Source organism: Candidatus Nitrosopumilus sediminis, assembly GCF_000299395.1.
Taxonomy (GTDB): Archaea; Thermoproteota; Nitrososphaeria; order Nitrososphaerales; family Nitrosopumilaceae; genus Nitrosopumilus; species Nitrosopumilus sediminis.
In genome coordinates, this window is sequence record NC_018656.1 from 393,487 (window position 1) to 448,693 (window position 55,207).

Annotated in this window: 71 protein-coding genes, 3 tRNA genes and 1 pseudogene (2 of these 75 running past the window's edge); 45 read left to right on the top strand and 30 right to left on the bottom strand. The window is 34.3% G+C overall.

Going from position 1 to position 55,207, the window contains the following annotated elements; all coding sequences use genetic code 11:
- Window positions 1–322, top strand: the 3' portion of a protein-coding gene (endA, locus tag NSED_RS02390) for a tRNA-intron lyase (RefSeq protein ID WP_014964648.1). It extends 242 nt beyond the left edge of the window; 322 of the gene's 564 nt are visible here — the last part of the coding sequence; its start codon lies off the left edge, out of view; it ends in the stop codon at window positions 320–322.
- Here endA and NSED_RS02395 read toward each other — a convergent pair.
- From NSED_RS02395 to NSED_RS02405, 3 genes are all read right to left on the bottom strand, one after another.
- Window positions 319–975, bottom strand: a complete 657-nt coding sequence (locus NSED_RS02395; RefSeq protein ID WP_014964649.1) for a phospholipase D-like domain-containing protein — start codon at window positions 973–975, stop codon at window positions 319–321. The genes endA and NSED_RS02395 overlap by 4 nt on opposite strands.
- Window positions 976–1,202: 227 nt before the next feature.
- Window positions 1,203–1,670, bottom strand: a complete 468-nt coding sequence (locus NSED_RS02400) for a GNAT family N-acetyltransferase (protein WP_014964650.1) — start codon at window positions 1,668–1,670, stop codon at window positions 1,203–1,205.
- Window positions 1,671–1,774: 104 nt separating this feature from the next.
- Window positions 1,775–1,849: transfer RNA gene (locus NSED_RS02405), tRNA-Glu, on the bottom strand.
- 111 nt (window positions 1,850–1,960) lie between these two features.
- On the opposite strand from NSED_RS02405, the gene NSED_RS02410 reads away from it, so the two are divergent.
- Both NSED_RS02410 and NSED_RS10415 read left to right on the top strand, forming a co-directional pair.
- Window positions 1,961–2,845 (top strand): hypothetical protein, encoded by an 885-nt coding sequence (locus NSED_RS02410; protein WP_014964651.1) that lies wholly within the window; start codon window positions 1,961–1,963, stop codon window positions 2,843–2,845.
- A gap of 53 nt (window positions 2,846–2,898) precedes the next feature.
- A complete protein-coding gene (locus NSED_RS10415; protein ID WP_014964652.1) occupies window positions 2,899–3,042 on the top strand; it encodes a hypothetical protein in 144 nt (47 codons plus the stop codon).
- 36 nt (window positions 3,043–3,078) lie between these two features.
- On the opposite strand, the gene NSED_RS10380 is transcribed toward NSED_RS10415, so the two are convergent.
- The gene (locus tag NSED_RS10380; protein WP_016940077.1) at window positions 3,079–3,222 is read right to left on the bottom strand and encodes a hypothetical protein; all 144 of its coding nucleotides are present in this window, start codon (window positions 3,220–3,222) and stop codon (window positions 3,079–3,081) included.
- 147 nt (window positions 3,223–3,369) lie between these two features.
- Here NSED_RS10380 and NSED_RS02415 point away from each other — a divergent pair, with 147 nt between their 5' ends.
- The gene (locus NSED_RS02415; protein WP_014964653.1) at window positions 3,370–4,848 is read left to right on the top strand and encodes a hypothetical protein; all 1,479 of its coding nucleotides are present in this window, start codon (window positions 3,370–3,372) and stop codon (window positions 4,846–4,848) included.
- 49 nt (window positions 4,849–4,897) lie between these two features.
- Entirely contained in the window at window positions 4,898–5,257 is a 360-nt protein-coding gene (locus NSED_RS02420) for a tetratricopeptide repeat protein (protein ID WP_014964654.1), read from the top strand.
- A gap of 11 nt (window positions 5,258–5,268) precedes the next feature.
- Here the strand turns inward: NSED_RS02420 and NSED_RS02425 are convergent, their stop codons facing one another.
- Window positions 5,269–5,748, bottom strand: coding sequence for a hypothetical protein (locus NSED_RS02425; protein ID WP_014964655.1), 480 nt, complete (start codon window positions 5,746–5,748; stop codon window positions 5,269–5,271).
- 81 nt (window positions 5,749–5,829) lie between these two features.
- Between NSED_RS02425 and NSED_RS02430 the strand changes: the two genes are divergently transcribed.
- Window positions 5,830–6,474, top strand: coding sequence for a hypothetical protein (locus NSED_RS02430; RefSeq protein ID WP_014964656.1), 645 nt, complete (start codon window positions 5,830–5,832; stop codon window positions 6,472–6,474).
- A 1-nt stretch (window position 6,475) separates the two neighbouring features.
- Here NSED_RS02430 and NSED_RS02435 read toward each other — a convergent pair whose 3' ends face one another.
- Window positions 6,476–8,692 carry a beta-propeller domain-containing protein gene (locus tag NSED_RS02435; RefSeq protein ID WP_014964657.1) on the bottom strand — a complete coding sequence of 739 codons (2,217 nt, stop codon included), beginning with the start codon at window positions 8,690–8,692 and terminating at the stop codon, window positions 6,476–6,478.
- A 127-nt stretch (window positions 8,693–8,819) separates the two neighbouring features.
- Between NSED_RS02435 and NSED_RS02440 the strand changes: the two genes are divergently transcribed.
- On the top strand, window positions 8,820–9,548 hold the full coding sequence (locus tag NSED_RS02440) for an ArsR/SmtB family transcription factor (protein ID WP_014964658.1): 729 nt from the start codon (window positions 8,820–8,822) through the stop codon (window positions 9,546–9,548).
- On the opposite strand, the gene NSED_RS02445 is transcribed toward NSED_RS02440, so the two are convergent.
- Window positions 9,541–9,864: a nitroreductase/quinone reductase family protein gene (locus tag NSED_RS02445; protein ID WP_014964659.1), complete on the bottom strand. Its 324-nt coding sequence runs from the start codon at window positions 9,862–9,864 to the stop codon at window positions 9,541–9,543. The two genes, NSED_RS02440 and NSED_RS02445, sit on opposite strands and share 8 nt — an antisense overlap.
- Window positions 9,865–9,952: 88 nt before the next feature.
- On the opposite strand from NSED_RS02445, the gene NSED_RS02450 reads away from it, so the two are divergent.
- The 9 genes from NSED_RS02450 (at window position 9,953) to NSED_RS02490 (ending at window position 18,940) form a co-directional block, all read left to right on the top strand.
- The gene (locus NSED_RS02450) at window positions 9,953–10,405 is read left to right on the top strand and encodes a PRC-barrel domain-containing protein (protein ID WP_026090031.1); all 453 of its coding nucleotides are present in this window, start codon (window positions 9,953–9,955) and stop codon (window positions 10,403–10,405) included.
- A 228-nt stretch (window positions 10,406–10,633) separates the two neighbouring features.
- Complete coding sequence (locus NSED_RS02455; protein ID WP_014964661.1) at window positions 10,634–11,632, top strand: daunorubicin resistance protein DrrA family ABC transporter ATP-binding protein; 999 nt, start codon at window positions 10,634–10,636, stop codon at window positions 11,630–11,632.
- Window positions 11,629–12,414 carry an ABC transporter permease gene (locus NSED_RS02460; protein ID WP_014964662.1) on the top strand — a complete coding sequence of 262 codons (786 nt, stop codon included), beginning with the start codon at window positions 11,629–11,631 and terminating at the stop codon, window positions 12,412–12,414. The genes NSED_RS02455 and NSED_RS02460 overlap by 4 nt, the downstream gene beginning before the upstream one ends.
- A 70-nt stretch (window positions 12,415–12,484) precedes the next feature.
- Window positions 12,485–14,050, top strand: coding sequence for a 6-bladed beta-propeller (locus NSED_RS02465; RefSeq protein WP_014964663.1), 1,566 nt, complete (start codon window positions 12,485–12,487; stop codon window positions 14,048–14,050).
- Between the two features lie 98 nt (window positions 14,051–14,148).
- On the top strand, window positions 14,149–15,759 hold the full coding sequence (locus tag NSED_RS02470; RefSeq protein ID WP_014964664.1) for a hypothetical protein: 1,611 nt from the start codon (window positions 14,149–14,151) through the stop codon (window positions 15,757–15,759).
- 123 nt (window positions 15,760–15,882) lie between these two features.
- Window positions 15,883–16,512, top strand: a complete 630-nt coding sequence (locus NSED_RS02475) for a DUF47 domain-containing protein (protein WP_014964665.1) — start codon at window positions 15,883–15,885, stop codon at window positions 16,510–16,512.
- A gap of 9 nt (window positions 16,513–16,521) precedes the next feature.
- Window positions 16,522–17,508: an inorganic phosphate transporter gene (locus NSED_RS02480; protein ID WP_014964666.1), complete on the top strand. Its 987-nt coding sequence runs from the start codon at window positions 16,522–16,524 to the stop codon at window positions 17,506–17,508.
- Between the two features lie 53 nt (window positions 17,509–17,561).
- Window positions 17,562–18,641: a sodium-dependent bicarbonate transport family permease gene (locus NSED_RS02485; protein WP_014964667.1), complete on the top strand. Its 1,080-nt coding sequence runs from the start codon at window positions 17,562–17,564 to the stop codon at window positions 18,639–18,641.
- Window positions 18,638–18,940, top strand: coding sequence for a P-II family nitrogen regulator (locus NSED_RS02490; RefSeq protein WP_014964668.1), 303 nt, complete (start codon window positions 18,638–18,640; stop codon window positions 18,938–18,940). Before NSED_RS02485 ends, NSED_RS02490 begins: the two co-directional genes overlap by 4 nt.
- On the opposite strand, the gene NSED_RS02495 is transcribed toward NSED_RS02490, so the two are convergent.
- Complete coding sequence (locus NSED_RS02495) at window positions 18,937–19,236, bottom strand: ArsR/SmtB family transcription factor (protein ID WP_014964669.1); 300 nt, start codon at window positions 19,234–19,236, stop codon at window positions 18,937–18,939. The genes NSED_RS02490 and NSED_RS02495 overlap by 4 nt on opposite strands.
- Before the next feature lie 46 nt (window positions 19,237–19,282).
- Here NSED_RS02495 and NSED_RS02500 point away from each other — a divergent pair, with 46 nt between their 5' ends.
- From NSED_RS02500 to NSED_RS02560, 13 genes and pseudogenes are all read left to right on the top strand, one after another.
- Window positions 19,283–19,690 carry an arsenate-mycothiol transferase ArsC gene (locus NSED_RS02500; protein ID WP_026090032.1) on the top strand — a complete coding sequence of 136 codons (408 nt, stop codon included), beginning with the start codon at window positions 19,283–19,285 and terminating at the stop codon, window positions 19,688–19,690.
- Window positions 19,690–20,373, top strand: a complete 684-nt coding sequence (locus NSED_RS02505; protein WP_014964671.1) for an MIP/aquaporin family protein — start codon at window positions 19,690–19,692, stop codon at window positions 20,371–20,373. The genes NSED_RS02500 and NSED_RS02505 overlap by 1 nt, the downstream gene beginning before the upstream one ends.
- Before the next feature lie 23 nt (window positions 20,374–20,396).
- Window positions 20,397–21,676 (top strand): annotated as a pseudogene (gene hemL / locus NSED_RS02510) (glutamate-1-semialdehyde 2,1-aminomutase).
- The gene (gene hemC / locus NSED_RS02515; protein WP_014964672.1) at window positions 21,673–22,608 is read left to right on the top strand and encodes a hydroxymethylbilane synthase; all 936 of its coding nucleotides are present in this window, start codon (window positions 21,673–21,675) and stop codon (window positions 22,606–22,608) included. The pseudogene hemL and the gene hemC overlap by 4 nt, the downstream one beginning before the upstream one ends.
- Window positions 22,605–23,345 (top strand): uroporphyrinogen-III C-methyltransferase, encoded by a 741-nt coding sequence (gene cobA, locus NSED_RS02520; RefSeq protein ID WP_014964673.1) that lies wholly within the window; start codon window positions 22,605–22,607, stop codon window positions 23,343–23,345. The genes hemC and cobA overlap by 4 nt, the downstream gene beginning before the upstream one ends.
- Window positions 23,345–24,142 (top strand): uroporphyrinogen-III synthase, encoded by a 798-nt coding sequence (locus NSED_RS02525; RefSeq protein ID WP_014964674.1) that lies wholly within the window; start codon window positions 23,345–23,347, stop codon window positions 24,140–24,142. Before cobA ends, NSED_RS02525 begins: the two co-directional genes overlap by 1 nt.
- A 102-nt stretch (window positions 24,143–24,244) precedes the next feature.
- Entirely contained in the window at window positions 24,245–24,664 is a 420-nt protein-coding gene (locus tag NSED_RS02530; protein WP_014964675.1) for an MgtC/SapB family protein, read from the top strand.
- A 106-nt stretch (window positions 24,665–24,770) separates the two neighbouring features.
- A complete protein-coding gene (gene sufB / locus NSED_RS02535) occupies window positions 24,771–26,171 on the top strand; it encodes a Fe-S cluster assembly protein SufB (RefSeq protein ID WP_014964676.1) in 1,401 nt (466 codons plus the stop codon).
- Window positions 26,172–26,198: 27 nt separating this feature from the next.
- Window positions 26,199–27,596, top strand: coding sequence for a Fe-S cluster assembly protein SufD (gene sufD / locus NSED_RS02540; RefSeq protein WP_014964677.1), 1,398 nt, complete (start codon window positions 26,199–26,201; stop codon window positions 27,594–27,596).
- A 4-nt stretch (window positions 27,597–27,600) separates the two neighbouring features.
- Window positions 27,601–27,909: a Rieske (2Fe-2S) protein gene (locus NSED_RS02545; protein WP_014964678.1), complete on the top strand. Its 309-nt coding sequence runs from the start codon at window positions 27,601–27,603 to the stop codon at window positions 27,907–27,909.
- Between the two features lie 3 nt (window positions 27,910–27,912).
- Window positions 27,913–29,157 carry a cysteine desulfurase gene (locus NSED_RS02550; RefSeq protein ID WP_014964679.1) on the top strand — a complete coding sequence of 415 codons (1,245 nt, stop codon included), beginning with the start codon at window positions 27,913–27,915 and terminating at the stop codon, window positions 29,155–29,157.
- The gene (locus NSED_RS02555; protein ID WP_014964680.1) at window positions 29,154–29,597 is read left to right on the top strand and encodes an iron-sulfur cluster assembly scaffold protein; all 444 of its coding nucleotides are present in this window, start codon (window positions 29,154–29,156) and stop codon (window positions 29,595–29,597) included. The genes NSED_RS02550 and NSED_RS02555 overlap by 4 nt, the downstream gene beginning before the upstream one ends.
- Before the next feature lies 1 nt (window position 29,598).
- Window positions 29,599–29,946 carry a hypothetical protein gene (locus tag NSED_RS02560; RefSeq protein WP_014964681.1) on the top strand — a complete coding sequence of 116 codons (348 nt, stop codon included), beginning with the start codon at window positions 29,599–29,601 and terminating at the stop codon, window positions 29,944–29,946.
- On the opposite strand, the gene NSED_RS02565 is transcribed toward NSED_RS02560, so the two are convergent.
- The gene (locus NSED_RS02565) at window positions 29,939–31,165 is read right to left on the bottom strand and encodes a phosphoglycerate kinase (protein WP_016940080.1); all 1,227 of its coding nucleotides are present in this window, start codon (window positions 31,163–31,165) and stop codon (window positions 29,939–29,941) included. The genes NSED_RS02560 and NSED_RS02565 overlap by 8 nt on opposite strands.
- A gap of 102 nt (window positions 31,166–31,267) precedes the next feature.
- Here NSED_RS02565 and NSED_RS02570 point away from each other — a divergent pair, with 102 nt between their 5' ends.
- Window positions 31,268–31,936 carry a phosphatase PAP2 family protein gene (locus NSED_RS02570; protein ID WP_014964683.1) on the top strand — a complete coding sequence of 223 codons (669 nt, stop codon included), beginning with the start codon at window positions 31,268–31,270 and terminating at the stop codon, window positions 31,934–31,936.
- Here NSED_RS02570 and NSED_RS02575 read toward each other — a convergent pair.
- On the bottom strand, window positions 31,925–32,236 hold the full coding sequence (locus NSED_RS02575) for a hypothetical protein (protein ID WP_014964684.1): 312 nt from the start codon (window positions 32,234–32,236) through the stop codon (window positions 31,925–31,927). The two genes, NSED_RS02570 and NSED_RS02575, sit on opposite strands and share 12 nt — an antisense overlap.
- A gap of 125 nt (window positions 32,237–32,361) precedes the next feature.
- Between NSED_RS02575 and NSED_RS02580 the strand changes: the two genes are divergently transcribed.
- The gene (locus NSED_RS02580) at window positions 32,362–33,048 is read left to right on the top strand and encodes a coiled-coil domain-containing protein (protein ID WP_014964685.1); all 687 of its coding nucleotides are present in this window, start codon (window positions 32,362–32,364) and stop codon (window positions 33,046–33,048) included.
- A 65-nt stretch (window positions 33,049–33,113) separates the two neighbouring features.
- On the top strand, window positions 33,114–33,719 hold the full coding sequence (locus tag NSED_RS02585) for a hypothetical protein (RefSeq protein WP_026090034.1): 606 nt from the start codon (window positions 33,114–33,116) through the stop codon (window positions 33,717–33,719).
- Here NSED_RS02585 and NSED_RS02590 read toward each other — a convergent pair.
- Complete coding sequence (locus NSED_RS02590; protein ID WP_014964687.1) at window positions 33,713–34,027, bottom strand: single stranded DNA-binding domain-containing protein; 315 nt, start codon at window positions 34,025–34,027, stop codon at window positions 33,713–33,715. The genes NSED_RS02585 and NSED_RS02590 overlap by 7 nt on opposite strands.
- A 120-nt stretch (window positions 34,028–34,147) precedes the next feature.
- Here NSED_RS02590 and NSED_RS02595 point away from each other — a divergent pair.
- Window positions 34,148–34,248: transfer RNA gene (locus tag NSED_RS02595), tRNA-Leu, on the top strand.
- Between the two features lie 44 nt (window positions 34,249–34,292).
- On the opposite strand, the gene NSED_RS10910 is transcribed toward NSED_RS02595, so the two are convergent.
- Window positions 34,293–34,415 carry a hypothetical protein gene (locus tag NSED_RS10910; RefSeq protein ID WP_016940082.1) on the bottom strand — a complete coding sequence of 41 codons (123 nt, stop codon included), beginning with the start codon at window positions 34,413–34,415 and terminating at the stop codon, window positions 34,293–34,295.
- Window positions 34,416–34,598: 183 nt separating this feature from the next.
- Between NSED_RS10910 and NSED_RS02600 the strand changes: the two genes are divergently transcribed.
- Together NSED_RS02600 and NSED_RS02605 are read left to right on the top strand one after the other, a co-directional pair.
- Window positions 34,599–35,219 (top strand): hypothetical protein, encoded by a 621-nt coding sequence (locus tag NSED_RS02600; RefSeq protein WP_014964688.1) that lies wholly within the window; start codon window positions 34,599–34,601, stop codon window positions 35,217–35,219.
- Window positions 35,220–35,840 carry an HD domain-containing protein gene (locus NSED_RS02605; RefSeq protein WP_014964689.1) on the top strand — a complete coding sequence of 207 codons (621 nt, stop codon included), beginning with the start codon at window positions 35,220–35,222 and terminating at the stop codon, window positions 35,838–35,840.
- On the opposite strand, the gene NSED_RS02610 is transcribed toward NSED_RS02605, so the two are convergent.
- From NSED_RS02610 to NSED_RS02625, 4 genes are read right to left on the bottom strand one after another with little or no spacing between them, the layout of a single operon-like run.
- A complete protein-coding gene (locus NSED_RS02610; protein WP_014964690.1) occupies window positions 35,837–36,148 on the bottom strand; it encodes a hypothetical protein in 312 nt (103 codons plus the stop codon). The two genes, NSED_RS02605 and NSED_RS02610, sit on opposite strands and share 4 nt — an antisense overlap.
- Window positions 36,145–37,125, bottom strand: coding sequence for a porphobilinogen synthase (hemB, locus tag NSED_RS02615; protein ID WP_014964691.1), 981 nt, complete (start codon window positions 37,123–37,125; stop codon window positions 36,145–36,147). The genes NSED_RS02610 and hemB overlap by 4 nt, the downstream gene beginning before the upstream one ends.
- A gap of 30 nt (window positions 37,126–37,155) precedes the next feature.
- Window positions 37,156–38,421, bottom strand: coding sequence for a glutamyl-tRNA reductase (gene hemA / locus NSED_RS02620; protein WP_026090035.1), 1,266 nt, complete (start codon window positions 38,419–38,421; stop codon window positions 37,156–37,158).
- On the bottom strand, window positions 38,418–39,071 hold the full coding sequence (locus NSED_RS02625) for a precorrin-2 dehydrogenase/sirohydrochlorin ferrochelatase family protein (RefSeq protein WP_014964693.1): 654 nt from the start codon (window positions 39,069–39,071) through the stop codon (window positions 38,418–38,420). Before NSED_RS02625 ends, hemA begins: the two co-directional genes overlap by 4 nt.
- A 102-nt stretch (window positions 39,072–39,173) precedes the next feature.
- Between NSED_RS02625 and ahbA the strand changes: the two genes are divergently transcribed.
- Entirely contained in the window at window positions 39,174–40,190 is a 1,017-nt protein-coding gene (gene ahbA / locus NSED_RS02630) for a siroheme decarboxylase subunit alpha (protein ID WP_026090036.1), read from the top strand.
- On the opposite strand, the gene NSED_RS02635 is transcribed toward ahbA, so the two are convergent.
- The 11 genes from NSED_RS02635 to NSED_RS02685 form a co-directional block, all read right to left on the bottom strand.
- Entirely contained in the window at window positions 40,187–40,525 is a 339-nt protein-coding gene (locus NSED_RS02635) for a hypothetical protein (RefSeq protein WP_014964695.1), read from the bottom strand. The two genes, ahbA and NSED_RS02635, sit on opposite strands and share 4 nt — an antisense overlap.
- Before the next feature lie 7 nt (window positions 40,526–40,532).
- Complete coding sequence (locus NSED_RS02640; protein WP_014964696.1) at window positions 40,533–41,531, bottom strand: aldo/keto reductase; 999 nt, start codon at window positions 41,529–41,531, stop codon at window positions 40,533–40,535.
- Window positions 41,532–41,650: 119 nt separating this feature from the next.
- Window positions 41,651–42,325, bottom strand: coding sequence for a chlorite dismutase family protein (locus NSED_RS02645; RefSeq protein WP_014964697.1), 675 nt, complete (start codon window positions 42,323–42,325; stop codon window positions 41,651–41,653).
- A 45-nt stretch (window positions 42,326–42,370) separates the two neighbouring features.
- On the bottom strand, window positions 42,371–42,583 hold the full coding sequence (locus NSED_RS02650) for a DUF167 domain-containing protein (protein WP_014964698.1): 213 nt from the start codon (window positions 42,581–42,583) through the stop codon (window positions 42,371–42,373).
- Window positions 42,584–42,616: 33 nt separating this feature from the next.
- Window positions 42,617–43,387, bottom strand: a complete 771-nt coding sequence (gene sufC / locus NSED_RS02655) for a Fe-S cluster assembly ATPase SufC (RefSeq protein ID WP_014964699.1) — start codon at window positions 43,385–43,387, stop codon at window positions 42,617–42,619.
- A gap of 87 nt (window positions 43,388–43,474) precedes the next feature.
- Window positions 43,475–44,428, bottom strand: coding sequence for a transcription initiation factor IIB (locus NSED_RS02660; RefSeq protein WP_014964700.1), 954 nt, complete (start codon window positions 44,426–44,428; stop codon window positions 43,475–43,477).
- Entirely contained in the window at window positions 44,428–44,694 is a 267-nt protein-coding gene (locus tag NSED_RS02665; protein WP_076797502.1) for an H/ACA ribonucleoprotein complex subunit GAR1, read from the bottom strand. Before NSED_RS02665 ends, NSED_RS02660 begins: the two co-directional genes overlap by 1 nt.
- Window positions 44,695–44,768: 74 nt before the next feature.
- On the bottom strand, window positions 44,769–45,068 hold the full coding sequence (locus tag NSED_RS02670) for a signal recognition particle subunit SRP19/SEC65 family protein (protein ID WP_014964702.1): 300 nt from the start codon (window positions 45,066–45,068) through the stop codon (window positions 44,769–44,771).
- A gap of 1 nt (window position 45,069) precedes the next feature.
- Window positions 45,070–45,453 carry a 30S ribosomal protein S8e gene (locus NSED_RS02675; RefSeq protein ID WP_014964703.1) on the bottom strand — a complete coding sequence of 128 codons (384 nt, stop codon included), beginning with the start codon at window positions 45,451–45,453 and terminating at the stop codon, window positions 45,070–45,072.
- A gap of 69 nt (window positions 45,454–45,522) precedes the next feature.
- Window positions 45,523–46,095: an SMC-Scp complex subunit ScpB gene (gene scpB / locus NSED_RS02680; RefSeq protein WP_014964704.1), complete on the bottom strand. Its 573-nt coding sequence runs from the start codon at window positions 46,093–46,095 to the stop codon at window positions 45,523–45,525.
- A 17-nt stretch (window positions 46,096–46,112) separates the two neighbouring features.
- Window positions 46,113–46,790 (bottom strand): chromosome segregation protein ScpA, encoded by a 678-nt coding sequence (locus tag NSED_RS02685; protein WP_014964705.1) that lies wholly within the window; start codon window positions 46,788–46,790, stop codon window positions 46,113–46,115.
- Window positions 46,791–46,884: 94 nt separating this feature from the next.
- Between NSED_RS02685 and NSED_RS02690 the strand changes: the two genes are divergently transcribed.
- Both NSED_RS02690 and NSED_RS02695 read left to right on the top strand, forming a co-directional pair.
- Window positions 46,885–47,937 carry an alcohol dehydrogenase gene (locus NSED_RS02690; protein WP_014964706.1) on the top strand — a complete coding sequence of 351 codons (1,053 nt, stop codon included), beginning with the start codon at window positions 46,885–46,887 and terminating at the stop codon, window positions 47,935–47,937.
- A 53-nt stretch (window positions 47,938–47,990) separates the two neighbouring features.
- On the top strand, window positions 47,991–48,740 hold the full coding sequence (locus NSED_RS02695; protein WP_014964707.1) for a response regulator: 750 nt from the start codon (window positions 47,991–47,993) through the stop codon (window positions 48,738–48,740).
- Here the strand turns inward: NSED_RS02695 and NSED_RS02700 are convergent.
- Together NSED_RS02700 and NSED_RS02705 are read right to left on the bottom strand one after the other, a co-directional pair.
- The gene (locus NSED_RS02700; RefSeq protein WP_014964708.1) at window positions 48,732–49,232 is read right to left on the bottom strand and encodes an Lrp/AsnC family transcriptional regulator; all 501 of its coding nucleotides are present in this window, start codon (window positions 49,230–49,232) and stop codon (window positions 48,732–48,734) included. The two genes, NSED_RS02695 and NSED_RS02700, sit on opposite strands and share 9 nt — an antisense overlap.
- A gap of 69 nt (window positions 49,233–49,301) precedes the next feature.
- Complete coding sequence (locus NSED_RS02705) at window positions 49,302–49,865, bottom strand: YkgJ family cysteine cluster protein (RefSeq protein WP_014964709.1); 564 nt, start codon at window positions 49,863–49,865, stop codon at window positions 49,302–49,304.
- A 104-nt stretch (window positions 49,866–49,969) separates the two neighbouring features.
- Between NSED_RS02705 and NSED_RS02710 the strand changes: the two genes are divergently transcribed.
- Entirely contained in the window at window positions 49,970–50,281 is a 312-nt protein-coding gene (locus tag NSED_RS02710) for a translation initiation factor eIF-1A (RefSeq protein ID WP_026090037.1), read from the top strand.
- Between the two features lie 63 nt (window positions 50,282–50,344).
- The gene (locus NSED_RS02715; protein WP_014964711.1) at window positions 50,345–50,536 is read left to right on the top strand and encodes a cold-shock protein; all 192 of its coding nucleotides are present in this window, start codon (window positions 50,345–50,347) and stop codon (window positions 50,534–50,536) included.
- A gap of 94 nt (window positions 50,537–50,630) precedes the next feature.
- Here NSED_RS02715 and NSED_RS02720 read toward each other — a convergent pair.
- Window positions 50,631–50,757 (bottom strand) — tRNA-Tyr (locus NSED_RS02720).
- Window positions 50,758–50,865: 108 nt separating this feature from the next.
- Between NSED_RS02720 and NSED_RS02725 the strand changes: the two genes are divergently transcribed.
- The 5 genes from NSED_RS02725 to NSED_RS02745 all read left to right on the top strand — a co-directional run.
- Window positions 50,866–51,477, top strand: coding sequence for a hypothetical protein (locus NSED_RS02725; protein WP_014964712.1), 612 nt, complete (start codon window positions 50,866–50,868; stop codon window positions 51,475–51,477).
- A gap of 33 nt (window positions 51,478–51,510) precedes the next feature.
- A complete protein-coding gene (locus NSED_RS02730; RefSeq protein WP_014964713.1) occupies window positions 51,511–51,921 on the top strand; it encodes a translation initiation factor IF-5A in 411 nt (136 codons plus the stop codon).
- Between the two features lie 117 nt (window positions 51,922–52,038).
- Entirely contained in the window at window positions 52,039–52,728 is a 690-nt protein-coding gene (locus NSED_RS02735; RefSeq protein WP_014964714.1) for a diphthine--ammonia ligase, read from the top strand.
- Window positions 52,721–54,046, top strand: a complete 1,326-nt coding sequence (locus NSED_RS02740; protein WP_014964715.1) for a signal recognition particle receptor subunit alpha — start codon at window positions 52,721–52,723, stop codon at window positions 54,044–54,046. Before NSED_RS02735 ends, NSED_RS02740 begins: the two co-directional genes overlap by 8 nt.
- Before the next feature lie 25 nt (window positions 54,047–54,071).
- Window positions 54,072–55,207 carry the 5' portion of a tRNA pseudouridine(54/55) synthase Pus10 gene (locus tag NSED_RS02745; protein ID WP_014964716.1) on the top strand. It continues 7 nt past the right edge of the window, so 1,136 of the gene's 1,143 nt are visible here — the first part of the coding sequence; it begins with the start codon at window positions 54,072–54,074; the stop codon falls past the right edge of the window.

Below are 55,207 nucleotides of genomic sequence, written 5' to 3' on the forward strand. Positions count from 1 at the left end.
TCTCACCAAGTTTTTGATATATCGAGATTTACGAAATCGCGGGTATGTTGTAAAGGACGGATTTGGGTTTGGTTCTGATTTTAGAGTTTATGAGCGAGGTCACTATGGTGAAAAAGGAGCAAAATTTCTCATCTTTGGTCTCAATGAAGGTCAACAAGAAAAAATGGGTACTTTACAAAAAAAAGTTGAAGAGATTTCTCAAATGGGAAAAGAACCAATCATTGCAGTAATAGAGCGAAGAGGCGAAGTGATTTATTATAAAATTAATAAAATGAATTTTTACGAAAATAAATCTAGATTAGAAGAATCGTTTCAACTTTAATCTTGTAAAATCCAATTTGATGAATATTTTAAAAGACTATTTTCTTCTGCGTCCATGAAATCATACACTTCCACATATTTTGTTTTGTTTTCCCAAAGATCTTCAAAATCTTTCATCTTTCTTTCAACTCTTGATTTATCATTCCATGATGTAAAAACATCAACTGATTCAAAATCTCTGGTTTGAGTAGAAAATGATTCTCTGGACGTTCCAGTAAATGCAACTATTTGATCATATTCGTCTCTGAATATGCCGATTCTTTCTGAGAAAGAATTTGCAACTTGCTCTGAATTTGGAATGGCAATCTTCAGCTCTATCTGACCATTATCTACAATGTCTTGGAGTTTTTGAATTTTTGTATCTCTGATGAGTTTTCCTTCAAATGACTTTGTAAATTTTTCAGAAAAGAGTTTTGTAAATAGGGTTAGGTCTCTGGTTCTAAATCTGTGACCTGTGATCATTCTCAACTTTGCTTTACCTCCAGAAAAATTCTCAAATGCCATGGAAATTGTGGCTAAACTCTCAATGGATAACAAATCCACACATCTGTCATATTCTATACAATTGCTAAGACAAGGAAAGAAAAATTCTGTAACAATGTCATCTCTGTCTGAACGATATTCTTCTTTTAATTCAATTTCTCTAAGACTCAATGGTAACCCGCTGTGATTTTGATATTTAAAGAAATAATTTATCTCTTCAAAGATTCTGATTTGGTATGGAGTTTTGTTCGCTCTTGATTCTTGAATGCTTTAAGATCCAAATCCAATTCATCCAAAAATCTTTTCCTAATTGGTTAAAATCTATACTCGCATCGAATACCTTCATCTTTTCATTTCACAAATGATCCATGGCCTGAAATCATAATTCCTTTTGAAGATCACATTTCATTGATTTCTATCTTGTTTCCTAACAAATTCTTGCTAAATGACAGTCCTGATTGCTCAAAACCAAGACCTTTGTAGAACTTGTGAGATTCTTTTCTCTGATTACCTGATTCTAGACGTATTCTGTAGCAATTTTCTTCCTTGCCTATGCTAATGCACTTTGCGATTAATTTTTTACCTACTCCTGTAAACCGATGCTTCTTTTTTACAATTAGTTCTGGAACATACATCTCAAATTTTGCATGATTTAATCTTCTAAGAAATATAATGCTTACAAGTCCTACGATCTCTGAATCTATCTCTGCAACCAGAATTAGTTTTGTTGGGTCTGAAAAATAATCTTTGATTTTGTTTTTGAATACTATGATCTCCTTTTTATCAATTGGCTCTGGTCTGCCAAGCTCATAGAGAAGTTCTAAAATTGACGGAATATCTTTCTCTGTTGCGTTTCTAATAATCAATATCTTATATTATTATCTTTGAAATTTTTAAATTACTCGCTTTCTTGAAATCTTAGGTTTTGACATTTCATATATGCTGGCGTGGTATTGAACTAGAGATATAATGCTCCCATCGGGATTTGAACCCGAGTCTTTGGCTTGAGAAGCCAAAATGCTTAACCGGACTACACTATAGGAGCTTGATAAAAAACAAATCCAATCTTAATTTAAAGGAAATGTTTTGACTTTGCATGAATTTGTAAAACTTTGTGAGTTGATTCCTTTATAGAAAAATCATCGCTATCTTTCTCATGGACATCCCAAAATTCATTGATGAACATGGATTATCTGAATATCCTGTAGGACTTGGGGGATGCAGAATCTCTGATCTGTCTTTTGATTCTTGTGATTATGATATCTTTGTTTTTGATGAGAAATCAGAATCAGATCAAATTATCAAATATTCTGGAGACTTTGTGACTTTACACCATGCATCTCTGTCTGAAACTCAGTCCGATAAACTACTCCAATATGATCAAATGAAAATCATTCATGATGAATCTTGGGAACTGAGAATGATGCTTGCTAAAATTCGTAAAAAACATGTCTCTTTATTTTCTGATTTTGCAAAAAACTGTCTCATAGAATCCCAATTCTGCTGTCAAAAAACTAAAGAATCCATCGAATCATCTGATGTGTTTGCAGCATGCTGGCAAAAGTGTGCATCTTACTATCTGGCTAATGCAATTTCTGCAATCAATTGCCAACGTTCAAGCCCGTCTCATATGTTAGACTCGCTTCGAAAATTAGGAAAAAATGCTGTCAATGAACATATCTCTGTTGTAACTCAGACAGTTGGGATTGAGCGAGCCACTCCTACATTGCTTGAGCGTATGCTCAAATCGACAATAGGGTTTTCTGATTTTATTGAAAAAAATAATCGCTTTGAGATCATTCGACAAAAACATGATTTTTTTGTGAAAAATTCCATGCTTTCAGATTGTTATTTTTATCTGGGATATGTGAACAAAGAAAACTATGTTAAAATCAAGGATTCCCTAAATCGAGAACAAGACCTTATTCATATTCTCAAAGTCGCATTTGATGTTGAGGTTGATTCTCTTCTCCTTAAACAACAATCAGAACTAGTGCAAAAGTCTTGCAATGAAATCCTTGAGATTCTCACAAGTGCGTAAAATTCTATCTGGATGTACTAACCTTTTAAAATAAGTAAATTTACTAGTTTACCATGGTAGATCAAGCATGTGGATGCGAAGCTGACAGCGGCGATCCAGATTACTCATGTGATTGTGCAATGCAAGGTCATTGCATATGCAGTTCTGATTGCAAATGTAATACAGACGTTTGTAAAGAAGCAACTAAAGATATGTAATTGGATTAGTTCCAATACTAACTTTTTATTTTTTGATTATTCTTCTTCATCCTCAAAGCCCCAAGATTTTACTAATTCTTTTTGGAACTTGTCGGCTTGTTTTTCATCTAGTGCAAATCCACAGTTCTTATGAGTAGGAACTACTGTCATTCCATCTAGTTTGAATTCTACTTCAAACAAGTGTACTTTGGAACATTCGCACATTTCTGGAATTCTTGTATTTGTGCCTCTATATTTGCTTATTTGAATAGATTTTTTCTACTCCTCCCACATTATTCACATATTTGAAAAACGTTTAACTATCCGTTTTGCCAATTTTGTTCAGATTTGAAAGGATCATTATTACTATTTACTGCAATTTCTGCACTGCTTTTCGGTTCATTAGCAGCTCCATCTGCTTTTGCACAGTTTCAATCTGGAGGAGTCTCATCTGATTCAATTCCTGATGGCAGTTCTTGGTATGCTGGTGAAGGTCTCAAACAAGGTGATTTCTTTTCCTATTCAATGTGTCATGTAGATTACAAAGAGTGTACTAATTTTGAAATGGATTTGTGGATCAAAGGTGACAAGCAAGTTGGAAGCGAGACTAAATGGCTAGCTGAAGTTGCAGTTTTTGATGGAAAAAAGACAATTGTTGGTGAGATGGAACTTGGAAAAATTGCACCAGAACCAACTGGCGGTAGTCCTGAATTGGGTCTTTATCGTGGAGCATTCAAATCCTCTATTGTATGGCTATCTGCATTTGCAACGTCTGATGACAGCTCCGGTGGAAAAGGACCAAAAAAATTCTCTGCAACATCTTGGGGAAAAATTGGAAACATTGGTGGTGAACAAGTAGTTCCAATGAAAATTGAAACAATTACTGTTCCTGCTGGAACTTGGGAAACTGTTCAAGTTGGATGGAAAACTGGTGGTGTCACAAGCAAAGTTTGGATTGTAGATGATTTCCCATTTCCGATAAAAGCTAAAACATTCACACACGTCTCAGAAGGAATTCCTCCAACCGAATACGAATTTGCATTATTAGATTACAAAGAAAATGTACAAACATCTCCAATTGCACAATACACATCTTCTGCAGACCAATTTCTAGCTGCTGGATGTGATACTGATTTTGAAAAGGAAGTTAGCGTCAAAAAACCAACCAACAACTTTGATTACCAAATTCATATTTTCTATGGTCCTGAGGATCCCGTCAAGGGATGTGAAATGCAATGGCTAATCAAATTTATCAGTAAATACGATGACACTGAATTTTTGAATCAAGTTCAATTCGATTTCCTAGTAGTTGACAATAATTTGAAACCTCTTAGATCAATTGCACAAGAAGAGGGTAGAAACTATCTCTATTCTCCATCAGGACAATATATCCTTGATATGATTGTTAACGAGGAACCTGGTACTGCAAATTATGTGGTTTGGGTTTATGGATTAGCCCGTGAAGGTATTGTCCCAAATATTGCATCTGATTATCTAAAAATCCCTGTCAAGATTTATGCTCCTGATGGTTCTATTCCTGAACCTGTTAAAACACAAGAAATCCCATCATGGATTAAGAACAATGCTGGATGGTGGGCTGATGGCTCAATAGATGACAATTCCTTTGTCCAAGGTATTCAATTCCTAATTAAAGAGGGAATCATGAAGATCCCTCCAACCACTCAAGGCTCTGGTGGAAGTAATGAAATCCCATCATGGATTAAGAACAATGCTGGATGGTGGGCTGATGGCTCAATAGATGACAATTCCTTTGTCCAAGGTATTCAATTCCTAATTAAAGAGGGAATCATAAAAATATCTTCTTAGATTCATCTACATTCAAATTGTGATTATCTGTTAAAAACTCTGAAACATTATGGTTGGTCTTTTCAAACATCCTAAACGACATCTCAAAAAACTACTACGAGATGGAGAGTACGATGAGGCCGTAGCATTTGGAACTAATCTAGAATCTGATTATTCTGATGATCATGATTTTATGTTTATCATGGGCAGTGTATTCTTGATTGTTGATGACTTTAAAAGAGCATTACCTTACTTTCAAAAAGCCTTTGAATTAGATAATGACGACGTAGAAAATTTAACTCTGAAAACTAATGTTCATTTGGCTTTAGAACAAAAGGAAGAAGCAATTGATTGCTGTAGACGTATAATAAAACTTGAACCAAAAAACACAGAGGCCCAATCATTACTTGAAGAACTAGAAAGTCTTTAATTTTTTTAAAATTATTCTTTCTTTTTCATCTCATATGCATTTTCCATTAACCAATTACAAAATGCTGTTACTTTCTCATTGAATTCAGTCCATATGTGAACTGAATGCGGTAAGATATCAATTTTCCAATCATCTGTGAATACTCTTACTCCTTCTTTATTCTCATACATGTAGGCATCTTCTGTTTTAACATCTCCTAACATTTCTAATGCTTTTTGTTTGATAATTTCTCTTTTTATGGGAAATCTCTTTCTGTCATAGTCTATAATTAAACTCAAATCCCTTTTCCCATACATCTCAAATTCTTCTATCTTGCCTTGTTTTGGAAAATTTACAATTAATTTGATATTGTATGTTTTTCCAACTTCTTTTCCGATCTCTACAATCCTTGCATATGCCAATGCTGGATTTTTCTTTAAAAGGAATCTAATTTGTGCTAGATCTTTTTTTAACTCCATTTGCAAGTCTGCAACTAATTCTGAAAATATCATAATTACCCTTTGAAAAATTCCTATTATAATCATTAATTCTAGTCAGGATTGGTTTTTTTAGAACTTCATCTAGTTTAGAATATGGCAATGCCTATGGATTTTGATGGTCTGAGAACCGATGATGCTTCACTGAGAACTGATAATGTTGATGACTACAAGCGAACATGCATTGATTTTATCGAAGATATCTCTCATGATTATGAAGCCTGGGTTGATTATTACAAATTACCCGAAGATGAAGATAAACGAAGACGTGCTGGTATTCGTGCTACCATTGCTAGAACAAATGAATGGATTGCAAAAGTTGCTCAATCAATCAAAGCAGTAGATGTTGTGATGAATGATGGAATCCAAAAGATGGCAGAATCCACAGCTGGTAAGCCATTTAATATTGGGGTATTCATAAATCACAAATCAAGCTATACTGAAACAAAACCTGGAATTATTAATGTTAACGTAAAGGCAACTGGAAGAGATGGAAGAAAAACAAAGCTTGGGTTCCACTTTAAAGATGACAGATTTAGAATTGAATCTACTTGTAACGCATATTTAGATGAGTCTAATTTACCTACTTCAGAATTTGACATGCTTGATCTTAACTTGAAACTTTATGCAGAAAATGCTAAACCTCGTGATGTGATTTCATTTACTGTAACAATCAGTGAAGTTGAAAATGATGTTGAAATTGATAGAAGAGGACACACGACAATAGTTCACTTGGTATAGTTTAACGTATTATTTCCTCATCTAGGTATTCTATGAATTTTCCAGTATTTTCAAACTTGATTGAGTTTATCTCTTTTAATTCATCAAATGAATTCATTTTTAGATAGTCATTTGATGCAGTATACAACACATCATCGATGTAAAATGTCCTAGCATAATTCATTCCATAATATCGTGAACTGTCATCTGAATGAGTTACAGTCCCTTTGAGTTCAAATCCATTTGATTTATCCAAATCAAATACATAGAACCCACTCCAGCGATTATATTCTGGTGCAAACATCTTATCTGAACTCTCTTTCAGACTTTTGATATCTCCGCTAACTGGAATTGATAACACTCCTCTTGATTTGTCAAAGAAAAATGCCTTATGGTTGTATAGCGCTTCAGACTGAGTTGAACTATCACCAATTATGATATCGTCTGCAACTTTTGGATTATCCACATCTGCTACATTGAACAATGCTATTTTGATTCCTAATTGCTGAACCCTTCCGTTATCAATTTCTTTGGTATCCCTACCTACGCCAATAACATGCTCCTCATCATATGGATGCAAATAGTTAGAAAATCCTGGAATCTTCAACTCTCCTAGAATTTTTGGAGTGTCTGATGACAAATCAATCACAAAGAATGGGTCAATTTGCTGGAAAGTCACCAAATACAGTCTGTCTCCCATGAATCTTGCAGAAAAGATACTTTCATCAGGTGCAATCTCTTCTAATTCACCTACGATCTCCAAGTTCTCATTTAACACGTAGACTGCATTTGATCTAACTGTTCCTTCGTATTGAGTGTAAATTTCACTAGTAGTTGCAACTCTGAATCTATCCCCATTCTCATCCATGGAGAACTGGTTCAGTAATCTGCCTGGAACTGTGCCCTTTGCAACATATTCTATTTTATCTTCATCAATTGATATTTTGTGAATTATTGTTTTTCTAGTCTCTTCTTGAATTTTTCTATCATATTCGTTCAAGGCATTCCTAATTTTTTCAAATAACACTTCCTTGTCTTTTTTGTCCATTTCATTGTATGATTTTTGCATTAATTCTGATATTGCATTCCATTGTGCAGATGAATTCTCCCATTCTGAATTTTTAATATTTTTAATTTCATCTTGGATTTCTTTTGGTAACAATGGTACAACTACATCAAAGAATCTATCTCTTGATGAATTTTCATAAAATCCATATGGCATGTTTTGCTGATAAGTCAAGTAAAAGTTGTCTTTTGAAACATAAAATGCTCCCGTATATCCCATAAGGAAAGTTTCTGAATTTATTGTGTCATCAAAAATGTTAATTGCAGTTAATGTGTTAAAGTTTGAAAATTGCTCTACGTTATCAAAGTAGAATGCTTCTGGAGTCATGATTCTTACTGAATCCTCCATGATTATTGGCAATCTTGGATATTGGTAGTCTACATTGCTGTTTGTTACAAAGTATGCATAGTCTCCAATCATTCTTGCATCTCTAAAGTGACCATCAATCGAATAGTCTTTGAGAATAGTTGGTTTCTCTTTATCTGATACATCTACAATTAGCGCATGAGTAACAGAACTGTAAGAACGTCTTGGAATAAAGTCAAACTGTGGTATGATCTCCTCATCGCTTTGTCCATTGTAAAATATGACTAGTCTGTCCTCGTTGAGGAACATGTTTTCGATATGTTGCGATTCAATGTCAAGGGCAATTTTGAGAACTAATTTTGCAGATTCTGCAGGATATGCATCAATTATTGAAAGTTTGTTTTGTGATACAATGTATACATACTTTGAATCGTTTTTGAGATAATCTGGCTCATCTACATTTGCAACTTGTACATTAGTTGTTGAATAGTCAGTTCCTCCTGAAACTTTGTTAGATGCTCCATCCGCAGGCATTGGTTCTACTGAAGGAACTGGCATTCCTGTGGTTTCAGAAGATTCCATCATGACTGCATCATCTGCAAAATTTCTGAGTATTCTGGGATCAAAGCCTCCGTCAAATGATGAGGATGCTTCCAGAATGTTTTGTAGTTCTTGCTGTGATGATATCTTCTTTATTTCATTTGTTCCTTTGAGATACCCTGACACTGATTTATCGACATAGATGATTTCTGGTTCTGAAGTTTGCACAATTTGTGGTTGCTGCTCAAAACCTACCGTATACATTATTCCTGCCGTAACTATTACTGAAATGATTACTGTGATTGGAATTATTGTTTTTGGGTTCATTTTCTCTTTCTTCTTTAATCATCGAATTTAGCGATTACTATTACTTGATAGTTTGAGATAAAAGGATTAGTGAAATTTCAATTTTACCAAACAACTTACATAAACTGGGTTTCCACTATCATTTCTAATGATTGATGAAAATGATGAATTTACTGAAAAAATTAAGATTCTTGCAACTGATGATGAAAAAATAAAGTTATTTGGTGAGTTATTTACAAACGATTCTAGTCGTGAAATCTTACAATTGCTGTTTAATGAAGAATTAACTGCAACACAAATTGCTCAAAAAACCGGAATTTCTCTACAGCTAGTAAAATATCATTTGATCAAACTTCAGGATTTAGGAATTGTTAAAATATCCAAAATTGAGAAAAACTCAAAATCCCAAGACATGAAAATTTACACTGCTACAAAATTTAGCATTGTGATTGTTCCCCCAAAACTCTCAGAAAAAACTAAGGAAAGTAAATTACTTGTTCGTTCATTTCGTCATATTTACAAAGTTGCAGGATTAGGTATTGCAACTGGTCTTTCAGGATTATTCTCATTGTCTCAATTCCAAAACAAAACAATATTTGATGATTCTTCAGACGGAGAATTCCCTATTGAAGAATATGTCGATAATATGCAGTCTGCACCCATTGATGAATCTGTACGTTCACTACCTGCATCTGCACCAATGGTTGCAGAATCTGAATCTCAAGAATTATCTCAACGTGGTCTAGATGTTGCAGAAACTATAGTTGATTCAGAAATATCTGTAAGTTCTGAACTGTTTTTACCTTTTCTGATAATTACTATAATTTTGGGCGGACTAACAGTTTATTATTTCTGGAAATTTAGAAAATCTAGTTAGCTTGTAATGTGATTTCTATTGCAACTCTTTTTTCTTTAGATCTCTCTTCTCCGGGATACTTTAGATTAGAAATTTCCTCGTTTAGTTTTTCATCTGTAACTAGTTTTGCATTTCCTATGAGCATACTGTTATTGTATTGGATTTTCACTAGTGGATTTACCAATGCATTTTGAAACCAGTCTCCATCTGGCCTGTGTCTTGAAAAGTAAATTTTTCCGTTATGATTGACTGCTCGAAGCATAACTCTGTGCTCTCTGCTTGTTTTTCGCCCCTTTGTGATAAGGATTGGACGAAACAATTTTTCTTTAATTTCCATGCGTGATTTTTTGCAGTCAAGTAATTTAACCCCATTGATAGAAATTTCTGATATTCGGTGTGATAAGCAAATCCTAGGATTCACACACATGTCAGTAAAATTAGAAGGAATGCCTACGAATATAGCCACAGCAGATACCTTTACTGGAAAAAAAGTAATCGATAGAGAGGGAATTGAATACGGTAAAGTCAAACACATTCACATTAACCAAGACACACTTGCCGTATCTGGCGTAACCATCCACCAAGGATTTAACAAAGACTTTTTTCTGTCTGAAGATTACATTGACAAGTTTTCTGAGGAAACATTGCTTCTTAGCAGGCCTCCTGTGAGAACTGGGATCCCAGTAACTGATATTGATCGACATAAAATTGGTAAGGTAAAACGACTACATAGAAATCCTGATACCAATGAATTAGAATCAATTGAAGTATCTGATGGTTTGATGCATTCTAAAATCCTATCCAAATCTGAAATTTGGGGAGTTGGAGAAAAAGTCATTCTGAGAATGACTAAAGAAGAATTCAAATCTCTTGAATGATTCTTTAAACTTCTTTTTTCAAAATAGTCTTTTTTGATTACTCTGCTTTCTTAGTACATACTTCGCAGACTGGAATTCCTTCTCGAATCATTACATCTACATTTGATGAGTGACATTTTTGACATAATCCTTTCATGTCCTGATGTATTAATTTGGTCTTTAAATTTTTTATGAGGATCGATTAAATCAATACTTAGCAATTTATAATTGAGGTCCGCGATCAATTTATTGTACTCCATAGAGACAAAATCGCTCACAAAATCATTTGGAGATGTAGTTGCAGTAAACGATATTTCATTTTCAGTTGAAAAAGGAGAAATCTTTGGTTTCTTGGGGCCTAATGGTGCTGGTAAAAGTACTACAATGATGATTTTAACGACTCTGCTAAAACCAACATCTGGTGAAGCTATAATTTCTGGATTTGACGTAACAAAAAATCCCAAAAAAGTTAGAGAAAATATCGGATACGTTCAACAAGAATCGACAGTTGATGAGTATCTAACAGGTAGAGAAAATTTACTATTGCAAGCAAAGCTAAATCATATCCCAAAAAATGAAATCAACAAAAGAATTGATGATGTTTTAGAATTAATTGAACTCGTTGACAAACAAGATCAAGCTGTAGTGACTTATTCTGGAGGTATGAGAAAAAGACTAGATATTGCAGGAGGGTTACTACATCGACCCAAAGTCTTGTTTCTTGATGAGCCTACAGTTGGATTAGACATTCAAACTCGTAGGAAAATTTGGGAATATATCAAGAAAATTCATACTGAATTTGATATGACTATTTTTGTCTCAACTCACTATATGGAGGAAGCAGACCAACTGTGTGATCGAGTTGGAATTATTGACGGTGGTAAAATTCAGGTAATAGACTCTCCTGAAAATATGAAAAACGCAATGGGTAATGAGGTTATTTCAATTGTAATTGATGAGGGCAAAAATCATGATTCTTTTTTGTCTGAGATTAGAAAAATTGAATTTGTAAAGAAAATAAATGATGATGGAACTAAACTTACTCTTTTTGCATCCCATGGAACTGAGGTAATACCAAAAATTTTTCAAATCTCCTCTGAGCTTCAAATCAAAATTAAATCAATCTCCTTAACACAACCCACTCTTGATGATGTTTTCATTTCATACACTGGGCATGAGATCAAAGATGATGATTCTGGATTTAATAGAAAACGTGAACATGCAAAAATGAAGAGGTTACGTGCATGAACACTTTGCTATATGATACATATACAATTTTTTGGAGAGAGCTAAAAAGATACAAAAAATCTCGTAGCGGGGTTCTAATTAGATTAATTCAACCTGCAATTTGGATTATAGTTATTGGAAATACTTTCTCTGGAACTCAACCTCTAATTCAATCAGTTGGATTTGAGGGTGAATACATTGAATTTATGGCCCCTGGGGTCATTATTCTTACTGCAATTTTTACAAGTATCTTTGGCGGTGTGAATACTTTGTGGGATAGGAGATATGGTTTTATGAATAAGGCATTGTCTTCACCAATCTCTCGTTCTGCAATTGCCTTAGGGAAAATGGCAGCTATCTCTTTGATTGCTGCATTGCAAGCTAGTTTGATATTGGGAATTGCTTTAGCAATCGGTGTCAGTTTTCCTAATCCAATCATGATTGCACCAATTATGGCAATCGTAATTTTATTTTCACTAGGGTTCTCTGGGATCTCTGTAATGATTGCAGCTACTGCAAAGTCTCAAGAGACTTTTTGGGGGATGATCAACTTTCTTGGAATGCCTCTATTCATGCTAAGCCCTGCTTTGTTCCCATTGGAGTTACTCCCTGATTGGCTTGCAGTAATTGCCAAACTAAATCCAGTTACTTACACTGTTTTACTTGTTAGAGAATTGATGACCGGAGTCTCTGAAGGCGGCATCCCGATAATTTTGAGCCTCGGAATATTGATAGCCTTTGTGCTTGTCATGGTAGCATTGGCAAGCTATGTGTTCACACGTGAAGTGAACAAGCCGTTTTGATAAAAATTGACAATAATTGTAACATTAGCTAACTTTGGTTATGTTTCTCAAATTTTGCCATGATTAACTATTGAAACTATCTTTTTCAATTATCACAATTTCTGCAATTTTGTTATCTAGTTCATTTGCCCAAACATCATTTGGATCTGGGGATTATGATTTGTTGCACAAATGGGGTGAGCATGGTCCTACAGAGCCTAGCCATTTTGCACATCCTCAATTTGTTGCAGTAGGTGATGATGGAAGTATTTATGTCACTGATTTTGGTAACAAGAGAATTCAGAAATTTTCAAGCACTGGTGAATATTTGACCCATTGGGGAAATAGCGGAAAACAATTAGGTGATTTTTACAATCCTTCTGGAATTGCAGTAAATTCTGATTCTATTTTTGTTGCAGACCGTGATCTTAACCGTGTACAAAAATTTTCCTTGGACGGGGAGTTCATTCACACTTGGGGTAATAAAGGAACTGCTGAGGGACAATTTTTCTATCCTAATGGAATTACTGTAAACAATGATCTTGTATATGTGGTAGATACAGGCAATCAAAGAATTCAAATATTTTCTACTGATGGCGAATTTGTTTCATCATTTGGTTCTAGTGGTTTAGGCCCTGGACAATTTCTAAATGTCATTGGAATTGATTCTGATGAAAACGGAAATCTCTATGTCACTGATAAAGGAAATAATAAAATCGAAAAATTCAACTCTGATGGCAAGTTTATACAATCATTTCCTTTCTATTCTTCAAACTATGTCTTTTCCCCTGAGGCAATAACTGTTGATCCTTTAGGTGATCTATTCGTTGTAAACTCTGCCAATGATAGGATTTTGCACTTGTCTCAAAACTCTAGTTTGAAATTAAGTCTAGCTGATCAAAATGGACCTTACCCTGATTCGTTTGAGAATATTTCTGATATTGCAATCGGAATTAATGGCGAACTACTAGTAATTGATTCTCCAACGCATTCGATTCAATTATTTGAAACAGAATTTTTTGAACAACCTGCAGAATCATACTATGTCGTCCCTGCCGAAGTAAGACCTTTACCTGAAGATCAAACAAAACCTGTGGTTATTGCTCCTGACTCGATTGTTGTAGAGGCCGAAGATTTCCTAACTTCTGTATTTACTGGAGCTGCCACGGCTACTGATGAAAGTGGAATCAAAATCATAATTAACAATGCTCCTGATGCATTCAAACCTGGGATAACAAATCTGGTTTGGATAGCTTTTGATAATGCTGGACATAGTTCAAGTGCATATCAGCGAATTACTGTAAATACATGCGGAAACAATCACTCTGATTATAATCTCATAGAGGGAACTTCTGGGGATGATGTTATTTCAGGCACTGATGGTGATGACTTGATTTTTGGATTGGAAGGAAATGATCTTATTTATGGTGGATTAGGAGATGACTGTATTTTTGGCGGTCATGGTGATGATATTATCTCTGGTGGTGAAGGCAATGACACTATAAAGGGCAATTCCGGTAATGACATTATCAGAGGCCAAGTAGGAATGGATGTGTTATATGCCAATTCTGGTTCTGATGTACTTGATGGTGGTGAAAATTCTGATAGATGTTATGCTGATTCAGAAAAAGATTTGCTAATCTCATGTGAAGAGTAACTCTTCTATATAGAATTACTAGGGTTACTCTAGAATCCTGTTTCATAAATAGAAAACCATGTCATAGCTTATAGTACAAAAATTCATTTTAAATTTTAATGACTTACATGAACGCAAAAAACATTGCAACATTTAGTATTGTTGCATTATTCACACTAGTATCTTTTGGAACATCAAATGTATCTGCTGAAGAAAATGGGGGTTATAATATGGTTGAAGATATAACTCCTGTTCTAACATTTACATTTAGAGATGGAGTTGAAACATACGAGTTTCCTGTATTTGAAATGGGTGAAAACTTTGCAGATAACTCTGGTACATCGTTTTCCGTAGAAGGAACTGTTGCTAATTCTCCATTATTGCATAAAGCAATGGATGAGGCATACAAGTATAGATCTTCTAATGATGCTTATGACTATCAACTAAAACTTTTTGATGTGGATGTAGATTTTGTAAAAAACGGTGAATCAATACTGTTTCTGGATTACAACACTTGCAGAGTTGACAACTATCAAGTTGAGACGCTTGATTCAAATGATTATGAGAGCTATTTCAAAGAAGTTGGATTTGCTATTGTAGATAAGATAGACTTTGTATGCAGTGGATTAAACTTTGACAGTGATCTTGAAATAACTAAAAATAGTTCTTTTACTGATTTTGGTGAATCTGGATTTACATTTGCCAATAATATGAAAACTGCAGTAACCTTGATGTTTGAAAATGGTGCAGAAAAAATTGAATTTCCTGTATTCAATCTGCTTTCAGGCTATGCGGAATCAAATGATAACGTTGTAGCTGAATTTCAAGTAGAGGGTGTTTTGGAGTATTATCCGTTATTGTATCAGGCAATTGATAAATCAAGACAAGTATCTGGACTTTCAACTGCTTCAAACATTGACTTTGATGCACTAGTAGAATTTACAAATGGAACATCTACACCAAGAGGATTGGATTTTACGAGTTGTCGCATATCTGATGCTCAAATCACAACTCAAGCAGACAAGGAAGAAGGATTTACTGGAAAAAGTGGTTTTGTTCTAGTTCAACAATTGACTTTTACATGTTCTGGAATGAGCGGTATCAATCAAAACTTTGACGCACTAAGAGGTGATCTTCCTGTATGGAAAGCACCTTCAATCTCAAATGAATATGTAGAACCAATTCAAAATACAGACAAAGGCTTGAATGCAATTGCAACATTTACCACAGATAAGGGTGTAGAAAAAATTGAATTTTCTATGTTCAAACAAAGTCCTGTCCTAACTACAACTGAAGATACAGGAGATGAAACAATTACTCGTAAGGCTACTTATCCTACACTGGAGTTGCGTGGAATTGTTGGAGATTATCCAATGCTATACAATTTTGTAGATGAAAATCGTAAAATTCAAGGTGTTGCTGGAACTTCAAACAAAAACCTGGCTGATATTGACATCAGTATAACTTCTGGTGATGAAGTAATTCGTGGCTTTAACTTTGTAAATTGCAGAGCAACTGATTATGTCGTTGCCACAGATGCAAATACTGAGGAGGGTTATGTCAAAAACAAATTCGCACTAGAAAATATTTTTGACTTTGAATGCCAAGGATATCATCCAAACAATCCTGCATATGATGCAATGTTTAATGTAGAAAAATCAAATACTCAAAGTAGTTCTGATCTTAGAAACACTGACCAATGGAGATCAGGTTTCACAGTTCAGAAATAACTTTTTTATTCCATCATTTCTGTAATGCGATCAAATTGTGATCTGTTTGATGATCTTCTAACTATATAGAACAATAGGTTTTATGTTCACTGACCTTATCTTCAAACTTTCATTCAATGAATTATGGGACAATGGTTATCTTGGATAAAATCCAATGAAAAAGAACTCTTAAAAATTTTAGATGATTTAGCAAAAAAAGCAGTTGAAACCTCTGAGGCCGTAGTGGTTTTATTCGAAGATCTTAGTAATGTTGAACAAGCAAAAAAGATTCATGAACTTGAAACTGAAGCTGATGTTTTAACTCGTGATATCTTCTCTGAACTCAACAAGACCTTCATCACGCCTCTGGATCGTGAGGACATGCAAAGAATTGCATCCAAAATTGACGATGTCATTGATTTTATGGATGGAATTGCAGCGAGGGTTTACAGCTACAAAATAACCACTCCTCCACCATACACTATGGAGATGGCCCACGAACTAGTAAAGGCTACAAAAGAAGTAGAGTATATGATTTCAAAATTACAGAGAATCAAAAATCCAAAAGATATGATTGAGCATTGCAGAAATACCAGTGACATTGAGCACGCTGTAGATGATTTGTACAGAGAAGCTATACGAGAACTCTTTGAGACCAATGATGCAATCAAAATCATCAAACTAAAAGATATCTATGAAACAATGGAGACTGCATCTGACAGATGTGTTGATGTTGCAGATGTCATTGAAGATATTGTTTTGAAATACACATGAGATGATTAAATGATAGAAATAGCAATAGGCGCAATTATAGTTGCATTAATCTTTGATTTTGTAAATGGATTTAATGATTCTGCAAATTCTGTTGCTACAGTTATTGGAACACGTGTACTAAAACCATTACATGCAGTTGGTCTATCTGCTGCAATGAATTTCATTGGACCTTTTGTTTTTGGCGTTGCTGTTGCAACTACTATTGCAAAAGGAATTGTCAGCCCTGATGACATTACTGTATACATGATTGTTGGTGGATTGGCAGGAGCAATTGGATGGAGTACTCTCTGTACATATTTTGGATTGCCCATTTCAAACAGCCACTCTTTAGTTGGCGGAATTATGGGTGCAGGTATAGCCGGATTAGGATTTGAAAAATTAGTTTATGGCGGTCTAACCAAAGTCTTTGCAGGAATTGTTATCGCCCCCGTTGGTGGAATAATCTTTGGCCTTTTACTAACTACATTGATAATTACAGTTTTTGCAAGTAAAAAACCTGGACCAGTAAACAAAACTTTTGGAAAATTACAAATTATCTCTTCAGCATGGTTTGCTCTGACACATGGTGCAAACGATGGACAAAAAACAATGGGTATTATTGTCTTGATTCTGTTTTCAGCAGGACTTATTCCTGAACTTGATATGCCTCTATGGGTAATCTTGGCTGCAGCAAGTGCTATGGGGCTTGGTACTTTCTTTGGTGGATACAAAGTCATCAAAACATTGGGTGTCAAAATTACCAAGCTAAGGCCATACCAAGGATTTGCAGCAGAAACCGGTGGTGGATTGATGCTTGCAATATTTGCAATATTTGGAATTCCTGCTAGTACAACACACGCAATTACTGGAACTATAATGGGTTCAGGTGCTGCCAGAAGAAAACGTGCAGTTCGATGGAAAGTTAGCAGACAAATTGTATTTTCATGGGTAATTACTATTCCTGGGGCTGCTGCAATGGGAATCGGATTTACTTTTCTGATTCACTTGTTTGTTTGATTTTCAATAATGTCTTCATTTTTATTTCCGCAAAAATTTTTTGAAATATTCAAATGGATATTTTACAATTAATCTCATCAAATCTGCTTACTCCGATAATCCTTTTCTTTCTCTTTGGAATTATTGCTGCCCGAATAAAATCTGATTTGAAAATTCCTGAAGCAATTTCTGAATTTTTGCCAATCTATCTTCTTGCTGCAATTGGACTTCATGGTGGAATAGAGATGAGAAATACTGGATTTGAAAACATGTTGATCCCGATGTTAGTTGCCATTGGTTTGTCATTGATATTCACATTGAATCACTATCAGATTTTACGACGATTAGGAAAATTCAATATTTTTGACTCGTATGCATTAGCATCTACATATGGTGCAGTGGGTGCAGTTACCTTTTCAGTTGGTTTGTCGTTTCTTAAAAATCAAGGCGTTACATCTGAAGGATATCTTGCAGCCATTTTAGCTGTTCTGGAACCTGTTGCTTTCATTCTTGCAATCTTTTTGACAAACATGGCTGTATCAAAACAAATTCGTCAGAAAAAACAATCTTTCTCTAAAGACAATTCAGAAATTGACATTGGTCTACAAGAAACAAAAACGAAACTGTCTCGAGTATTGCATGAATCAATAACTGGCAAGGCAATTGTTATTCTTTTGGGAAGTATAGTTATTGGTTATATCATAGGAGAAGAAGGATTCAGTTCAATTAGAATTGTATTTGATGAAATGTTTACTGGAGCCATTGTAATTTTTATGATTGAGATGGGAATTATTGCAGGTCAAAGATTAGATGACATTAAAAAAGTTGGACTTTTCCTTACTGCTTTTGCCATAATAATGCCAACATTCAATGGTGTGATTGGGGTTCTAGTTGCAACAGCCATGGGACTAAGTCTAGGTGGAGCAGTCATGTTTGGTTTACTTTTGGCTAGTGCATCCTTTATTGCAGCACCTGCAGTACTGCGTCATGCAATTCCTCAAGCAAAACCTAGCTTATACATTACATCTGCATTGGGAATCACATTCCCATACAACATCATAGTTTTGCTTCCAATCATGTTTTCTATCTCAACTCTTGTTCATGGAGAAGGATCGATAGACTTATTCAATTACATCATAAAGGATTGGATATGAAATTATACGGCGTAAAATTACTTACAATTACATGTGAGATTCTAGCCCAGAAAAATATTATTGAAATTTTAAACAAGCACGAAATTACCGGATATACCACATATGAGGTAGAAGGTAATGGTGCACGCGGTATTCGTGGACAAGGATTCAAAAATGAAAAAAATGTCAAAGTTGAAGTGATTATGCATGAAGAAAAACTACAAGATGTTGTAGAGGAAATATCTAGAACACTGTTTGCTAATTTTGCTATTGTCTTGTATGTTAGTGATGTTGGCGTATTAAGAGCTGAAAAATTTTAACAGCAGTTATCTTCTGAACATAACCCTGGAATCTTTTTACTTGTTTTGGTAACTACTGAAATTAATTCAGATAATTGATTATTAGTTATTGTATACATTGCCTTTTTGCCCTCATCACGCGATTTGACAATTCCACATTTTTTTAATGTCTTTAGATGATGTGAGACTAGTGGTTGATCTTTTTCTAATTTTTCTACAAGATCATTCACACAAAGCTCTTTGTTTTTCTGCAATAATTCTAAAATCTCAAAACGTGTCTCATCACATATGCATTTTAAAAGACTGACTCCATTCATATCAATTTAAATTTATATAAACTAATATTTATGTGGTGGTATAGAAATGCCTGAAAATATTCTATTTGTATGCGTAGAAAATGCGGGTCGAAGCCAAATGGCTGAGGCTTTCTTTAGAAAATTTGCTCCTGATAGATTTCTTGTTTCAAGTGCTGGAACTTCACCTTCTTCACAACTCAACCCTATTGTAATCCAAGTAATGAAAGAAATTGGAATTGACATGGTAGACCAAAAACCAAAGATTTTGTCTGACTCTATGATAAAAAATTCTTCAAAGACTGTTAACATGGGATGTATGGACAAAGAATCATGCCCTTCTTTGTTTGTAAAAGATGTACTTGACTGGAACATTTCTGATCCAAAAGAAAAGTCTATTGATGAAGTCAGAGAAATTCGTGACAAAATAAAATCTGAAGTATTGAATCTCATTAAATCTCTTGAGGAAAAAGTCTGATGGCATATTCCAATTTGCAGATTTTTACAGTTGAATTAATTGGAACTTTCATTCTTGTAATGTTTGCAACTGGGTCTATAGTTTATGATGCTGAATTCTTTGACGGTGCCTTGGGAATTCCTTTTGCATCTGTAGCGCCATTTATTGCATTGTTAATAGGTGTGTATTCTTTTGGAAAAATATCTTTAGCTCATTTTAATCCTGCCGTGACTGTAGGTTACTACATTACAGGACACATATCAAAAATTCAAGTTGTATATTATTTTGCAGCAGAAATTATTGGTGCACTATTAGGATCTCTTTTTGTTTTATCATTTATCGGGGACAAAGCAAATCTTGGGGCAAATGCGCCTAACTATGATTTTTCAATCTTTGTAATTTTTCCCGTTGAAGTTTTAGCTTCTGCAATGCTTATGGGAGTTATTTTCTATGTTGTATATACAAAAGGACTAAGAGGATTCAGTGGTGTTGCAATTGGAGGTATAGTGGGATTAGACATTCTATTTTTGGCTTTTATTTCTGGGGCTTCAATGAATCCTGCTCGAGCATTAGCACCGGCATTACTATCTGGAACCTTTGAAAATCTATGGCTCTATTGGACTGCCCCCTATGTGGGAACTATGATTGTTGCAGTTTTGTTCAGAAAGAAATTTCAAGCACAAAGGGCCGCAAATTACGAATAATAATGAGCAAAAATACCCCTTGAATGGTGTCTGAATCTAAAAAATTATTCAATATTGCTAAAAAAGTGATTCCATCAGGAGTCAATAGCCCTGTTAGATATTTTGAGCCATATCCATTTTTTACAAAAAAAGCAAATGGAGCATACATTTGGGATGCTGACAATAAACGCTACATTGATTTTTGCAATGGTTACGGTGCTTTACTATTAGGGCATAAACGCAAAGAAATAATCAAATCTGTCTCTGATCAATTAACAAAAGGGACTCTCTATTGTACACCAACAGAATCTGAAATTGAACTATCCAAATTGATCATTGGTAACTTTCCGTCAGTTGACAAAGTGAGATTGATGAATACTGGCGGCGAAGCTACAATGACTGCAATACGACTAGCCCGTGGATTTACAAAAAAGAAAAAATAATCAAATTTGAAGGATGTTATCATGGTGCACATGATTCTGTTTTGGTAAAAGCTGGTTCTGGTTCTGCACATAATGGAATTTCTGTTTCTGATGGTGGGTTGGAAGAAGTATCAAAAAACACTCTAGTTGTAGAGTATAACAATATTGAAGATTTACAAAAGACCATTCAAAAAAATAAAGATATTGCAGGAGTCATTGTTGAACCTATACTTGCAAACATGGGGTTGATTTTACCTGAAAAAAATTTCCTTTCGGATTTACGAAAAATTACTAAAGAAAACAACATACCTCTGATCTTTGATGAAGTAGTAACTGGTTTTCGAGTTGCACCTGGTGGAGCCCAAGAGCATTTTGGAATAAAACCTGACTTGACTACGATAGCAAAAGCATTGAGTAATGGATTTACAATCTCTGCAGTTGGTGGGAAAAAAGAAATCATGGATCTGCTTTCCCCTGGAGGCAAAGTTTACCAGGCAAGTACGTTTGCAGGAAATCCAATATCTGTTAGTGCAGCAATTAGTTCAATTAAGACTATTAACAAAATCAAAAACAAACTATACTCCAAACTTGAAAGATTCAATCTGTTATTTTCTACTGCACTAGATGATATGGCAACTGATATGAAAATCCCACACCAGATCAATTTTACCGCCTCAATGCTCCAAATTTTCTTTACAAACAAGCCTGTTGTTGACTATAAAACATCAAAGAACGCAGATGCAAAGAAGTTTAAAAAAATGTTCCAAGTTTTATTGAAAAATGGTGTTTTCATTGCACCATCTCAATTTGAAGTAGTTTTTCTTTCTGATGCTCATACTGAAACTGATCTAAACAAAACACTTGATGCATATCATTTGGCATTAAAATCGGTGAAAAATTGAAGTACATAGTAGGAGCTAGAGGAAGTCAGTTATCAGTTGCACAAACAAATTGGGTAATTTCTGAATTAAAAAAAGTAAATCCTGACTGTGAGTATGAAATTAAAACAATCACTACAAAAGGCGATACTGATGCTAGACCGCTATTCACAATAGATCAAAAAGGAATTTTTGAAAAAGAGATTGACAGAGCAGTTACAAACAAGGAGATAGATTTTGCTGTTCATAGTTTGAAGGATGTTCCATCTGAACTTGATGAAAATTTAGTGCTTGCTTCTATTCCAAAACGTGAAGCAGTAAATGACGTATTCATTTCTTCAGATGGTTCTACATTAGATACTATCAAAGAGGGAGCAGTAATTGGGACTAGCTCACTGCGAAGAGCAGTTCAGATATCCAGAAAAAGATCTGATCTAGTTGTAAAACCAATTCGTGGAAACATTGAAACTAGAATTAAAAAAGCGTCTGGCGAAAACTATGATGGAATTGTTCTGGCACAAGCTGGAATATCTAGGTTGGAAGTTGATGTAAAATATACTCCTCTATCCATTGATGATTTTTCCCCCTCTCCAGGTCAAGGTGCTATTGCAATTGTTGCAAGAGCAGATGATTCTAAAACAATTTCAATGTTAAAAAAAATTGAAGATTCCAATTCACGTTTAGAAATAGAGGCTGAACGCGCACTTTCTGATTATGTTGATTCCGGATGCCGATTTCCATTAGGGGCATATGCAAGATCAAATGGCTCTGAGATGACTTTGACTGTATCTGCATTCTCTGTCGATGGAAAACAATCTTTGCATGTAAACAAAATTGGAAAGAAAGATGATCCTAAATCTCTGGGAAAAAGTGTAGGGGAAGAACTACGTGCAAAAGGAGTTAATGATCTTGCATTAAATTGGAGAGAAAAAGTGGAGGAATGGAATAAATCATGACTGGAAAAGTGTATCTTGTTGGCGCAGGGCCTGGAGATAGTAAACTAATCACATTACGTGCAGTTGAATTGCTTGAAAAAGCAGATGTTGTTTTGTATGATAGACTGGTAAGCAAAAAAATCATTTCAATGATTCCAAAAAAGGCAGAAAAAGTCTATGTTGGACGTGCAGTAGGTGATGACACAACACATCAAAACACAACTAATGATTTGATGGTACAGTATGCCAAATCAAAGAAAAATGTAGTTAGGCTAAAAGGTGGTGATCCTATTATCTTTGGGCGTGGTGGCGAAGAAGCAGAATTTCTCAAAGAAAACAAAGTAAAATATGAAATTGTTCCGGGAATTACTTCTGGAATTGGCTCTGCAACATATGCCGGTATTCCTCTAACTCATAGAAAACACGCATCATCTGTAGTCTTTGTTACAGGACATGAAGATCCGGAAAAGAAAAAAGAGATTGTTAAATGGAAGAATCTTGCAAAATCAGTTGACACAATAGTGATAATGATGGGGTTATCTAGAATTGATGTAATCTGTAAGCAATTAATCGCAGGTGGAATGGATAAAAAAACACCTGTCGCTGTTATTCAAAATGGAACTACCCCTAAACAAAAAATGATCAAAGGAACTGTTACTAATATTGCAAAAAAAGTTAAAGAAAACAAAATTACTCCTCCTACAAACATCATAATTGGCAAAGTTGTTGACTTGTCAGATACCATTGGGTGGAAATAATGCTTGATGGAAAGACCATAGCAATCACGCGTTCAAAAGATGATGCTGCAGAATTCATCTCTCTTGCTGAACAAAACAAAGCAACACCCGTTCCCTTACCTACCATAGAACTTGTTAGCAAGGGTGAGAAAATTGTTGATGAATTTTTAGAATCTGTTGAACAATACGATCCTGACTATTCAGTTTTCATGAGTTCAAAAGCTGTTAAACTATTATTTGATACTGCAAAGAATGCTGGAAAATTAGAGAAATTACAACTATCTGTTGCTAACACTATGGTGATGTCTGTAGGGCCTAAAACCACCATTGCACTTGAATCTGAAGGAATCAAAGTGAACTATCAGCCAACGACTTTTTCTTCTGTTGGTGTAGGTGAAGAGTTTACAAAAATTAATGCAGTTGGCAAAAAAGTAATTGTTCCACGTAGTGGTGCATCTACTCCGTTTCTGAAAGAATTGCTAAACAAAATCGGAATTGATGTGTTGGAGATTCATTTGTATGATGTGTGTGCATTCAGAGATACCACTCAATGGAATGCATTTCGTGAATTGTTTTCACAAAATAAAGTAGATGGCATTGTCTTTACTAGCGCCTCCTCTGTTAGAGGTTTCTTTGAGATCATGTCAAAAGATTATGATGTGAATACGTTACTTGACAATCTCGAAAAACTATCTGTTGTGTCTATTGGCCCTTTTACCTCAGATGAATTAAAAAAATTAAACGTCAAAAATACTGTTGCTGAAGTACATACAGTTGCTGGTGCTTTTGATGAGATGAAAAAGTCATTTTCAAATTAATTGATAAAACAATATGATTATCTGCATTATTTGCATTTTTTGTTATTATCAAATTTGACATTTATCTAATGTGTATTTAGTTGATTTTTGTATGTTCAATGTGTGGTATTTGAATTCGGAATTGTTGATTTTGAAATAGTTTTAAAATTATTAATTGCAGTTGGGTTAGGTGCCATGATTGGATTTGAAAGAGAATTAAAACATAGGCCTGCAGGATTACGAACACATATGCTTGTAAGTTTAGGTGCTACGATTTTTACTGTTAGTTCACTTTCATTTGATGTTGAACCTGCACGTATTGCTGCAGGAATTGTAGCTGGAATAGGCTTTCTTGGCGCAGGTAATATCATTGCACATAAAGGACATGTTCAAGGAATTACCAGTGCTGCAACATTATGGGTAGTTGCAGGAATTGGTCTAAGTGTTGGTATTGGAGAATACTTTATTGCTGTAGTTAGCTCTGTTCTCATTTTTGCAATTTTACAGTTAGGTCGATTTGAAAAAAAATCCCATATGGAATAATCCTTTATTATGTTTGATTAATTTTTTTTACTAAGGTTTAGCTGAAGCTATTTAGCTGTGCCTATTTTTCCTCATGTATTTATAATATAACGGGGTTATGATGAACATGACTGCTGAAAATCTAGATATGGATTATTCAAAATACGATTTTAAAGACTCTACAGAATTGTATGTTCACCTTAGCAAGAAAGGCCTGTCTAAGGAAACTGTAATTAGTATTAGTAAAATGAAAAATGAGCCACAATGGATGCTTGATTTTAGATTACGTTCTTATGAAATTTTTATGAAAAAACCAATGCCAACTTGGGGTGGGGATCTCAGTGTAATTGATTTTCAAAATATTTACTATTATGCAAAAGCCTCTGACAAAGTAGAAAAGAGCTGGGATGACGTTCCAGAAAATGTCAAAAACACATTTGACAAACTTGGAATTCCAGAAGCTGAGAAGAAATTCTTAGCAGGTGTTGGTGCACAATATGAGTCTGAAGTTGTATACCATAGTTTAAGAGAAGACTTGGCAAAACAAGGCGTTCTCTTTTTAGATACTGACGCAGCCCTTCATGAACATCCAGAGTTGTTTAAAAAATACTTTGGAAAAATTATTCCTCCCGAGGATAACAAATTTGCCGCATTAAACAGTGCAGTTTGGAGTGGTGGTTCCTTCATCTACGTTCCACCTGGTGTCAAAGTAGACATGCCGCTGCAAGCATACTTTAGAATTAACGCAGAAAATATTGGTCAATTTGAAAGAACATTGATCATTGTAGATGAAGGTGCAGAAGTACATTACATTGAAGGATGTACTGCTCCTGTATATTCTTCAGAATCATTACATTCTGCAGTTGTCGAATTAGTTGCACTCAAAGATGCAAAACTAAGATACACTACAATCCAGAACTGGAGTGCTGACGTTTACAATCTTGTAACAAAACGTGCTTATGCATATGAAGGTGCAACAGTAGAATGGATTGATGGAAACATTGGCAGTAAACTAACTATGAAGTACCCTGGAGTCTATCTCATGGGTGAGAGAGCCTATGGTGAAACACTATCTATTGCCTTTGCTGGTAAAGGACAACACCAAGATACCGGAGCAAAAATGGTTCATCTTGCACCAAATACTACTTCTAAAGTCACATCAAAGTCAGTAAGTAGACTAGATGGACGTTCCACTTACAGAGGAATGCTAAACGTAGCAAAAGGTGCTACTGGTGTAAAATCCACTGTGAGATGTGATGCATTACTCTTAGACGATACATCAAAAACTGATACCTATCCTTACATGGAAATTAATCAAGAAGATGCAACAATTACTCACGAAGCAACTGTTGGAAAAATTGGCGATGAACAAATCTTCTACCTGATGACTAGAGGATTTAGTGAAGAAGAAGCATTGTCTCTAATTGTCAACGGTTTCATGGAGCCATTTACAAAAGAATTGCCAATGGAATATGCTGTTGAACTAAACAGGCTCATCAAACTAGAGATGGATGACTCTGTGGGATAAAATCCCAAAACCTAATTTTGATTAACCATGTCTCAAGAACTATCCAAACTCAACACGACCACCATCGATGAGATCTCCTCATCAAGAAATGAACCTGATTGGCTAAAAGATTACAGAAAGAATTCACTATCCATCTATGATCGATTGCCAATTGAAACGTCTCCCCTTTACAACAAATACACTGATGCAAAAAAGATGAACCCTGAAAAAGTAACTCTTTCAACTACTACTACAGAAACAATTCCTAGCTTCTTAACAAAAAGATTAGGCGAGTTAGAAAATGAAATCTGTATTATTCAAGTTGGAACAAATATTCACAAAATCAATCTTCCTGAAGATTTAAAATCCAAAGGATTGGTGATTTCTTCTATTTCTGATGCAATAGAAAACAATCCTGAATTGGTAAAAAAAGCACTAGAGGCCTCAAAATCTGGAGAAGATAAATTTACAGCATTAAACAATGCCGCCTTTAATTCAGGTGTATTTATTCACATTCCACGTAATCTTGTAATGGACAAACCAATTCATTTTATGATTTGTCTTTCTGAGGATGGGCATTCTACAATTTCTAGAAATGTCATCTTTGCAGATGAAAGCAGCAAAGCAACAATTGTACAAGAGATATACTCTCCAAATATCCAAACTCAACAAGCATATCTTGAATTAATGAATACCCATCTCGGTGCAAACGCACAACTTGATGTTACAACACTACAAATGATTGATCAACACGCTGTAGTCTTTTCTACGCGAAGAACAGACTTGGCTCAAGATGCTAAAGTAAATTGGTATTCTGGATTATTTGGTTCAATGTTGTCCCGATACAAAATAGAATATTTCCTAAATGGAACTGGTGCATCATGTAATGATTCTGAAGTAATTTTTGGAAACAATGAACAGTCATTTGATATTCAAACTAACGTTAATCATGAAAGTCCTGCAACTGAAGGTAGAGTTGTTGAAAAATCAATTCTCAGAAATAAATCAAAATCTCTTTTCAAAGGGATGATTAGAATCAAGGAAAATGCTGCAAAATCAAACTCGTTTTTGTCTGGCCGTTCTATTTTATTAGATAAAGATGCAAAATCAGATGCAATTCCTGGATTGGAGATTTTCACTAATGATGTAAAGGCCACTCACTCTGCATCTGTTGCACAAATTGATGAAGAACAAATCTTCTATTTGAAAACTAGATGCCTTAGTCAAGAGGAGGCTGAAAGAACAATCGTTGAAGGTTTCTTAGAACCCCTCTCAAGAAAAATGTCTTTCCAAGTTAGAGCATGGATTGCATATCTAATAGAATCCAAATGGGACAACAAAGAACTTACAATTAACACTGATGAAGAATTAGCTAAATTTGTTGAAATTGAAGAGACTCGTTATAACGAAGACTCTGAAATGGAGCAACACTACAAGTATCGGTGATATTTTGTCTGAATGGATTAAGGCTTGTAATGTGGAGCAGGTAAAAGAAGGTCAACTTTTCGGATTTGTTCATGAAGACAAAAAACTTCTCATAGCAAATCTCAAGGGAAAAATTCATGCAACTGATTTGATATGTACTCATGCTGATGCTGATCTGTCCACTGGATTTCTAAGTGATGAAGGAGTTAGGTGTCCATTACATCTTTCTGTTTTTAATTTAGCAACTGGTGAACCCCAAAATTTACCTGCTGAAACTCCTCTCAAAGTATACAATGTTAAAATAGACGCCAATGAAATTTACGTGGAGCTTTAAAACATGCAAAGTACAGAATCTCTTTTTGAAAATTTAAGAAATGATTTCCCAATTTTAAAAAGAACTGTTAGAGATAACAAACCACTAGTTTATCTTGATAATGCATCTACTACACAAAAACCAAATCAAGTAATTGACGCTATCACCGATTACTATCAAAATCACAATGCAAATATCCATAGAGCAGTTTATGCATTAGCAGAAGAAGCTACAGAATCTTATGAGGCAACAAGAGATAAAATTGCAAATTTTGTTAACATAAAAAATCGACAAGAAATTATTTTTGTTCGTGGAACTACTGAAGCAATTAATTTAGTTGCATATGCATGGGGAAGACCTCACATCAAAGAAGGTGACATTATTGTTACCACTGAATATGAGCATCATAGTAACATTGTACCATGGCAACTTCTAACTCAAGAAAAGCATGCCAAACTAGAGTACATTGGAATGGATGATAATGGTGAACTAATTCTAGATGATCTTGACAAAATTTTGGCAACCGGAAAAGTCAAGCTTGTGACTTTTAGTTTGATGTCGAACGTTCTTGGAACCATTACTGATGCTGAAAAAATTATTGAAAAGTGTAAAGCCGCAGGCGTTCTAACACTAATTGATGGTGCACAGGCAGTACCTCACATGAAAGTTGATCTTGAAAAATTGGGGTGTGACTTTTTTGCATTTTCTGGCCATAAAATGTTAGGACCTACTGGAATTGGAGTTTTGTGGGTTAGAAAATCAGTACTTGAAACAATGAGTCCATTTCATGGTGGTGGTGATATGATTAGAGAAGTTCACAAATATGAAACTACCTGGAATGATTTGCCTTACAAATTTGAAGCAGGTACTCCTAACATTGCAGATGTTGTTGGCTTGGGTGCTGCAATTGACTATCTCAATAAAATTGGAATGGATAATGTCAGAGAACATGAAGTTGAATTAACAAAATATGCTATTGAAAAATTATCTGAAGTTAAAGGACTTCATATCTATGGAACAAAAGATATTTCAAAACGTGGTGGTGTTATTTCATTTAATTTTGCAGATGTTCACCCTCATGATGTTGCTCAAATTATTGATGAAGAAGGAATTGCAGTTAGATCAGGTCATCACTGTGCACAAGTGTTGATGGAACGACTAAATGTTGCTGCAACATCTAGGGCCAGCTTTTACATTTACAATACTAAACACGACATTGATATTCTGGTAAATTCATTAAATATTGTGGCAAAGGTGTTCAAATTATGAGTAGCAATGCAGACATTTACCATGAAATGATCGTAGATTATTCAAGAAATCCAATTAACTATGGAGAAATTGAAGATCATGATGTAACATTTCATGACTCAAATCCATTATGTGGTGATAGTATTGACATTGACATGAAAATTGATGAGAACAAAGTTACTGATATTAAATTTCATGGAAAAGGATGTGCAATTTGCATGGCCTGCTCTTCTGTGTTAACTGAAATTACAAAAGGCAAAAGTATTGACGAAGCAAGGGCAATTGAAAAAAACGATGTTCTAAGTGAATTAGGTCTTGAACATTTACAAGCTGTTAGAATAAAATGTGCATTGCTTTCTTTGAAAGTACTCAAATCTGCGCTTTATACCTACATTGGTAAGAATCTAAAAGATAATGAAGATGTGGACAAACTAAAAGAAGAGGCAGCAAATCTGTACTAGCATGAGTGGTTTTACGCCTACTGTTCCAATTGCACTTCAAATCAGAAAAATTATCTTTGAAAAATTCAATAATGTTGATACAAATTTTACAAATGATGAAATTTTTGAGATGCTAAAAGCAAATGGTGACTTGGATCCTTCTTGGATAATTGATGACACTGAATCTCTTTTCAACGATTTGTGTGATTCTGGACTAGCAAGAAATATTGCACAAAATTTTACTACGATATATTTGAAATTATTTGATCCTATGGAAAAATTACGCTGTAATGCATGTGGCAATGACATCTATTTGGGAACTTCTGAAGAAAGAATTTGTCCTAACACTGATTGCAAATCGTCTATTTAGATTTGTATTTTATTGCAGCATCTTCTAGAGCTTTAATCATAGGTAGTTTTTCTCCTGTAAGATAAAGTACCAATGCTCCTCCAGCTGTACTGATATGATTAATTTTATCTGCCAAACCTTGCTGTTTTAATGCAGTAGTGAGATGTCCGCCACTAACAATTGTTGTTGCCATAGAGTTTGCAACTGCATTAAGTAATGCTTTTGTTCCGTAACTGAAATTTTCTTTTTCAAAAAATCCTGCAGGTCCACTGATAAACACAGTTCCTGCACCTGCAATTAATTTTGAATAATATTCTACAGTCTTTGGCCCTAAATCAAATATTTTATCTCCCTTACCCATTTCTCTCACATCCATCTCGACTCTTGAACCATCTTTATCAATTGCAATATCTACTGGTGTTGCAAAGACATCTGGGTATTCCCCAATTAATGAGTGAGCTTTTGCAACAACCTCGTCTTCTCGTTTAATTCCTAAAGGCGATTTGATTCTAGCTTGCGCACGCATGAATACATTTCCAATTAATCCTGTTAATAGAACATGGTCTGCCCTGCCATTCTGAATCAGTAATTTTATTGCCTCTAGTCTGTCTGGAATTTTTGAGCCTCCTAAAACGATAACGTGAGGTGCTTTTGCAACTGTCATTATTTCATCAAGATTTCTCACCTCTCTTTCAACAATTCTCCCCGCACATGCTGGAAGAACTTGTGGGAATCCTACTATTGACGGATGTGATCTGTGTGCACTAGGAAATGAATCCAAAACGCAAAGATCAAATAATTTTGATAAACGAGAAACCATGATTGTTTTGGCTGCATTCTCTGGGGTGAACTCATAGTTTTCTTCGGCACACAATCTTAGATTGTCTAGAAGCAAAATTTCACCATTTTCTAAATTCTTAATTGCATTTTGTGCAGCTTCGCCGATAGTGTCTTCCACATATTTTATTTGCCTACCTGTTACTTTTTCAAGAACCTTGGCATGCTTGTCCATTCCTGTATATTCATAATTTCCAACTCTTCCCTGATGTGATCCTATGACCACTTTAGATTCTTTTAATGAGTCGAGAGTTTCTGCTGCCTCTTCAATTCTTCTAATGCCTGAAATCTCAAGTGTTTCGGGATCAATTGGACAATTCATGTCGACTCTCAAAAAAACGGTCTTACCTTTTAGGTCAAAATCATCTAGTGTGAGTACCTTCACGACTTGTCTATTGCCCACTTGGTTAAATTCTTTAAGCCGATCAGAAATCTTTTTCCTAATTCCATTTCAAAACTTATCTACTGACAAAAATTAAAAGACATGTGCTTGAGGTTTAATTAATTGCAAAATTGGCTTTTTGACATCAGGTCTCGTTCATTTGTTTTACTCACTGTTTTATTTCTGATTCTTACTGCAATTGTGTATTTTGGAATTACAGAAAGTTTTGATCAAAATGTAATTTTGTTTTTCTCTGAACATGTTGGAAATCCTACAATTGATCTCATCATGCAATCTATCACAGAAAGTGGTGAGGCTTTGTGGATGCTTGGTTTTGCAATTCTTGTATTAATAATTCCAAAAACCCGTCGGGTTGGAGTTACTTTGATGATTTTGATTGTGATTTCCACATTACTCACTGGATATGTCAAATGTGGTGTTGATAGGGACAGGCCTGACTTTGAATATAATGCAGTCCAATTCCCTGTGCCTGTTAGCAAAGATACCTTTGCCTTGTTCTGTGAGGGTGGGTATGATGCATCATATCCTTCTGGCCATGCTGCAAGATCCATGATATTTGCAATTATTTTGGGATATGCTCTATCTGAGAGATTCCCCCGTGGAGCATATCTGATGTTCTTGTATCCTGTTTTGATCTCATTGAGCAGACTCTATGTTCTGGAACATTATCCGATGGATGTGATTGGTGGAAGTGTTATTGGGATTATGTTATCTGGAGTGATGGCAAAGAGAACAAAACTTTACAAAATTTTTGATAAATCAAAATTCTAAATCTGGCACATTATCCCTGTGAATCAAAACTATTGCATAATGATCATTGTCATGATGATATGTCCAGTATTTGATATCTCTGTCTTCGTTTTTCTGTCTGAGTCCCGTGGTAATACCTGTTGTTACGGAATACCCGATTCTTTTTGCAATTTTTGATTCTTTAGGCATTAATACTCTATAGCCTTCTTTTTTTCCTTTAAATCCAAGTTTGACCATGTCTTCAACTGCAATACTTGCATCTTTTTCATCTTTTAGATCATATGTCTTAGAAATCGGTAAATCTTTTGGGTGAAATTCCATGATAATGATAATTTCTTTTAACTAATATTTTTTAAAAAATCATTTTTGGCGATCAAATTAAGTCAATTTTCTTTACATGAAAGTCAAATCATGATTATATCCACAACTTAACCGACCCATTTATCATGATTCTATCATTGGCATCATTAGAAAAACTCGTAACTCAATTACGTCAAAAGAAACAAGAAGCAACAAAGCTTCGCAAAAAAGCTGAAAATCAACTTAAGGAATTTCGTTCTGCTGAAAAACGTTCATTATCTGGTTTACATTCTCTTGACAAAAAAATAGAATCAGAAAAAGAAGAATCTTCCGATGTTTCAACAGTTCTACTTCAAAAAAATTCTCAATTGGAAAGTATTGGTAGATTAATAGCTGCTGCAGAAGAGAGGTTGACCAAAGAAAAAGAGGCAATTGAGCAGGCTGAGCAAGAAATTGAATTTGCTGAAAACCCTGTCGAAAAACAAAATGCTGAGGCTAGATTACACTCATTAAAGGATCGTGTAAATGAACTAATCGAGGAAATTAAAAACAGACAAAAAACTGCAAAAAAGATTTCCGACGATGTATCTAATTTCTCTGATATTAAATCAAAAATTGCGTCAAAAATACAAAAACAAACCAAATCAAAACCATCTTTACGTGAAACAAAGATTGCAAGTCACAAAGCAGCACAAAAATTTCTTAAAGAAATAGAAAAACAAACCAAAAAAGAAGAATCTATACAAAAATCATTAGATAAAGCATTTTCAAAATTAAAAGAATCTTTGACCAAGAAAAAGACTGCATCTAAAAAGAAACCTAGACGTCGATAGTCTGTAATTTATATTTCAAAAATTTTCTATAGCATTAAAATTGAGATTCCATTATGATTTTTAAAATGAAAAAACGTGGGTTAATTATCACAGTTGTCGGTTTAGTTTTGGTTGGAATTTCTCTCATTGTAGCTGTTTCTACTGTACCTTCAAACATTACTGGACCTAATGATCTTTCTATGGCTGCTATGTTTGAAGGAATGTTTGATGAGGTAACTAATGAAATTCAGATTATGCCTGGTGAATTAGCATATGTGTCATACAATACATCCTCATCTAATGCTCCTTTACTCTGGGGAATTCAAATCATTGATTACAATTCTGGGGATGCATTGTTGATTAAAATTTCAAATATTTTTGGAGATGATTATGGTGAATTTGTGATGTTTGACCCTATTTTGTTTGAAGCATTGGAAATTACACAATCTGATACTTTAAATTTTGAAATTAAAAATACTGGTCCAAGATCTGTAAATGTTATTTTGATGTTTTCTGAAGATCCAGAAAATTCCGATGCTTTGTCTAATCCTGATTCTCCTGCAATGATGATGATTGTACCTCTTCTTATTTCTGGATTCTTACTTGTTTTAGGAATAATTATTGCAATCATTGGTGCAATTATAGTTTTAGTTGATATGAAAAATAATTTAGATGATAAAAGAAATTATTGAGGATTAATATCCATTTTACCAAATTTGCCTTTGGTTAAGGACACTTCACCCTTGAACTCGTTAGTATATCCATTAGTAATGACAACTTTATCTCCTACATTAACTGCTTTGATGTCGTCGCCCCACAATGTGAGTTTCATTTGGTCATCTTCAGTTTCGCCGTTAGAAATTATTGCATCACAAACATCTACTGTTCCACCACTTTTGAGATTAACAGTTCTAGCGTCTCCTTTGCTTTTAACAACAGCTTCAACATTCACTCCGCTTCGCATTTTTTTTGCTTCGGAAATTGGTATGAATTCTGACATTATTTTTGAGTCCCTTTTGCACGATTATAAGCTTTGTTAAAAAATTACTAAAATGACAGATCAGATTATGGATTTACCAAAATAGCAATCGAGAAATATCGGTCAATACTCAATCTCATTGCAGAGGTATCGAAGCCCGGTCAACCGAGAGGGACTCAAGATCCACGATATTGGAAATCCCTTCTCTCAGGAGTTCGTGGGTTCGAATCCCACCCTCTGCACTAAATTTTAATTAAAATCTCAAATTTTGGTGAAATTTTTGAAATTATGCAACAATTGCTTTTACTTTTGTAATAGAATGTTCTGAAATTTCCTTGTGCATCTCAGCAACTTGATCGTCCTTGAAAGATAGATTGCATCTAAAACATTTCCAAACCATCTCGGACATGTTTAGGTTAGGCATAAATTACTTATAAGGATATTGCATGATTGATCCAATTTGTTACAATACATAATCATTGTTTCAAAAAAGATGTAATTTTTATAATTTTTTAGATCAGAATCACATTTTTTCATGACTGTTTGGAAATCCAAGGGTTTAGAAACAAAAAAGTAGTATGTTTTTTGAAAGATGTTCGATATTTTTGAAATTTTTGGAAAATTTTCATATTTTGGAATTTTCCTTGTACTAATTGGAATAAATGCCTCTCCAATACTAATGCCTCCAAGCTGGATTATTCTAACTTCTTTTTACTTGCTTGATCCAACTTTGAATGTTGTAATTCTTGCTGTGGTAGGAGCTACAGCTGCTACGCTTGGACGATTTATTTTAAAACAAATCAGCGTTCTGTTTAGAAGATTTATCGCAGAAGAACAAAAAACCAATCTTGACGTAATTGGGGAATATCTGAACCAAAAAAAATATGGCTATGCTATTGCATCTTTTCTATTTGGCGCAACGCCCCTTCCAAGTAACATGTTGTTTGTTGCATATGGATTAATGCGTGCAAAAAATTTGGGCATTTATGTTGGGTTTTGGTTTGGTAGAACAATTTCATATATTGTTATGATTTACTTTGGCGATGCAGTTTTAACTCCATTCTTAGAGATATTTGAGGATCGATTGACTGGAATTCTATTGATTGACGGTGCAGGTATAGGCTTGATTGTTCTTTTTGCATCCGTTAATTGGACTCTTTTAATTACTCAAAGAAAACTCAAATTTGTCAAACCAAAAATATGGAGATTCTAAATGAAAGCAATTGATTCCATTAAAGATGAGGTAGAAAAAATCATGGACAATGACTCTGCTCATGATTTTGCACATGTCATGAGAGTATACAAAAATGCTCAAAAAATATGTAAAAAAGAAAAAGCAAATGAAAAATTAATTCTTACTGCTGCACTATTACATGATATAGTGTCTTATCCAAAATCTGACAAGCGTTCCAAACTATCTTCAATTCATAGTGCAAAAAAGGCTAAACAAATTTTAAAAAAATATGATTTTACTAAAGAAGAAATTATGATAGTTTGCGATGCAATACGTGATCATAGTTTTTCACAAAACAAAAAACCTGCAACACTTGAAGGAAAAATTCTTCAAGATGCTGATAGACTAGATGCTATTGGTGCAATAGGTGTTGCAAGAGTTTTTGCCACAGGCGGTTCTCTGAAAAGACCTTTTTACAATATCGATGATCCTTTTTGCAAAACAAGAATCCCCAATGATAAGATATGGACTGTGGACCATTTTTATCAAAAATTGCTAAAACTAGAATCTCTAATGAACACAAAATCGGGTAAAATTGAAGCAAAAAAGCGAACTAAAGTACTTAGGGAATTTCTAAAACAACTCAGCCAGGAAGTTTAGCCATAGTCGACATATCTGTCGTATCTAGTTTCAATCTCTTTATTTTCACCTGCTTTGATTTTCTCATATTCTTCGTTTTTTCTAAATTCAATGTACTTGTTAATTTCTGCAAATTCTCCCTCTTTTGGATAAGAGTCAAAGACAGGCTCAACCAGTCTCAAATATTCTATGGTTTTACCTCGAAATTCCTCTCTTGTTGGCTTTTTGATTCCTTTCATTCGAAACCAAACTGCAGTCCAGCTTGCACCAATTACATGTGGCATTAAATCAAATGCTCTTTGAATCTCAAAACGTTCGTCGTTTCTCATGATTCTTGAAGGAATCTTGAAGCTGATTTTGCAAAATATGTCACAATCATATCTGCTCCTGCTCTTTTGATTGAATGTAGAATTTCTAATGTGATGTCTTTCTCATTAACATATCCTAATTGAGATGCAGCTTTTACTAGAGCATATTCTCCAGATACACTATAAGCTGAAACTGGAATATTGTATTTTCTTCTAGTCTCGGCAATTAAATCCAAATATGATAATGCAGGTTTTATCATTACAATGTCAACCCCTTCTTCAATATCTGTCTCAACTTCCATCATTGCTTCTCTTGCATTTGTAAATGGAACTTGGTATGTCTTTCTATCTCCAAACTTTGGAGCACATTCAGCAGCATCCCTAAATGGTGAGTAAAAGTTTGAACGATGTTTTGCAGAATGTGACATTATTGAAACATCTGTAAATCCCTCATCATCAAGTGCTTTTCGTATGGCTGCAACTTGTCCGTCCATCATGGCTGATGGTGATACTGTGTCAACTCCTGCCTTTGCTTGACTGACTGCAATTTTTGCAAGTGTTTCCAAACTAATGTCGTTATCAATTTTATTCCCTTGAATTATTCCACAGTGTCCTGTGGATGTGAATTGGCATAGACAAACGTCTGCCATGATTACTATTTTGTCTCCGAATTTTTCTCTTATCTGTGAAATTGCTTTTTGAACAATTCCATTATTGTCAAAAGCTGAACTTCCTGCTTCATCTTTTTGAGTTGGAATTCCAAAAAGCATGATTGCAGGAATTCCTAAATCAATAATTGTACTTACTTCATCGTTTACATCCTTTAATGACAATCTCTCAATTTCTGACATTGATTCTACCTTGACTCTTTCATCCAAATCCTCTTGAACAAATACTGGGCAAATGAAATCCTTCGGAGACAGAGTTGTTTCCTGAACCAATTCTCTCATTTTTTCAGATGTTCTCAGTCGACGAAGACGTCTGGTAGGAAATGACATGATGAAATTCTCTTTAGGTAAAATATAATCCTAGTCTACTTGATTTTGTTTTTTATAGTCAAAGAGTTTACTGGCCAACTCTACAACATCTGGATTCCCTTGCTCTGATGCTTTTCTAATGTTATTCATTGGAGTTGATACGATACTCTCCACAACTGCTTTTGTTAATTCTTCAATAATCTTAATTTTCTTCTCATCTTTTTCATCGAGCATTTGAAGTGCTTTTTGCAATTCTTTTTCTCTGAGATTCTCTATGTTCTTGAATACGTCAGTAACAAGTGGTTCTGCTTCTAATCTTTTCATTGAGGCTTCTAATACAGATACTTCTTCATTAATTATATTTTCAACGGTTTTGACCTTATTTAATCGTGCATTCATGTTTTTTTCTACCATTTCTGCAATTTGATCTAAATTCATCAATTTGATTCCTCCAATCGTTGCAACTTTTTCATCTACTGTCCTGGGGTTTGATAAATCCAAAATCATCATTCCTCCACTTTTATTTTTCATGGCTTCTGTGATTCTGTCATTTGTTACAAGAAAATATGGGGCAGTTGTTGCAACAAATATTACATCATAGTTATTAAATCCTGAAAGAACCTCCTCGAATTTTATTGGATTTCCGCCCATTGTTTCACAAAATGTTTCTGATCTTCCAATTGTTCTACTAGTTACATCAAAAGCATAACCTCGCCTTTGCAATGATTTTGCAACTAACGTAGATACTTCTCCAGTTCCAATTAACAAGACTTTTTTTGTTTTTAACTCATCAATGTTTTCTTCTGCAAGCTTTACTGCCATGGAACCTACTGAAATTCCACCTGCGCCAATTCCACTTGAATTTCTAATTCTAGTTCCCATTCTGATTGCTTTATCAAATAATGTGTTAAGATGCTGCCCTGATGCTTTTACCTCTCTTGCAGAAGTGATAGATTTTTTGATTTGACCTAGAATCTGCTCTTCACCTAACACCATCGAGTCTAATCCTGAGGTTAGTTTTAACAAATGATGCAGAGCCTCTTGATTTTCAACAAATTCTATGTTTTCATTAAATGCTTCTTCTTCTAGCCCAGTAATTGCTGCCCATGTTTTTTTAATTCTATCTGAATCATGGGTCTTGGATTTTCCAAATAATTCTATTCTGTTACACGTTTGAATAATCACACACTCATCTAATCCTGATTGCTTTTTGAATTGCTCATATGCTTTTTCTATGTCTTTTATCGTAAATTGTTCAAGAATGTGAATTGGTGAGTTACGAAAAGTTACACGTGCATTGATAATATTTTGATTCATTTCCAATTCCTCAATATTGTGATAGCTCGCTTTTCAGCTTTTTTGAACTGCTTGTCTTTTATTAACTGATCAATCTCATTATCACTTATGATACTACGTAGACATTCTCTCCTTTGTTCTTGAGTAGATATTGTCTCTTTGGCCATATCTCTTATCTTATTTTGGATCTTAATTTGAGCAATATCTTCTTTGGTGATGATTTTTTTGAATAATTTCTCTGATCTATCTTTGATTTTCTTTGACATTGCAGGACTCCTTCCCCCAGTAAAAATTGCAATCTGAATCATATTTTCAAAATCAATTATGGCCGGATTTGAAAAGTCGCTGTCATCAGGATTGTCTGAACTGTATGCCATGATCTTTTCCTTTTTTGCATCATTGATGATTTTTTGATTAATCTTTCTGTCATTTGTTGTTGTGATGACTAAATTTGGTTTAAGTTCTGAAAGAAATTTTGTATCTGAAATTTTTTGTTTTTTTAATGTAATTTTTTTGGCTTTGGATAATTTGCTAATTTGTGAATTTACTGAATCGCTGATTACTGTAATGTTGCATCCTTGATTAATAATAGAATTGACTCTCTTCTGGGCTTCATTTCCTCCCCCTATGACAATTATTTTTTTATCTTGGAGATTCAGGTCAACTATCATCGATCAAAAGGACTTCGGTTTCTATTTATGTATTAAAATCAACGCATGAAATCCCAGCTACATTTTTAATTGAATGGGCAGATTCTTGAATTATTGACTTCTATGGATGACTCTGATAAAGAACTTCTAAATGAGATTCAATGGACTTTTCCACTTGTAACAAGACCATTTGATGCCATTGCTAAAAAATTTGATACCACTCCTGAAGACATTAAAAATAGATTAAACCAACTTAAAGAAATTGGAGTTTTAAGACAACTAAGTGCAATTTTCGACACAAGAAAACTTGGCTATACTAGTTCACTTGTGGCTATGGAAATTGAAGATGATAAATTAGAATATGTTGCTAATCAAATCAATCGTCATCCTGGTGTTAGTCATAATTATGAAAGAGATCACCAGTTCAATCTCTGGTTTACTTTGGCTGTTCCTCCTGGTGCTGATTTGAAAGAGGAGCTTGAAAAATTCAATATTTTAAAGGGCATTAAAAAAGTAAGAATGCTTCCCACTTTGCAATTATTCAAAATTGGTGTTAAACTTGACATGGTAGATGACAAGAAGCATGATGTTGCACCAAGTGAAGAGAAAAAAGAAATTAAAAATGTTAAATTTGTTCCAACTGAAGTAGACAAAGACTTTATCCGGGAACTACAAAAAGATATGGAAATTATTGATGAGCCTTTTGTAAAGGCTGCAAATAATCTTGGAATTACTGAAAGTGAATTGTTTGAAAAAATGAAATATTACGAAGATATTGGCGTTATGAGAAGATTTGCAGCTATCTTGAGACATAGACAAGTTGGCTTTACAGCTAATGGAATGATTGTGTGGAAAGTACCTGAAGATAGAATTGCAAAAGTTGGTGAAACTCTTGGCTCATTTCCTCAAGTAAGCCATTGCTATGAACGACCAACATATTCTGATTGGCCTTACAATGTGTTTTCAATGATTCACTGCAAAACACACGATGAGGCACATGAAATGGCAAAAACCATTCAAGAACAAATCCACGTTGATGAATACCAAATTCTATTCAGTTCTCGTGAATTCAAAAAAACTAGAGTAGAATATTTTGTAGAAAATTCTTTTAGCTTAGAAGAAGCAATTTCTGCCTCTTAGAATTCATTCTCATCATGTCCTACGACATGAATTGTACAAAAATACTGGTCATTCATGTTGCAATAATACTGGGACTTTTCTCCACACTCTTTACATGGTGGCTTTTCATCTAATTCTGAGAGTTTCATGTGGTATATCTTACTTCTAGTAGTAACGTTTGACTCCTTGTATATTCTCGTTAAATTTGAATAATATTTCAATTCTTCAGGATTTAATTTCTGATAATTTTTGATTTTTTTAGTGATTGTTTCCCATTTTTTGTATTTGCCTATTTTGGCAAGCTTCATTCTTTCAATAATTTCTAATGTCTTTTCAAAATCTATTGGATCATCCATTTACAAATTAATTTGTTTGTGGTGTTGCTTTTAATTCATAAGAAGGCCAAGTATTGTACAATTCTTCAACTTCTTTCATATCTGAATCTGAAATATATTTTCCATCTGACATTTCTGCATAATTTACTACCTCTTCTTCACTGATCATAGTTGGAAGCACTGTTGCAAATCCTTTCTTGGTCATCATAAACTTCATTGCAAATTCTGTAATGTTTAATCCGTTTCTTTCTGCAATGGGTCTGAATTGCTCAACTTTTTCTAATGACTCCTTAAGCCATTCTCTTTTTCTCACTGATCTATGATCATTGTCGTCAAATTTTGTATCTGCATTAACTTTGCCTGTTAAAATTCCTGATGCTTCTGGAACTCTGACTAGAATGCCCACATCTTTTTCTACCGCTTTTTTCATCAATTCGTTTCCTGGAGTTTGTTCTAGTATGTTGTAAACTGTTTGAACTGCACTAAGATTTGGTTTATCCATTGCTTCCAAACCTTCCTGTGTCCATCCAATTGCCGGGCCTAGAGCAACTTGGTATGTTTTAATAGATCCCTCTTCGATAAAACTATCTAATAGATTGAATATGGAATCATTTCTCACATCTTTTAGTTTTGGATTGTGCACACCATACATGTCAAGATGATCTGTTTGTAATCTTTCTAAACTATTTCTTAATGCCATTCTAGTATAATCTTCATCAAATCTTTGTGGAAGTTCTTTATGTCCTATTTGTTCAACACCGCTAAAATCATAACCGTATTTTGTTGAAATAACAATCTCGTCCCTCATATCTTTGAAGACTTCACCAATCAGTTTCTCGCTTAATCCTTTACCGTACAAGTCTCCTGTTTCAAAAAAATTGATTCCTACATCGTATGCTTTTTTGAGCATTCTTTTAGCTTCATCCTCTTCAATCTTTTTGCCCCACCAATCAAGAGCTATGGCCCATGCTCCGAATCCTATTTCTGAAATTTCTATGTCTGTTTTTCCCAGTTTATTGTACTTCAAAACTATTTTTTGTTTTAGGATTTCATCATTTATGTTTATCCAAGATTTGCATCGCTGATATTTTGGTTTTCAAGTGTATGAGAGAATATTTCATCCAAAAATGTTTTTTGTTTTAAATTCTATCCTAAACTGGAAATCATTGAAACGATATCTTTTTTCACGCACACGATCATCGGGATATCATTTTTAACATATGATGAGACCTGAGTTTCTCTTAAATCCATTATTAGATCCTGAAAATCTCTGATATTGTCTACTTCAAATGCTAGCATAAAGTCTTCGTCGTGAATTCCAAAGGAGTAGGTTGTATTGAGAACAACTTGTGGGTATTTTTTACTCACCTCTATGTGTTCGTCCATAATTTCTTGGCGTTTTTCTTTTGGTAATAGATACCATTCTCTTGTTTTTGTGAACGGATAAACTATAACATGTTTCTTTGGCTCAGTACCTGTAACAAAACCATGAGCTTTTTGTTCTTGCACGTAAAGTGATGGCCTTGTGCATGACAAATATGTCCTTGATGGGATGATGTATTTTCCAAAAACTGTCTTGTATATTTTCTCAATTACCTTCTGAATCTCTTCTACTGATTTTGCTGCAAACCAAATCAAAAAATCTGCATCATCTCTTAATCCTAAATTTGAATATGTTCTATACATGATGCCTGAATTATTAATCACGTTTTCAACTTCCTTTGCAGATTCCTCTTTTGCAAGATCTGCCATCCATCTCCATTTAGGATCAACTTTGAAAAATGAGAAATTGAAATAATACTGATTGTTTTCTTCTGACATATGATTTTTAATTTTAAAACCCTATTTAAACAAAAACTAGATTCTCTATTTTAGAATCTCGATAATTTTCTCTGATGATTTATGCCCCGATTTTATTTGAACCAAACTTGTTGATATTTTGAAATGTTTTGCAATTTTTTTTACTATCTCTTTATTTGCCTCTCCTTTGATGGGCTTTGATTTTATTCCTATGCTGATTTGATCTTTTTCTATTTCTAAAAATTCTTTAGAAAATTCTACTTTAACTTTGTAAATCAATATTGTTTTGGAAATCGTTTTGGTTAAATTTGATTATGCTGGTTGCTCTAAAGCCCATTCATAACCTTCGGCTTCAAGTTTGTCTGCAAGTGATGCATCCCCTGTCTTCAATACTTGGCCTCTTGCAAATACATGTACAAAGTCTAACTTGTCTAGGAATTTCAAAATTCTGGCATAGTGAGTGATAATGATGATTGTTGCATCCTTGTCTGCAACTTTGCTGATTGCTTGAGCTACTGCTTGAACTGCATCAATATCTAAACCCGAATCTGGTTCATCTAAGATTGAAATTTTTGGTTTTAATACTGCCATTTGTAATACTTCTGCACGTTTTTTCTCTCCACCTGAAAATCCTTCATTGAGATATCTTGAAAGAAATTCTTCTTTTAATCCCACTTTTTCTAAATTCTCTTTAAGATATTTTTGAAATTCTCTTACTGTGATGAATACTTCTCTGTTGTCTCCTTCCAGTGCTTTACTTAGAGAATTATATGCTGTTCTAAGAAAGTGAGAGAATCCTACACCTGAAACTTCAGTTGGATATTGAAATCCTAGGAATAATCCTTTTTTTGCTCTTTCGTCTGCTGTTAAATCTAAAATGCTTTCACCATCTAACAAAATATCTCCTTTCGTAACTTCGTATTTTGGGTGTGCAAGTAATGTATAGGCTAGTGTACTTTTTCCTGAACCATTTGGTCCCATAATGGCGTGTACTTGTCCTGGACCTGTTTTCAAATTTACTCCTTTGAGAATCTCTTTACCTTCTCTTGATACGTGAAGATCTTTGATTTCTAATACTGCCATGCTTCGATTTATTCTGATTCTCTATATAATACCGACGAAATTTAGCTAATCCTAATCTAAATAATAAAATGAAAAGAGGGGGTGTAATTAGTTGGCCAGAGATGGTCTCAAAGTAATTTTGAGTTTATAGCACGTTAGAATTTCTTTACATCTATTTCTGATAGTTACTTCTGTGACTCCTGCAATACTTGAAACGTCTCTTTGTAGAACGTTTTGTCCAAGTAAAACCGATGCTACATACAGATATGCTGCGGCAATCCCGTTTGGAGCCTTACCATCAGCAATACTGCTGTCTTTGGTTTTTTCTGCAATTTCTAAGGCTAGTCTTTCAACTCTAACCTCAGTCTGTGTCATGTTTGCTATCTTTGAGATGTATTTGTCCATGGTTACAACTGGGGCATGTAGTTGTCCCATTTCCATTACCATGGTTCTATAGTATCTAGCTGCAAGTTTTGTTTTTGATTTAACGTCTTTTGCTGGACAAATTCCTCGGCAAATTTCTTCTAATGATCTTACTACATCACATTGTTTGCATGCCATGTAAATTGTAGCAGCTGTTATGCTAACTACTGATTTTCCTTTCACATCAACATGTCCATCCAAGTTTCTGTATATCATAGATGCTGTTTCCAAAACATTCTTTGAAAGATTTAGACCTTCACATGTTTCACCCATTTTTGCTAAAACATTTGCTAATCTTCTTTCTCTTGGTGAGGAAACTCTTACTCTTTGTTGCCACTTTCTGAGATTATTCATTTGGCCTGCAACTTCACGGTTTATTGTTTTTCCGCTAAAGTCTTTTGCACTAATTGAAATCTCAGTAGTTATTCCCAAATCATGTTGAGAATAGGTTGTTTGTCCTGTTGCTCTTGCAAGCTTCATCTTGTCTTCGAAGTTTGAGCTTATTGTTTCTGGACCAAAATCTGCAATCTGATCATCGACGACAACGCCGCAACCAGAACAGATAATTTCACCATTCTGCATGTCATCTACTAATGTAGATTTACATTCAGGACAGTTTTGTTTTTCTAGTATGTTCATTATTTTCTTCTCCTAAATTTTTTTGGTTTGTTGGCAGGAGATTCTTGAGATGCGAAAACACTTTTGCCAATGTATTTTTTGATGTTGTTTGTTAATGGCGTTGCTGATGCAAACGGTCTACTTACTGGACCTATCATTTCATTTACTTTTGCAACCCTAGTTCCCTTTTCGTCACAGAGTATCTGACCTTCAACTAATTCTGTTGATAGTTGAATGATTACCCTGCCACTACCGGCTAGGTGCATTATTTCGCCTACCTCCTGCAATTAGAATTACTAATTATCATATTGTTATCATAGACTTCTGTCAACTTTACTTTAGCTAAGAGCTAGATTTGATTTTATTTTGATTGTTTTGATCTTTTAGACACTAACTTTTCTGAAATTTTGTTAAGAATTTTTGTCTTGGAGGATCCTTTTGGTACTACAACATAACCTGACCTCACAAAAGGTCTTTTGGGGAATCTTACTTTGTCGTCTGATTCTGTGATTTCAATACCACTTGCTTTAGTTGCATCCATTAATTCTTTCAATGAAGGATCAAATACGCATTTATCTAATCCAACTCTCCTGCCTTTTGATTTTTTTAAATTCTTGTTGAAATAATCCAACCAGATTACGACGTGCTCGTAATCTTTCATTTTATTCCTTTAGTAAAATTGCGTTGACGATTCCGTTTTGTCCTGGTTTTGAAACTACTCTGCATTTACCTTCTTGTGTTTCAAGAATTGCACCTTTTGTAATGATGCCTCGTCTTTGGTAATCGTTGTTTGTAGAATTTTCTAACACTTTGATAATCTTTGATTTCTTTACTTTATTTTCACCTGTTGCTAAATTAACAAAGTCAATTGATTTCAATGCTGTTTTTTTGTTATTACCTCTAACTCTTCTTGTTATTGTAACTTGAGCTCCGTTAATTGGCTCATTTGGATATCTATCAGTTTCATATTTTCTTCTAATTCTTAGTGGAACTCTTCTGCCCCCAGTAATTTTACTTGTTGCTAAGTTCTCTATGGATTTTCTCACGAAATGATGTCTAAATTACTCTAATTTATACAAAACGCAAAAAACTAGCCGTAAAGCAAAAAAATCTACTCAGTTTACTTCTGTAGCAATTGGCGGAGTAGCTGTTTGTCTGTTAGCAGTCTTTCTTACTTTGGAGAACAATCTTTGTTTTAGATCTTCTACATCTCCTTGAATACCAAAATATTTTTGGAATTTTTCAGTTGTTGTGTATATTTTTAATCGTCCTACATTTTGATGACTGATGTAATCTAATTGTCGTAATTCTTTGAGATGTGCATAAACACCAGATCCTCTTGTTTCAACAAGTTGTTTTGATGATATTGGTTGCATATATGCAATGTAAGATAATGTTTTGAGTGTTGCATTTGGAAGAACTGGTTTTGATGCATATCTCTTGACTGTGGCACTGTATTCTGGTTTTAATTGCATTACATAGGAACCGTCTGGAAGAATAACAATTTCTAATGCTTTGAATGCTGACTTTGTCTTTTTCATTATGCTCTCAAGCAATTCTAGAGTTTTTGTTCTAGATTCTGTGCCTGAAGCTCTTACTATATCTTCAATTCTTAATGGTCTTCCTGCTGAATACAATGCAGCTTCTATCCTTGCCGTTGCCTCATCCAAATTCTCTATTTTTACCATTCATCTCCCTCCACTGTTCAGTTTACTAACTCTTCTTTCACAACGATAATTTTGATGTCATCGCCAACTTGCTCAAGATCTACTTTTTGGTCTCTTGCCAAAAATAATGCGGCAAAGAAGCATCTGATGGAATCTACCTGATCCAAATCTGCAATGATATCCTGTAATACTCCAAATCCTGTTGCTCCTATCTTCTTCATGATCAAGTCTTCATATTTTCCAATGATGCTTTCAAGTGAAATGAAAAACTCTTGGAAATCTGGAGCTTCAATAGGTTCTATCTCTAATGATTTATTGCGTCTTGATTGTGGGTTTGCAATTGTACCAATTAGGTTTTGTAATAATCCCAACAAGTCATCTAATGATACTGGATATGTAGATTCATGTCTGTATGGAATATCTATTAATTCAATATCTACATCTGTTCTTTGGTGCATTGGTTTTTTCTCCATTGCTGCCTTTTGCAATGCAAAAATGCTTTCAACTTTCATTCTGTAAATTAGTGATGATGATAGTGCTGCCATCCCTGCTACCTTGAGATCTTTCTTTCCTGTTTTTTCAAGAATTTTTATTAACAAATTTAAAATTTGAATAAGATCAATCTCCCAAACATCTTTTTTAACAACTGCTGATGGGCTAAACAGAATGTTAACTGGTTCCTGAGAAATACTATTGGGAGTTTGTGCTTCACTCACATGATAACTTTCTGTCTATTCAATAATATCTAAGGGCTCTATTTTTTTCTCACATCCAGTCAACTCTTATATTGTTAGTATGGAAAAATGAGTTATGAAATCTGCTAGGATCACAGGCCCAAATGAGCCTCTTACAGTATCTGAAACTGAGACTCCTAAACCCCAAGGTACTCAAGTCCTAGTCAAAGTATCGTCTGTAGGTGTTTGCCACAGTGATCTACACTTATGGGAAGGCGGATATGATCTTGGTGATGGCCAATTTATGAAGGTCACTGATAGAGGTGTAAAATACCCTGTAACTCCTGGACATGAAATCGTTGGTACTGTTGAACAAATCGGCGATGGTGTTTCTAATGTATCTGTTGGAGATGCTGTTTTAGTATACCCTTGGATTGGATGTGGACAATGTCCTGCATGTAAAGTTGGAAACGAAAATCTATGTGATGCTCCAAAATCCATGGGCGTCTTCCAAGATGGGGGTTATTCTGATTATTCTTTAATTCCTGATTCTAAATATTTAGCAAAACTCGACGGTGTTGATCCTGATGCAGCTACTTCTATTGCTTGTTCTGGACTAACAGCATACACTGCTATCAAAAAGGCAAATCAAAACTCTCCAGAGTTTCTAGTAATTGTAGGAGCTGGTGGACTTGGATTAATGGGAGTTCAAATTGCTAGTGCTATTACCGATGCAAAGATTATCTGCGTTGATTTAGATGATGCAAAATTAGAAACAGCAAAAGAAATGGGTGCTGATTTTACAGTTAACTCAAAAGATCCTGAAACTATTCAAAAAATAATGTCTATCTGTAATGAGAAAGGTGCAGATAGTGTAGTAGATTTCGTTAATGCTCCTCCAACAGTCAAAACTGGTTTAGCAGTTTTAAGAAAAAGAGGAAATTTGGTTTTAGTTGGTTTGTTTGGCGGTTCATTGGAAATTTCCCTTGTAACAATCCCAATGAAATCTATTATCATTCAAGGTGCATACACTGGAAACTATAATGACATGGTAGAACTTCTTGATCTTGCACGAAAGGGCACCATTAATCCTGTAATTTCAAAAAGATATTCTTTAGATGAGGCAAATAATGCTCTAGAGGATCTCAAAGCCAGAAAAATTCTTGGTCGTGCAGTAATCAATCCCTGATATCCCACAAATTATTCTAAAATTTTATAACAGAAAAAAATCCAGTATTGTTATTGGATACTAAAACCAGTTGTGAGATTGCATTAACACATCTTAAAAATAAACAATTCATTACGGCTCATACTTTACTTTTAGACCAAGCTGAATCTTTAAAAAAATCTGATCTTCTAAAATCTGCTTTGTTGTATATGTTGGCTGGCGAATGCAAAACTCGTCAAGGAAAACCATCTGAAAATGAAATTAAAGAAGCTGGTGATTTATTTTTAAAATATTCTAATGCAAAAAATTCAACAAATGTAAAAGGTGCATTACTATGTGCTTCCAAATGCTTACTGAGTTTAGGTGAATTTGACAAAGCTAAAGAAACATATCAAAAAGCAAAAAGCATCATCTTAACTCCAATTCAAGTTACTAGACCTGTTGTGATAGTTGAAGATAGTGCAGCAATTTCTATGAAACTAAAAACATATGTTGAAAAATTAGGTTATTCTGAAATTCATCTTTTTAAAAATGGAAAAGAAGGTTTGAAGGGTTGCAAAGATATTCTTTCTAAAAATAAAGAACCTATCCTACTTCTTGATATGGGATTGCCTGATCTTGAAGGTGATGTTGTTGCCACCAAATTACTTAAAGAAAAAACTAATCTGCAAATTATAGTTGTTACAGCTGATGAAAAAACTACTGTTCGGGTTCATAATACTCTGAGTACTGGTGTTTCTGCCTTTATCCAAAAACCATTTACCCTTGACGAAGTAAAAAAAGCAATTGATGTTGCAGAGTCTGAATATTCTTTATTACAATAAAAGTAAGGACATGTTAAGTATATTCACATCTTTAATGTCTATCTCATTTATTCTATAATCTATCAATTCATCTGAAAATTTTTCTACAATTTTCTGTGACGTGTTTGATTTTTCAGAGTTAACTTGTAGCAAAACTAGCATATTCCATTCTCCTTCCATGTTTGATACTAGGAGATAGTTGTCTAATTTTGTAATGAATTCTTTGATAGAATCTTTTACTGCTTCAAGTGATTTTGAAGGTTTTAGTTTGATTAAGACTGCTTGGTACTCATTAATTCCTGACACATCCGTTAGTACTGCTTTGTACCCTTTGATGATGCCACTTTTTTCTAATCTCTCTATTCTTTTTCTAATTGTTCTGTCAGATACATCATGTCCTGATTTTTTCAACTCTGCTGCAATTTCTTTTGATGGGGTTCTTGCATTGTTGTTTAGAATTTCTATAATTTTTTGATCTACTTTGTCTAGATTGGACCATGCATCTTCACTCATGATTGTTCAAAGTTGTAATGCCTTTTGAATTTTTGGCTGAATATTAACAATTTTTACTTTTGATTTCTCTTATTCTTCTAAAATCCACCCCGATTCCATGATTTTTTGATCTTCTGTTTCTCCGATATTTGTCGCATACCTCCAAATAACTGAATATTCTGGAATCATTTTTCCTTTAATTTTCAAAAGAGCCTCTATCTCCGAATTAAGATTGTCATCTGCATTTCCACACTCTTTGCAGAATTTACATTTTTGATCAAGTGTTATTGGGTCTGATTCAATTAATGGATATGCTTTACATGCTAGTGGTCTTTCATTGTAAATCTTACATGGATGCCCTCCATGTGGCGATTTTTCTCCACTAACTGTATCCAAAAATGGACACGTGTTGCCATTTTTTTCAGAACCCATTAATTGATATGCTAAAATTTTACTTGGAATGGAATCATTTTTTTCAGATACCCCTATTCTTGGCAAAATTTTGATTTTTAATTTGTTTTTGATTGCCAACTTTTCAATTCGATCTTTTTCCTCTGGAAGTATCAACACTCCTATTTTCCCAAATTTTTTACTTGGATAATATTCTCTTTCAATGCAACACTGAGCACAATCTTCTATACAATGAAATTCCACATCTTACTTTGATTACTTGGATAAAAATCTCTTGTGAATGATTTTGTTAATCTTTCTTTATGAAAAACCCTACCAGTTATATGCTCATAATGATAATGAGCATTATGGGTAAGCGCCAAGTAAAAAATGAAAGTGCACTAAAAGAAATTCGATTGCCTGAAGAAGGCGAACTTTTTGGACGGGTATTAAAAATGCTTGGAGGAGAAAATGTCATGATAAAATGTGCTGATAACATAACTCGACGTGGAAGAATTAGAGGTAAACTAAAGCGAAGAGTTTGGATTAGAGATAATGATATTGTAATTATTGCTCCTTGGGATTTTAAAGAATCTGAGCGTGGTGACATTGTTTGGAGATTTACACTCCCTCAAGTTGAATGGCTTAAAGAAAACAATCACATTCCAAAAGATTTCTAATCTTTAGCTTAATTTCGTTTTGATACCTTAGTTAATATAGTGAGTTAGTTATTTTAGAATCAAATGGAACAAGGCACCGTAAAGTGGTTTAACCGTACTAAGGGCTTTGGTTTTATTGAAAGAGAGGGTGGAGACGATCTGTTTGTTCACAAATCAGATGTTGACGGATTCATCAACGAAGGCGATAAAGTCGAGTTTGTAGTAGGTGAAGGTCAAAAAGGACCCGCAGCACAACAAGTCAAAAAAACAGCATAGGCATAAATTTTTTAATTTAAGATTTCATCTTTGTTTTCTTAAACTAGTCTATCTTTTTTATTTTTAAAATCATTTTTTAATCTGGAAAAATTTGTGGTCCCGCGGGGCGGAATTGAACCACCGACAACCCGGTTTCTGTATGCCTGATATGCTGTTTTTCGGTCAGCCATCTAAAGCCAACAACTACAGCCGGAAGCTCTACCAGGCTGAGCTACCACGGGACAAGAAAACGAAGATCTCTGCTATTAAAAAACTATCGTAGATGATTTCTCATAATTGATCGTTAGTATCTCTAAAGCATAAATACCCTGAAGAGCGCTCAAGAGTTTATGTCGAAATTAGAATTATCTTATTCTGGATATGTTTGTGCACCGTATTTGCATAATCATGAATCTGTTGAGCTAAAAGAAAGTTGGATGACCTCCAAAAACATTGAAAAATTATATTTTGTAACTGGAACCTTCTCTAGTGAAAGTAAACCCTATTTTTCTGATTCTACAAATCATTACCTTTTGGCAAAATTCAAAGACAGTGAACAGATCTCAGAGGATCTTTCCAAACACAATCAGGACAAAACCTCTTTTGTGTTTAACATTAAAGACGAACTTTTCCAGAGAGAAGTTCGCGGTAATATCAATTTCATCTCTGTATATTATTTAGAATATGGTGATGATGGTGAGGATTTACAAGAAATTGCAAACCTTTTACTAAAAAGAGACAAAATTGAGGTGGCAGGACTAGGGAATATGAATACATTTTGCTTAAACACTTCAAAATTCACATTTCCTTATTCTGAAAATATTATTGTAGTTGAAGTTGCAAGTGAAAAGAGTCATCAGAGTGTAAAGAAATATTGTGATGAAACTAAAAGGGATGCTAATAGAAAAGGAATGGCGATGGTCAATTTGCTGAGTCTTTCAATTCTTGAACAACTAAAGTAAAAAAGTTAAATATTCGACCAAAAACTGATTTTCATGAGTAAACCATCTGATCTTGGTTCTTTGAAAATCGGTTCATACATTCTATTGCCTCACTCTGATCAACCAAGCGGGGAGCCATGCAGAATTGTCGAATATGATACCTCTAAACCAGGAAAACATGGTGCAGCAAAAGCAAGAATTGTTGGTGAAGGAATTTTTGATGGTCAGAAAAGACCTCACGTAGGCCCAGTAAGTATGCAAATTCATGTCCCAATGATTAACAAGAAAATTGGCCAAATTATCTCAATTAATGGTGATACCGTTCAGGTTATGGATTCTGAATCATTTGAGACTGTTGATATCTCTTTGATTGATGATGAGGTCAAAGGTAAATTGGAAAATGGTCAAAATGTGGAATATTGGGTTGTTATGGATAGAACTAAAATAATGCGCATTAAGAACTAGTGCGGATGCTGATGATTATCGGAAAAGCCGTCTGATTTTATGATGACGATTATGAGTATTGAAGCGTCCTTTTTGAATAAACTTAAAAAATTTGTGGAATGGAATATTTTTTAGATTATGAAGTTAGCCTCTTTTTTTTCTGGTGGAAAAGATAGTATGTATGCCATCTATCTTGCACAAAAACAAGGTCATAAAATAAAATGTCTTTTGAGTGTTTTTCCAAAATCTGAAGAAAGCCATTTGCTACATCATCCAAATATTCTTTGGACAAAATTGCAATCAGAATCAATGAATATTCCACAATTGACCATTAATTCAAATTCTGATCAAACCGATGATGAATTATCTGTAATGGAAAATTTGCTGCAAACTGCAAAAGATCAATTTCAAATTGAAGGGGTGGTTCATGGAGGAATTAAAAGTAAATTTCAAAAAGATAAATTTCAAAGTATTTGCTCCAAATTAAATTTGGTTGTTATTGCACCCTTGTGGGAAACTGTTCCAGAAGAATACATGAATGCATTAATTGACTCTAACTTTGTTTTTATTTTAACTTCTGTGTCTTCGGATGGATTAGATGATTCTTGGTTAGGTAAAATAATCACAAGATCTGATATTCTTTCTTTGAAAAATCTGTCTGAAAAATTTGGATTTAATTTGAATTTTGAAGGAGGTGAGGCTGAAACATTTGTGATTGACTGCCCTCTCTTTACAAACTCGATCAAAATTAATCAATCTCAAAAACAATGGGATGGATATAGAGGAAGGTTTGAAATAGTGGATGCGGAGTTGAATTACAATGCTTGATGGTTTGAAGAATAGTTTGGGTGACGCAATCAAAAAAATTGTAAAATCCTCTGGAATAGATGAAGAACTCATCAAAGAACTTTCTAAAGACGTCCAAAGAGCATTACTTCAATCTGATGTAAACGTACGACTAGTCCTTGAAATCACAAAACATCTTGAGGAGCGGGCACTCAATGAAACTCCTCCTCCTGGACTTTCACGAAAGGACCATATTGTAAAAATCCTATACGATGAACTCTCTAAACTACTTGGGAATGAATCTGAATTTGACTTTAAACCTGGAAAACAAAATAAGATCATCTTACTTGGAATTCAAGGTAGTGGCAAAACTACTGTAGCGTCAAAACTTGCTAAATTTTTAACGCGACAGGGATACAAAGTAGGTGTTGTAGGAGCTGATACATACAGACCTGGAGCATTAGTCCAACTCAAAACGATGTGTGAAAAATCTAACGTCGAAGTGTATGGTGAAGAAAATAACAAAGATTCTCCTAGTATTGTCAAAAATGGACTAAAACATTTTGCAGGACAACCTTTAGATGTAATTCTAATTGATACTGCTGGTCGTCATAAAGAAGAGAAGGACTTGCTTGAAGAAATGGATAGGATTAACAAAGTAGCAGATCCTGACTTGGCTTTACTTGTAATTGATGGTACAATTGGACAACAATGTTTCAATCAGGCTGAAGCATTTCATAAAACAATTCCAGTAGGTGGTGTAATAATTACAAAATTAGACAGCTCTGCTAAAGGTGGTGGTGCACTTGCAGCTTCTGCAGCTACTGGTGCACAAATAATGTACATTGGAACAGGAGAACGAATTGATGATTTAGAAAAATTCTCTCCTACTAGATTTGTTGGACGATTGCTTGGTATGGGTGATATTCAAGCCGTATTGGATTTAGCTAAACGATTAGAAAACGAGGGAGATGATGTTAGAATGAAAAGAATCTCTAGTGGAAAAATGAATATGGATGATTTCTTTTATCAATTAGAGGAAGTCACTAAAGTTGGTTCTTTACAAGGACTTCTTGATAGCATGCCAGGGCTTTCTGGAATGGTAAAAGGTGATCAAGTGAATCAGATGGAAGGTAGGGTTTCAAAATGGCGTTACATTATCCAAAGTATGACTAAAGCAGAAAAAGCAGATCCTGATTTATTAAATTCGTCTAGAATCAAAAGAATTTCCCGTGGCTCTGGATGGCCTGAAGGTGAAGTCAAAGAATTGATTAAAAATTATAAAAATTCTAAGAATATGATGAAAGCCTCTAAAGGTCGTCAGATGCAAGGCACTCTTAGGAAAATGGGATTAGGATAATTAACGATACCAATCCTAACCAAGCATGTCAAACTACACCCAAATTACACCTATCGTAAATAAAATTACCAAAAAATATTCTTTATGTGATCATTGTTTGGGAAGGTTATTCTCAAAACAATTACATCTCTCATCAAACAAACTTCTGGGTAAAAAATTAAAAAATAATTCCAACACTAAAGAAAAATGCTACATCTGTAAAAATTTGTTTGATAATTTAGATCATTTTTTGAAATTGATGCTTGATGTTTCATCTGATTACTCATTCACTACATTTAGTGTTGGCACAATGATAAAACCCTCAATTGTTGATAGAGATGATTTCATTAGATCTGAATACCATCTACGAGGGATTGACAGTGTAAAGGCAGACATTACAAAAGAATTGGGACGACTATATTCTAGAAAAACTAAAAAAAGAATTGATCATCTTAATCCTGAAATCACCTTTACGCTGAATTTAAAAGATGAATTATGCCAATTACGCTCAAAATCAATCACGATTTCAGGAAGATATGCCAAATCTAGAAGGGGACTTCCTCAAAAACAAAAATCATGTGAGAATTGTTTAGGAAAAGGATGCAGAGTATGTAATTTTCATGGCATTTCAGAGTTTGAAAGTGTGGAAGGAATTATTTCAAAATTTATATTTAAAAAATTTGGCGGAACTACTGCAAAATTTACTTGGTTAGGTGGGGAGGATAAATCTAGTTTGGTTTTGGGATCTGGAAGACCTTTTTTTGTAAAAATACAAAATCCGTACAAGAGAAAATCTAAACTATCTGATGTCACGCTTGATCCAATCAAACTTTATAATCTGAAATTAGTCGGCGAATCTCCAAAAAAATCTCTCAAATTCAATTCAACTCTCCGTGTAAAAATTTCCACAAAATCCAAAATTGATTTAAAAAATCTTAAAAAATTAAAAGATCTTATCACAAATCCGGTAATAGTTTATGAAAAATCTGGAAAACATTCTGAAAAGAAAGTTTTTGATGTAAAATACAAAAAAGATTCAAAAAATTCACTTACATTAACTGTCAAGGCTGAAGGTGGATTTCCAACCAAGCGGTTTGTGGTTGGCGATGATGTTACTCCAAATATCTCCAAAATTCTTGAAACACCGTGTGTATGTGAGGAATTTGATTTTCTAGACGTTGA

Bases quoted from the DNA above. Each gene is read 5' to 3' on its own strand.
- NSED_RS02410 (WP_014964651.1), top strand. From the start codon at position 1,961: ATGGACATCCCAAAATTCATTGATGAACATGGATTATCTGAATATCCT.
- NSED_RS10415 (WP_014964652.1), top strand. From the start codon at position 2,899: ATGGTAGATCAAGCATGTGGATGCGAAGCTGACAGCGGCGATCCAGAT.
- NSED_RS02420 (WP_014964654.1), top strand. From the start codon at position 4,898: ATGGTTGGTCTTTTCAAACATCCTAAACGACATCTCAAAAAACTACTA.
- NSED_RS02425 (WP_014964655.1), bottom strand. From the start codon at position 5,748: ATGATATTTTCAGAATTAGTTGCAGACTTGCAAATGGAGTTAAAAAAA.
- NSED_RS02430 (WP_014964656.1), top strand. From the start codon at position 5,830: ATGGCAATGCCTATGGATTTTGATGGTCTGAGAACCGATGATGCTTCA.
- NSED_RS02435 (WP_014964657.1), bottom strand. From the start codon at position 8,692: ATGAACCCAAAAACAATAATTCCAATCACAGTAATCATTTCAGTAATA.
- NSED_RS02440 (WP_014964658.1), top strand. From the start codon at position 8,820: ATGATTGATGAAAATGATGAATTTACTGAAAAAATTAAGATTCTTGCA.
- NSED_RS02445 (WP_014964659.1), bottom strand. From the start codon at position 9,864: ATGGAAATTAAAGAAAAATTGTTTCGTCCAATCCTTATCACAAAGGGG.
- NSED_RS02450 (WP_026090031.1), top strand. From the start codon at position 9,953: ATGTCAGTAAAATTAGAAGGAATGCCTACGAATATAGCCACAGCAGAT.
- NSED_RS02460 (WP_014964662.1), top strand. From the start codon at position 11,629: ATGAACACTTTGCTATATGATACATATACAATTTTTTGGAGAGAGCTA.
- NSED_RS02470 (WP_014964664.1), top strand. From the start codon at position 14,149: ATGACTTACATGAACGCAAAAAACATTGCAACATTTAGTATTGTTGCA.
- NSED_RS02475 (WP_014964665.1), top strand. From the start codon at position 15,883: ATGGGACAATGGTTATCTTGGATAAAATCCAATGAAAAAGAACTCTTA.
- NSED_RS02480 (WP_014964666.1), top strand. From the start codon at position 16,522: ATGATAGAAATAGCAATAGGCGCAATTATAGTTGCATTAATCTTTGAT.
- NSED_RS02485 (WP_014964667.1), top strand. From the start codon at position 17,562: ATGGATATTTTACAATTAATCTCATCAAATCTGCTTACTCCGATAATC.
- NSED_RS02490 (WP_014964668.1), top strand. From the start codon at position 18,638: ATGAAATTATACGGCGTAAAATTACTTACAATTACATGTGAGATTCTA.
- NSED_RS02495 (WP_014964669.1), bottom strand. From the start codon at position 19,236: ATGAATGGAGTCAGTCTTTTAAAATGCATATGTGATGAGACACGTTTT.
- NSED_RS02500 (WP_026090032.1), top strand. From the start codon at position 19,283: ATGCCTGAAAATATTCTATTTGTATGCGTAGAAAATGCGGGTCGAAGC.
- NSED_RS02505 (WP_014964671.1), top strand. From the start codon at position 19,690: ATGGCATATTCCAATTTGCAGATTTTTACAGTTGAATTAATTGGAACT.
- cobA (WP_014964673.1), top strand. From the start codon at position 22,605: ATGACTGGAAAAGTGTATCTTGTTGGCGCAGGGCCTGGAGATAGTAAA.
- NSED_RS02525 (WP_014964674.1), top strand. From the start codon at position 23,345: ATGCTTGATGGAAAGACCATAGCAATCACGCGTTCAAAAGATGATGCT.
- sufB (WP_014964676.1), top strand. From the start codon at position 24,771: ATGACTGCTGAAAATCTAGATATGGATTATTCAAAATACGATTTTAAA.
- sufD (WP_014964677.1), top strand. From the start codon at position 26,199: ATGTCTCAAGAACTATCCAAACTCAACACGACCACCATCGATGAGATC.
- NSED_RS02550 (WP_014964679.1), top strand. From the start codon at position 27,913: ATGCAAAGTACAGAATCTCTTTTTGAAAATTTAAGAAATGATTTCCCA.
- NSED_RS02555 (WP_014964680.1), top strand. From the start codon at position 29,154: ATGAGTAGCAATGCAGACATTTACCATGAAATGATCGTAGATTATTCA.
- NSED_RS02560 (WP_014964681.1), top strand. From the start codon at position 29,599: ATGAGTGGTTTTACGCCTACTGTTCCAATTGCACTTCAAATCAGAAAA.
- NSED_RS02575 (WP_014964684.1), bottom strand. From the start codon at position 32,236: ATGGAATTTCACCCAAAAGATTTACCGATTTCTAAGACATATGATCTA.
- NSED_RS02580 (WP_014964685.1), top strand. From the start codon at position 32,362: ATGATTCTATCATTGGCATCATTAGAAAAACTCGTAACTCAATTACGT.
- NSED_RS02585 (WP_026090034.1), top strand. From the start codon at position 33,114: ATGAAAAAACGTGGGTTAATTATCACAGTTGTCGGTTTAGTTTTGGTT.
- NSED_RS02590 (WP_014964687.1), bottom strand. From the start codon at position 34,027: ATGTCAGAATTCATACCAATTTCCGAAGCAAAAAAAATGCGAAGCGGA.
- NSED_RS10910 (WP_016940082.1), bottom strand. From the start codon at position 34,415: ATGTCCGAGATGGTTTGGAAATGTTTTAGATGCAATCTATCTTTCAAG.
- NSED_RS02600 (WP_014964688.1), top strand. From the start codon at position 34,599: ATGTTCGATATTTTTGAAATTTTTGGAAAATTTTCATATTTTGGAATT.
- NSED_RS02605 (WP_014964689.1), top strand. From the start codon at position 35,220: ATGAAAGCAATTGATTCCATTAAAGATGAGGTAGAAAAAATCATGGAC.
- NSED_RS02610 (WP_014964690.1), bottom strand. From the start codon at position 36,148: ATGAGAAACGACGAACGTTTTGAGATTCAAAGAGCATTTGATTTAATG.
- hemB (WP_014964691.1), bottom strand. From the start codon at position 37,125: ATGTCATTTCCTACCAGACGTCTTCGTCGACTGAGAACATCTGAAAAA.
- hemA (WP_026090035.1), bottom strand. From the start codon at position 38,421: ATGAATCAAAATATTATCAATGCACGTGTAACTTTTCGTAACTCACCA.
- NSED_RS02625 (WP_014964693.1), bottom strand. From the start codon at position 39,071: ATGATAGTTGACCTGAATCTCCAAGATAAAAAAATAATTGTCATAGGG.
- ahbA (WP_026090036.1), top strand. From the start codon at position 39,174: ATGGATGACTCTGATAAAGAACTTCTAAATGAGATTCAATGGACTTTT.
- NSED_RS02635 (WP_014964695.1), bottom strand. From the start codon at position 40,525: ATGGATGATCCAATAGATTTTGAAAAGACATTAGAAATTATTGAAAGA.
- NSED_RS02645 (WP_014964697.1), bottom strand. From the start codon at position 42,325: ATGTCAGAAGAAAACAATCAGTATTATTTCAATTTCTCATTTTTCAAA.
- sufC (WP_014964699.1), bottom strand. From the start codon at position 43,387: ATGGCAGTATTAGAAATCAAAGATCTTCACGTATCAAGAGAAGGTAAA.
- NSED_RS02660 (WP_014964700.1), bottom strand. From the start codon at position 44,428: ATGAACATACTAGAAAAACAAAACTGTCCTGAATGTAAATCTACATTA.
- NSED_RS02670 (WP_014964702.1), bottom strand. From the start codon at position 45,068: ATGAAAGATTACGAGCACGTCGTAATCTGGTTGGATTATTTCAACAAG.
- scpB (WP_014964704.1), bottom strand. From the start codon at position 46,095: ATGGTAAAAATAGAGAATTTGGATGAGGCAACGGCAAGGATAGAAGCT.
- NSED_RS02690 (WP_014964706.1), top strand. From the start codon at position 46,885: ATGAAATCTGCTAGGATCACAGGCCCAAATGAGCCTCTTACAGTATCT.
- NSED_RS02700 (WP_014964708.1), bottom strand. From the start codon at position 49,232: ATGAGTGAAGATGCATGGTCCAATCTAGACAAAGTAGATCAAAAAATT.
- NSED_RS02710 (WP_026090037.1), top strand. From the start codon at position 49,970: ATGGGTAAGCGCCAAGTAAAAAATGAAAGTGCACTAAAAGAAATTCGA.
- NSED_RS02715 (WP_014964711.1), top strand. From the start codon at position 50,345: ATGGAACAAGGCACCGTAAAGTGGTTTAACCGTACTAAGGGCTTTGGT.
- NSED_RS02725 (WP_014964712.1), top strand. From the start codon at position 50,866: ATGTCGAAATTAGAATTATCTTATTCTGGATATGTTTGTGCACCGTAT.
- NSED_RS02730 (WP_014964713.1), top strand. From the start codon at position 51,511: ATGAGTAAACCATCTGATCTTGGTTCTTTGAAAATCGGTTCATACATT.
- NSED_RS02735 (WP_014964714.1), top strand. From the start codon at position 52,039: ATGAAGTTAGCCTCTTTTTTTTCTGGTGGAAAAGATAGTATGTATGCC.
- NSED_RS02740 (WP_014964715.1), top strand. From the start codon at position 52,721: ATGCTTGATGGTTTGAAGAATAGTTTGGGTGACGCAATCAAAAAAATT.